Here is a 47,198-nt window from a genome sequence, read left to right as displayed (position 1 = left end):
CTCCGACCGCTTCACTAGATCATGGGAAGCACGTTCCCGAAGGGTGGCTATGTGTCCTAGGCAAGCGTGACGGCTATGTCCGCTCCGGTATCTTGCCTTCCCAAACCGGACTGACCGCAGACCACCCAAAGCCGCCTTCGGCCTCCCGTCCCAGACCTCGTCGTCAGCGCGGATAGCCCTTGCCGCCAACCTCCCTCCCCCCTCACTCCAGCGCGTCGCCCCAGTCGAGGCGGCGGGCGGTGCGGAACAGCTCGCCCTCGCGCTTGGTGACGAGCCGGTCGCGCAGCGAACCGTCGGCGTTGCAGAGCTTGAGGGTCACCTTGCCGCTGCCCTTGCGGGCCGGCGCCAGCACCCGGGCCGCCGGCGGTGCGGCCGGCGTGCGGGCGACCGCCAGATAGGCGTATTTCTCGTCCTCGAAGGGCACCGTGGCGCTCTTGGCCAGCCGGTGGGTGCGCGTGCGCTCCACCCGCTCGGCGAAATGGCACCAGTCCGGCGCCGTCACCGGACAGGCCTTCGCATGCGGACACGGCGCCACGAGATGCGCCCCGGCGTCCAGAAGCGCGTCGCGTGCTGCAAGGATGCGCTGCCAGCCCGCCGGCGTGCCCGGTTCGACGATGAGCAGCACCCCCGCCGTCAGCCGCCAGAGCGCGGCCATCAGCGGCGCCAGTTGCGTCGGCGCCAGTTCGTCGAGCACATAGCCGAGCGTCACCAGATCGGCCGGCGCGCGCGCCGCCAGCGCCGTGGCGAGATCGCCGCGCACCCAGTCGACATGCAGGGCCTCGCCCGCGTCCGCGCCGTCCGCGAAACCGTCCCGGGTCAGCGCCTCGCCGACCGCCATGGCCGGCGCGCTCGCCTCCACCAGCGTCGCCCGGGACAGGCCGGGATAGGCGTCGCGGGCGGCAAACAGCGCCGTGCCGGGCCCCGCCCCCACGTCGAGCAGCGACACCGGCGCAAAATCCGGCCGCCGCCCGGCCACCGCCTCGAGGCTCGCCCGGATCGCCGCGAAGGTCGCCGGCATGCGCGCCGCCAGATAGGCCAGCACCGCCGCCTCGCCGTCCAGATGCTGGCGCCCGTCGCGGGTCTCGGCCCGGTAGCGCTGGCTCAGCCGCAAACCGGCAAGGCGCAGATCGTCGAAGGATTCCGCGTCCAGGCGGTCCGCCAGCGCCGCGCGCAGGGTCGGGGGAAGCTGCATGGGGCTGTCCTGCCTCCGCAAGAATGTCGTATCGGCTGCGCCATGAAACCGACAAGCCCGTCCCCGATAGGTCCGGCTTGCCCGCCGGCGCCCGCTTCCGCGGTACGCTGCGCACTTTCAATTGTCACGGAAACGTTCTAGCGGCTTGCCCGAACACTCCGTGACGATGACCGGCTCCGAGTTGAACCGAAGGAATTTCGCAAATGGCCAAAGAGAACCATCCGATCCACGCCAAGATCACCGGTCCGGTGGTGATGATCGGTTTCGGCTCGATCGGCAAGGGCACCCTGCCGCTGATCGAACGCCATTTCGACTACGACAAGAGCCGCTTCACGGTCATCGACCCCAACGATGCCGACAAGCAGATGCTCGACGAGCGCGGCATCCGCTTCGTCAACGAGGCGGTGACCCGCAAGAACTACGAGGAACTGCTGACGCCGCTGCTCACCGAGGGTGAAGGCCAGGGCTTCTGCGTCAACCTGTCGGTCGACACCGGTTCGCTCGATCTCATCAAGCTGTGCCGCAAGCTCGGCGTCCTCTACATCGACACCGTCGTCGAGCCGTGGCTCGGCTTCTATTTCGACGAGAGCCTGTCGAACGCCGACCGCACGAATTACGCGCTGCGCGAGACCGTCCGCAAGGAGAAGCGCAAGAACCCCGGCGGCACCACCGCCGTCTCCTGCTGTGGCGCCAATCCGGGCATGGTCTCTTGGTTCGTCAAGCAGGCCCTCGTCGACGTCGCCACCAAGGTCGGCCTGGAATTCACCGAACCCACCTTCGACGACCGCGAGGGCTGGGCCAAGCTGATGAAGAAGGCCGGCGTCAAGGGTATCCACATCGCCGAGCGCGACACCCAGCGCACCAAGAACCCGAAGCCGATGAACGTCTTCTGGAACACCTGGTCGGTGGAAGGCTTCCTGTCGGAAGGCGTGCAGCCGTCGGAGCTGGGCTGGGGCACCCACGAGAAGTGGATGCCGAAGAACGCCCGCACCCACAAGAAGGGCAACCAGGCGGCGATCTATCTCGAGCAGCCGGGCGGCAACACCCGGGTGCGCACCTGGTGCCCGACGCCGGGGGCCCAGTACGGCTTCCTCGTCACCCACAACGAGTCGATCTCGATTGCCGACTTCTTCACCCACCGCAACAAGGATGACGAGGTCACCTACCGGCCGACCTGTCACTACGCCTACCATCCCTGCAACGACGCGGTGCTGTCGCTGCACGAGGTGTTCGGCGCTGCCGGCAAGTTCCAGCCGGTCCACCACGTCCTCGACGAGAACGAGCTGGTCGACGGCGTCGACGAGCTCGGCGTGCTGCTCTACGGCCACGACGCCAATGCCTACTGGTACGGCTCGCAGCTCTCGCTGGAAGAGACCCGCAAGCTGGCGCCCTACCAGAACGCCACCGGCCTGCAGGTGACCTCGGCGGTCATGGCCGGCATGGTCTGGGCGCTGGAGAACCCGGAAGCCGGCATCGTGGAGTCCGACGAGATGGACTACAAGCGCTGCCTGGAAGTGCAGTCGCCCTATCTCGGCCCGGTCAAGGGCTACTACACCGACTGGACCCCGCTGACCGATCGTCCGGGCCTCTTCCCCGAGGACCTCGACGAGAAGGACCCCTGGCAGTTCCGCAACATCCTGGTGCGCTGACCTCCGCCACCCCGCCTGATCATCTCCAGCCGCCGGCAGTCATCTGCCGGCGGTTTTTCTTTGCGCGCCGACTGTCGAAGCGCGGGGTGACAGGCGAATCGCCCGCCCGGCGGCGCGTTTCACGCCACCCAGGGCCGCAACAACGCGTCAGCCGCCGGCAAGCCGTTCTTCCGCCTGCCTTATCCCCAATTATTTTCCCATAGGGAAACTTCTCGGACGCGACCGGCGAAATGTCGGGAAACCGGCGATTTCCACCGCTTTTTCGCAGCCTCGCCGCAAAATCGGCGTTGCGATCGTGTCGCTTGAGCAAACTTCACCACGCGGATGCCGCAGAACGAGACGCCCGGTACTTGCTTTTCCGCTTGAATATCCAAGGTTTGACCGTCCGGGTGGGAGTTTGTTGCGTCACCCGACGAAAATCGGAAGAGCGGCCCGGGCCGTTCTCCGCTCGGAGCAGTTCATGGTCGACACGGCAGTCACGCGTAAGATCGTCGAGGAAGTGATGGAAGCGGTAATGGCGGGAGCCGCGGGCTCCATCGCCCGTCACTTCGTACCCGGCGCCATGGTGTCCCAGCGCAGCAATGCCGCCATGTCGGACGCGCCGTGGTTCGGCCGCATGGAGGGCGAGTTCCGGCTGCAGGGCGAGGAGGAGGCGCGCGCCTTCTTCGACGAGATGCTGAAGCGCACCACCTACATCTCCTACGAATTGCGCGGCATCGTCTGCGAGGACGACAACGCCGCCAGCCGTTGCGACTGGACGCGCCGCGACGAGAAGACCGGCACGCTGATCACCGGGACCACCATGTACTGGTTCGCCTTCACCTCCGACGCGCGGATCCGCTCCATCGAGACCATCGGCTCGATCCATTCGGTCATTCCCCTGCGCAAGGCCGAGAAGGTCGACTGAACCGCTCCCATGCGGGTGCTTGCCGTCATGACAGCCGTTTCAAATTGGGATAGCGTGGCACGCGTCTCAAAGCGTTGCGGCGGCGCGGTGCCGTCTCCACGCGAACATTGTTGCCTTAGCGGATCGGCGGTCGCCGGAGTGCCGCATCAGTATCGAGGTCGTATCATGCGCCGTATCGCCGTCACCCTCAGCCTCGCCGCGTTTGCCCTGGGCGCCTGCCAGAGCGAGCGGGCCCAGATGTCGCGGCCGCTGCCGCAGGCCGCCGCCTACCAGGGCGTCGAGGGCCGCTGGGCCTCGACCGGTGGCCCGATCGCCTACACCGCCGTGTTCCAGAACGGCCGCTTCACCTCGGCCGAGCGCGACACCAACGGTCTCCTGGCCGAGGGCAACTACACCTCGAGCGGCGCCTCGCGCATCCAGCTCAACTTCACCTCGGTCGCCCGCGGCGTCCAGATCGCGGCCAACTGCAACCATGGCGGCGGCACGATGGTCTGCACCTCCTCGGACGGTTCGACCTTCCGTCTCGCCCGCGCCTGAAAATCGGTCGCACCCTGATCGCATCGCCGGCGGTTCCAGCCGCCGGCAATCCTCCCTATATGGCCTTGCACGAGGTCGGTCCGGGCGCCCAGCGCCGCCCGGCGTGTTCTGCCGTGGACACGAGCGACCGCCCGCCACACGACGCAAGGACCTGCCGATGAATGCCCTGACCAAGACCATCGCCGAACGCTCGATCGGCCCCCTCCCCGAGGGCCATCCGCCGGTGAAGCAGCCCAAGGTCGGCGTTCTTCTGGTCAATCTCGGCACCCCCGACGGCACCGACTTCAAGCCGATGCGCCGCTATCTGAAGGAGTTCCTCTCCGACAAGCGCGTCATCGAATGGCCCCGCGCCGCCTGGTACCCGATTCTCTACGGCATCGTCCTCAACACCCGCCCCAAGAAGTCCGGCGCGGCCTATGCCGAGATCTGGAACAAGGAGCGCAACGAGTCCCCCTTGCGCACCTTCACCCGGGCCCAGGGCGAAAAGCTCGCCGCCCGCATGGCCGGCGATGCCGGCGTCGTCGTCGACTGGGCCATGCGCTACGGCAAGCCCTCCATCGCCGAGCGCACCGACGCGCTGATGGAACAGGGCTGCGAGCGCATCCTCGTCTACCCGCTCTATCCGCAATACGCCGCCTCGACGACCGCCACGGTCAACGACAAGTTCTTCGAGCACATGATGGGCAAGCGCTGGATGCCGGCCGTGCGCACCGTGCCCGCCTATCACGACGAGCCGGTCTATATCGACGCCCTCGCCCGTTCGATCGAGACGCATCTGGCGACGCTCGATTTCGAGCCGGAGCGGGTGATCTGCTCCTATCACGGCATTCCGCAGAGCTATTTCCGCAAGGGCGACCCCTATCACTGCCATTGCCAGAAGACCTCGCGGCTTCTGGAAGAGCGGCTCGGCTGGCCCAAGGGCCGGCTGATGACCACCTTCCAGTCGCGCTTCGGCCCGGAGGAATGGCTGCAGCCCTATACCGACAAGACCGTCGAGAAGCTGGCGCAGGAAGGCATCAAGGACATCGCCGTCCTCAACCCCGGCTTCGTGTCGGATTGCCTGGAGACGCTGGAGGAGATCGCCGGCGAGGCGGGCGAGATCTTCCACGAGGCCGGCGGCCGGAACTTTGCGCATATCCCCTGCCTCAACGACAGCGAGCCGGGCATGGACGTCATCGAGGCGATGGTCCGGCGCGAACTGCGCGGCTGGATCGACTAGCTCCCCACGCGCAAACGGCCCCGTTCGGCAAGCGAGCGGGGTCGCGCATCGGGCGCGGTCTCCAGCAATGTTTTTGAAGAGGAATGCGGCCCCTCACGGGGCGCCGCAGCCGGCCTAGATGTTGAGGCCTTCGCTCTGCATCTGGGTCGCCGCGTTCAGCGGCCCGATCAGCCAGGTCTCGGCATAGGGCTTGTCGACGAAGCCGATCGGCCTGGCCGCCAGCGCCTCGGTCACCATCGCGTCGCCGATGCCGGCGCTGACGAACAGCGAGGGAATGTCGTGCTCCTCGCGCAGCCATTTCGCCACCGCCACGCCGTTCGGTCCGCGCCGCAGGCGGACATCCACCACGGCGACATCCACCGTGCCGGCCGCGATCTCGTCCATGACCTGGAAGAAGTCCTTGGCAATGCCGACGACCTCGTAGCCATTGTCCTCGAGCATGACCCTCAGATCGATGGCGATCAGAAGCTCGTCTTCGACGATGAGAACCCGGGGTCGTGCCAGTCGCGCCATGCCATTCCCTTTCGTCAACCGGGAAAGGAAGCGCAGATCCCCGGATCGGTTCCCTCCCGTTCCGGCATTATGTGTATTTTTATGGAACAGTTGGCGAACGTCGGCAGGCTTTGCACAGATTTCGGCAAAACCGCCACGCGAAGACCATCAGGTGACACGTATGACGTGTCGGTCGCGGCCGTCTATACTAAGCAAAACTGACATCCCAGATGCGCCTTGCGTTCCGCTTCCGTCTCCCCTGATATGCGGCCATTGCCGGATGCGGCCCAGCAGGATGCGGGACGGTCACGGCAGCGGAGGTTTTTCATGTTCGCAGGCGATTTCCTGTCGGGAACGGGCATCCTTGTCCTCGTCGTGCTGTTCGTCGCGGTGCTCGTCCTCCTGTCGACGATCAAGATTGTCCCGCAGGGCTACAATTACACGGTCGAGAATTTCGGCCGCTACACCCGCACGCTCACCCCCGGCCTCAACATCATCGTGCCCTTCATCGAGCGCGTCGGCCGCAAGCTCAACATGATGGAGCAGGTGCTGGACGTGCCGACCCAGGAGGTCATCACCCGCGACAACGCCTCGGTCGCCGCCGACGGCGTCGCCTTCTACCAGGTGCTGGACGCCGCCGCGGCCGCCTACGAGGTGTCCGGGCTGGAGAATGCCATTCTCAACCTGGTGATGACCAATCTGCGTTCGGTCATGGGCTCGATGGATCTCGACGATCTCCTGTCCAACCGCGACGCGATCTCCGAGAAGATCCTGCGGGTCGTCGATCAGGCCGCCAACAGCTGGGGCATCAAGATCACCCGCATCGAGATCAAGGACATCAACCCGCCCAAGAACCTCGTCGATTCCATGGCCCGGCAGATGATGGCCGAGCGCGAGAAGCGGGCCGAGATCCTCGAGGCCGAGGGCTCGCGCAACGCCGCGATCCTGCGCGCCGAGGGCGAGAAGCAGTCGCAGATCCTGCAGGCCGAGGGCCGCCGCGACGCCGCCTATCGCGAGGCCGAGGGCCGCGAGCGCCTGGCCGAGGCCGAGGCCACCGCCACCCGGCTGGTCTCCGACGCCATCGCCGCCGGCGACGTCCAGGCGATCAACTACTTCGTCGCCCAGAAATACACCGAGGCGCTGGGCAAGCTGGCCTCCGCGCCCAACCAGCGCGTCGTCCTGATGCCGCTGGAGGCCTCGTCGCTGATCGGCTCCATCGCCGGCATCGGCGAGCTTGCCCGGGCGACTTTCGGCGACGACGCCACGGCCGGGGCGCGGCCCCAGGCCGGCCCCACCGCCGGCAAGTCGCGCACGCGGGTTCCCACCGCCCCCTATGGCGGCAGTGAGGGCTGACCGACATGCCTGAGGTTCTGATCGATTACGGCTGGTGGATCCTCGGCCTGGTGCTGCTCGCCCTCGAGGTCGCCGCACCCGGCGTCTACCTGCTGTTCTTCGGCATCGCCGCGCTGATCGTCGGGATGAACGTCTTCTTCCTCGGAACCGGCTGGTTCGGCTGGGAACAGCAGATCATCGCCTTCGTCATCCTGTCCGTCGCCGCGGCGCTGCTCGGCCGTCGCTGGTACGGCAACAAGAGCGTCGCCGGCGATGGCGAACGGCTGAACAGGCGCACGGCCCGGCTGGTCGGCCGTCAGGCCGTCCTGACCGAACCGATCGTCGACGGCCGTGGCCGGATCGCGATCGAGGACAGCTGGTGGAGCGTCACCGGGCCGGACATGCCGGCCGGCGCCCATGTCCGGATCACCGGCGCGGACGGTTCGGTACTGGTGGTCGAAGCCGCGCCCTGAAGGCGGGCAGGAGCGTCAGGCGACGCCGATCCGCAAAAGGTCGTGCATGTGGACGATGCCGACCGGACGCCGGTCGCGCACCACCATCAGCGCCGTGATGTTGGACGAATTGACGATCTCCAGCGCCTTGGCGGCCAGGGTCTCCGGCGTGATCGTCTTGGGGTTGGCGGTCATCACCGTGTCCACCGTCTCGGCCAGGAGGTCCGGGCCAAGGTGACGGCGCAGATCGCCGTCGGTGACGATGCCGATCAGGCAGCCGCCCGCATCGACCACCGCCGCACAGCCGAAGCTCTTGCGGGACATCACGATGATCGCCTCGGCCATGGTCGTGCCGGAGGCCACCAGCGGCAGCGCCTCGCCGACATGCATCAGGTCGCCGACATGGACGAGGCTCGCGCCCAGCTGCCCGCCGGGATGGAAGACGTGGAAGTCGCCCGGCGTGAAGCCGCGCCGCTCCAGAAGCGCCACCGCCAGCGCGTCGCCGAGCGCCGCCTGCAGCGTCGTCGAGGAGGTCGGTGCCAGACCGTGCGGACAGGCTTCCGCCACCCGCGGCAACAGCAGCGCCACATCTGCCTCGCGCGCCAGCGTCGAGCCCGGCCGCGAGGTCATGGCGATCAGCGGCAGCTTGAAGCGCCGCGTATAGGCGACGATGCCCTTCAGCTCCGTCGTCTCGCCGGACCACGACATGGCCAGCACCGCGTCGTCGCGGCCGATCATGCCGAGATCGCCGTGATTGGCTTCCGACGGATGCACGAAGAAGGCCGGCGTGCCGGTCGAGGCGAAGGTCGCCGCGATCTTCGCGCCGATATGGCCGCTCTTGCCGACGCCGGTGATGATCAGCCGGCCGGTGATGCCCGCGATCAGGTCCAGCACCCGCTCGAACGGCTCGGCCATCTCGGCCTCGAGCAGCGCCGCCAGCGCGCGCAGGCCGTCCGCCTCGGTGGTGACGGTGCGAACCGCCGACTGCGAACCGGGTTTCGGGGCGGTGGGCTGGGGCATGGTTTGGGCGATCACGACGCGGGGAATCACTGTTTTGTTGCAAGATGTGGCGACCAATGACCAGTTCGGTCCGGCCAAAACAAGGCATGTGACGCGCAAACCCCGGTGTTGCGGGGCCCCGCGGAAAATATCAACGAATCCTTAACCATGAAAATTTACGCTTTCGCAACCGGCGCGGAGAAGGCGCGGGCAATGAGAGCGCAGGCAAGCCGAGATGCCGTCCATCCCCCGTCGATCCGCACGCATGATCGCCGCAACCGCCCTTCTGGGCGCGGCCGGCATCGGCGTCGGCTTGCCGGGTCTGCCCAACGCCCGTCCCGCTTTCGCCCAGTCGGCGCAGCAACCGCTGTTCCCGCAGCTGCGCACCGACGACGCCCGCCCGGCCGCGCCGCAAGCCTACGACCCCTATGATCTCAGGGCCGCGCCGCTGACCCGCGGCACCCGCATCGACCCGGCCCTCATCGATCGGCTGGAGCAATCCGGCGGCACGCCGGGCGACGATCGCCGCGATCCGGCCGGGACCGATGCCGGCACCCTGCCGCCCGATCCGCGCGACGCCACCGAGACCGACGGCGCGTCATCACAGGAGTTCGATCTCTTCAGCGGCCCTGCCGCCGCGCCGCAAGGCCGCGCCGCCACCAGCCGCCCGGCAGCGCCCGTCCGGAGCTTCGATCCCGAGCCCGAGACGGCTGATGTCGCGGACGAGACCCTCGCCGAAGACCCGCGCGACGCACCGGCCTTCTCGGCCCGGCCCCGCGCCGGCGGACCGGCGGGTGCGGTCCGCGCCGTCGCGCCCCGCAATCCGCCACTGGCTGCCGGCATCGCCGACGAGGCGCCTGCCGTCGACAGCCCGCTGCGCACCAGCCGGACCGTCATCCCCCCCGGGCGCGCGCCGGTCGCCACCAGCGACGCCGATCCCTTCGCCCCGCTCGGCGTGCGCGCCGGCCGCTTCATGCTCTATCCCGAGCTGATCCAGACCCTCGGCGCCTCGACCAATATCGACGACGCGGTCGATGGCGAGAGCGGCATCTTCTCGGAAACGACGATCTCGGCCCGGCTCCTGTCCGACTGGTCCCGCCACGAAGCCGAGCTGAACGGCAGCCTCACCTATCGCCGCAACTTCGCCGGCGACACGCCGGAAGATCCCCGCGCCGCCCTCGACGGTCGTCTGCGCCTCGATCTCGACCGCATGACCACCGCCACGCTGCGCGGCGCCATCGACTATGCCCGCGAGGACACCGTCGACATCTCCGACAGCTTCGTCGGCACCGACCAGGCCGACCGCCTGCAGGGTTCGCTCTCCGGTCAGCTCGAACGCCGCTTCGGCCGCCTCGTCGTCAGCGGCACGGGCACGCTCGCGCGCACCGCCTATGCCGACCTGCCGGCCGGCGCCATCGACCAGGACTACACCACCCTCACCGCGACCTTGCGCACCGGCTACGAGATCTCGCCCGCCGTCACGCCCTTCGTCGAGGCGAGCCTCGGCCGCCGGCTCTTCGATGCGCCCGGCGAGGAAGCCGGCGGCGCCTTCGACCGCGACGCCCTCCTGCCGGCATTGCGCGGCGGCGTCGCCCTCGATGTCACCGAGAAGCTGCGCGGCGAAATCGCCTTGGGCTATGCCTGGAACCGTCCCGACGACGATCGCGGCGAGGCGACCAGCGCACCGACGCTGGACGCCAGCCTCGTCTGGTCGCCGCAGCGCGGCACCGAGGTGACCACCGCCCTGCGGACCCGCTTCGAGCCCGAGACCTCCGGCCGCTCCACCATCGTCGCCTATGAGGGCTCGCTGGGCCTGCGCCATGCCCTCGACACGCGCACCGAACTGACCGCGACGGCGCTGGCGGAATTCAGCAATTCCACCATCCCCGGCGACGACGAGACGCTGCTGACCGGCGAGGCCGGCTTCACCTACTGGCTGCACCGCGGCTTCGCCGTCACCGGCCTCTACACCCACCGCCAGCTCTACACGGACGACGGCACCGGCGATTACGGCTCCGACACCCTCCGCATCGGCATGAAACTGCAGCGGTAGGGGGTAAGGGTATATGCGAGGAACCGTCCCGTTTCTCCATCGCCGCTGCGCGATTTCGAGAAACGCAATCGGGAACAGAGTTCAAGGAAAGGGGCTACCCCGACATTCCAGATGCGCTCCGGCCAGTACAAACCTTCCAGCGGCGAACTCCCACTCGAGGTTGTTGAGAACTGCTAAGTGGAGCACATTCTTTCAAGCCGTACGCTAGTGACATCGCCGATGACTCAACGGGGTTTGGCTGCTAAAGGTCCGCTCCATGGTTAAGCGCCCCAGCCAGATTGCACCTCCGGCACCTCTGTCTGATGAGCAGGTGCGATCAGCCTTCTATGGTGGGTCGCCCGAACACAAGGTGAAACGCTGGTGGGGTGGTCTGCCTAAAGCTTACCTTGGTCCAGATAAGAAGGCGAAGCGACCGGGAAAGCCGCTTACGACAATCTGTCCGCTCGTCAACGAGAACGAGCGCGATCAGGCTACCGAATGGGTTCGGCACGCTCTACGACAGCAACAATACCGGTTTTATGAGGGCGATAAAGATTTCCCTAAACATTTATGGTACCGTGATGAAACCACCGGCCAAGTGTGGTTTGGATTCCTTGTGACCAGCGGTCTTGGCGAGTACAAGGGATGGCCCATTGACGAGGAGGAACGGGTTGCAGTTTTCGGTTGATTGGCTTGAAAATGCACCCAACCGTGCGCTCGAAGAGAGAGCCACGGCGGCAGAACTCAAGATTTCCATCGGCAACAGCAATGCGACCCTGCATATGATGGACGGCGTATCGGGTGGCGCGATCGAGATGCCGGTCTATTCCTTAGTTCAGGGGCTTACGCTCGATTGGTGGCGCTTGTTCGGAAGTCGGGAGGACGAAATCAGCCTCAAGCATTATCGAAGCGGCTATGCAGTACCCGATGTTCGCATGCGTTTCGATGGTAGCACTTTTGAAGTCCGCGCTGAGCAAACCGTCTACCACAATCCGCCGGTCCAGTTTTGGGCCGGACAGCACGAAGTCCTGAGCCGAGCACAAGCAGAAGCGGTCCTGTCCGAGTTCATTGATACTGTCCTCTCTCGTCTGACAGAGAGCAGCGTGGTCGGCACAACTGCTGCTCTGCGCTGGATCCGCATTCAAGCTTCGCTCGCGGACCCTGAAGAACGCGCCTTCTGCGAGGCAGCCGCCGCTTTAGGACAGGATCCCTATGCGGTTGAAAATGATATTGCGGAAACGATTGAACGGTCTGCAGTCATTTTCAAAGGTGAGCCGTTGACCGAATTCCTAGCGGGTGCCCGTGGTAAGAACAAACAGCGTCTATTCGCATGGATTGAAGCTGTGCGGAGCATGCCAGGCTATACTGCACGGCTTAACGATCTCCCGGCGATCGCAAGGCAAGCAGCAGGGAACACGCCTGCAATCGAAGGTGAGGAGGCATGGGCACATGGCTACAGGCGCGCCCGCGCATTTCGCAAGGCACTCAGTCTCGGAGACCAAGACCGTACGAAGAGCGTTAAGCAGTTGGCAGCACGCCTTGGAAATGCGAACTTTCGAGCGAAGGCGTCCGTCGATGGCATACGCGTACTCCGTGAAAACAATGATCTAGGCGTCATGTTGCATCTGCGTCGGCGCGAAAGCGGTTTCGCTGCGACGGAGCAGCTTTTTAGCCTCGCGCGCGGCGCCGGCGATGTTGCCTGCTTCCCCGAGCCCGATATTGCGCCGATCAACGATCTGCAGCACGCTTATAGGCAAAGATGCGGCCGTGCCTTTGCGGCCGAGTTTCTGGCGCCAGTACGCGAGGTACGCTCGATGTGGGAGGACGGCCGTGACACCTCTACGATCGCGGACGAGTTCGGAGTAAGTGAACGCGTCATCGAGCACCAGCTTGAGAATGGGCAGCGCATTGAGGAGGTGTGCGCAGCTTAACTTACAGTCCACGCGGCGCCACTAACCTGCGCTTCAGTTTCTAGATGGCTATCTACGTTCAGACACGTGGATCACCACCTCCGGCTGACAATACGCTGCCACCGCCAACTTGCTAGTCGGCTGTTCGTGCACTGCACCCGCGACCAACAGCTTATGGTTGATCCACTCCTGAAGCGGAGTGGAAGTTTCAAATCGAGCCGCTCGTACGGTTTGGCCGCTAGGCGCTGGACGCACCACCACCCCCCACACAAAAACGCCGGCGGCCGCCCCTCGGGGCAACGCCGCCGGCGCTTTCTACCGTCTTTGCTAAGCCGCTATTCGGCGGCCTTCGCCGCGTCCTTCGGCTTCACCGTGTCCATCAGCCGCTCCATGTTGCCGATCACCTTGTCGCGGATGTCCGGGCGCCACAGGGCGAAGGCGACGTTGGCCTCGATGAAGCCTTCCTTCGAGCCGCAATCGAAGGTGCGACCGTGGAACGGATAGGCGTAGAAATCCTGCTGGTCGGCGAGCTTCAGCATGCCGTCGGTCAGCTGGATCTCGTTGCCGGCGCCCTTCTCCTGGGTCTCCAGGATGTCGAAGATCTGCGGCTGCAGGATGTAGCGGCCGGAGATGTAGTAGTTCGACGGCGCCTCGGCCGGCTTCGGCTTCTCGACCATGCCGTCGAGGCGGAAGCCCGAGCCCACCTCCTCGCCGCGCCCGACGATGCCGTATTTGTCGGTCTCCTGCGGGTCGCACTGCTCGACGGACACGATGTTGCCGCCGGTCTCCTCGTAAAGCCGCACCATCTCGGCAAGGCACCCCTTCTCGGCCTGCATGATCATGTCCGGCAGGAGCAGCGCAAAGGGCTCGTCTCCCACGAGGTCGCGCGCGCACCACACAGCGTGGCCAAGACCGAGCGGCGCCTGCTGGCGGGTGAAGCTGGCCGTGCCGGGAGTGGGCTGCAGCCGGTCCAGAAGGTCGAGTTCGGCCGTCTTGCCGCGCTCCGCCAGCGTGTTCGACAGCTCGACCTGGATGTCGAAATAGTCCTCGATGACGCCCTTGTTGCGTCCCGTGACGAAGATCAGATGCTCGATGCCGGCTTCCCGCGCCTCGTCGACCACATACTGGATCACCGGCCGGTCGACGACCGTCAGCATCTCCTTGGGGATCGCCTTCGTCGCCGGCAGGAACCGCGTGCCCAGACCGGCCACCGGAAACACCGCTTTTCTGACTTTCTTCATCCTTGCACCGTCCTCATCAAACTGGATTTCTGACGCTATCACGCGCGTGCTCACCGTCCTGTGACAGTCGGCACATTGCCGCCATTTCGCCCCGAAATAGCGGCATAAGTCGGTTCGGCCAGATCGCCCGGCCCGGCGTATCGAGATCGGCTGCCCATGCGCCGTCTTGGTGAACGATCGCTTAACGAGATGCTTCTAGTCTGCCGCTTCGCACAGCGACCCTATCTGAGGAGAAGACATATGCAACGAGCGTCCGCAATCCGGCAGAGCTGGCTGGGCTCGGTCATCATGGTCCTGTTGCTGTCGTTCCTTGCGGCAGCGCCGGCCTCGGCCGATGCCGGTTTCCAGCGCTGGATCGCCGATTTCGAGTCCGTCGCCGCTTCCAACGGCGTCAGCCGCAATGTCTACCGGGCCGCCTTCAAGGGCGTCACCTCCCCCGATCCCGACGTCATCGAGAAGGCCCGCTACCAGCCCGAATTCCGCTCCACCGTCTGGGACTATCTCGACAACCGCGTCAATGACGAGCAGGTCGCCAAGGGGCGCCAGATGGCGGCCAAATACAAGGACTGGCTCGACCGGATCGAGAAGCGCTTCGGCGTCGATCGCAACATCCTTCTGGCGATCTGGTCGATGGAGACCAATTACGGCGCCATCCTGGCCCGCGACGACGTCATGAAGAACCTGCCGCGCTCGCTGGCCACCCTCGCCTATCTCGACAAGCGCCGGGCCAAGTTCGCCCGCCAGCAGCTCATCGCGGCGCTGAAGATCGTCCAGGCCGGCCATATCGCGCCGGGCGACCTCACCAGCTCCTGGGCCGGCGCCATGGGCCACACCCAGTTCATCCCGACCAGCTACCTCGCCTATGCGGCGGACATCGACGGCGACGGCCATCCCAACATCTGGGGCTCGATCCCGGACGCGCTGGCCACCGCCGCCAACCTGCTGCGCAAGAACGGCTGGCAGACCGGCAAGACCTGGGGCTACGAGGTCGAGGTGCCGAGCCAGTATCGCGGCAAGCTGGAGCGCGACAATCGCAGCCTGTCGCAGTGGCAGGGCCTCGGCTTCTCGCGGCCCAATGGCAGCGGTTTCGCCTATCCGTCCGACCGCGCCAATCTGGTCCGGCTGGCCGGCGACAGCGGCCCGGCCTTCCTGATGGCCAAGAACTTCTTCGTCCTCAAGAACTACAACAATTCCGACAAATACGCCCTCGCCGTCGGGCTTCTGGCCGACCAGATCGCCGGCTATCACGGCCTGTATCGCGACTGGCCGCGCGGCTACACGCCGCTCTCCACCAACGAGCGTTACGAGCTGCAGAAGCACCTCGCCTCGCGCGGGCTGTATGACGGCAAGATCGATGGTAAGATCGGCGACGGATCGAAATCGGCGATCATGGCGTTGCAGGGTCGGGCCGGTCTCGCCCAGGATGGCAACGCCTCCAAGGCGCTGCTCGACTTCCTGCGGCGCAACTGACGGGCCGCGGCGCAAACGAGAGAACGGAGACCCCGATGACGGGAGCTCGACACGGCAGCAGCCCCGCAAGGGGCTGGCTCGCCAGGATGATGGTCGCCGCTCTGGCGGCCATTGCCGTTTTCGTCACGGCGGTGGTGCCGCAATCGGCGGCCTACGCCCAGCAGCGGCCGCGCACCGTCCTGGAAATGCTGTTCGGCAACCAGACCCGCGCCGTCGAGCCGCAGCGCCGCGTCATCCGCAAGCGCGCCGCCCCGCGCAAGCAGCGCACCCGCCGCTCGCGCTCCTCCTCGTCCTCCAAGCGCACGAGCCCGTCGCGTGCGCCCGCCGCCGCCGCCGCCGCCGCGCCCGACAAGAACGACACCGCCCAGACCGTCCTCGTCGTCGGCGACTTCATGGCCGACAGCCTCGCCAAGGGCCTGTCCGACGTCTATGCCGACAATGCCGACGTCAAGGTGACGGCCCGCGCCAATGGCTCCTCGGGCCTCGTGCGCGAGGATTACTACAACTGGCGGACCAGTCTCGGTCCGATCATGGAGGAGGAGAAGCCGGCCGTCGTCGTCGTGATGATCGGCTCCAACGACCGCCAGCAGATCGACACCGGCAGCGGCAGCGCGTCGCTGCGTTCCGACGCCTGGGTCGCCGAGTACCAGAAGCGGATCGCCGCCATTGCCGGCACCGTCAAGGACAAGGGCGTCCCCCTCGTCTGGGTCGGCGTGCCGTCCTTCAAGTTCGATCGCATGAGCGAGGACATGATCTTCCTCAACGATCTCTACAGCAAGGGCGTGGCCAGCGTCTCCGGCGAGTTCGTCGATGTCTGGGACGGCTTCGTCGACGCCAATGGCGGCTTCGTCTATTCCGGCCCCGGCGTCAGCGGCCAGAAGGTGCAGCTGCGCGGCTCCGACGGCATCACCATGACCGGCGACGGCGCCGACAAGCTGGCCTTCTTCGCCGAGCGCGCGATCACCAAGCGCCTGCGCAACCCGGCGGCGCCCGACACCGCCTTCTCGCTCAGCGAGGAACAGCTGCCCAACATGCAGCTGCCGCCGATCAGCAACGCCGCCAATGCCGTCAACGCCGCGCCCGTCGCCCTCGACGATCCCTCCCTCGACGGCGCCGACCGGCTGCTGGGCGCCGGCGCCGTCCAGGGCTTTTCGCTGGAGCCCTCGCCGCGCGACCGCCTCGTCCTCAACGGCAACAGCACCGGCAACATCGCCGGCCGCGCCGACGACTTCGCCTGGAACGAGAAACGCGCCGCCGTCTCGCCGGGCGGCCCGCCCATCGCCTATCGCGGCTCCCTCGATCTCAACAAGCTGCGCGAAAACGAGGGCATCGAGCCGCCGGAGGAAATGCCCTCCATCCTCGACGCCATCATCGAGGACTGGTCCCGCTCCAACGACGCCGCCAGCGGAACAACGCCGCAGGGATAAGCGATCGCGGCAACCGCCACCAGCGGCCAGCCGAAGCGCGGGCATTCGCCCGCTGGCGATAAGCCGATATCATTCATCAAGGTCGTCATCCTCGGGCTCCGACCCGAGGACCCATGCCGCGCCACCCGCGCCGTCCACTCCGCCAGTGACAAACCACCCGGCGCGCCCCGCGCAACCAACCTTCACCGCCCATACCACCCCAACGGTTTGGCATGGGTCCTCGGGTCAAGCCCGAGGATGACGCGCGGAGGGGGTGTACGCCGACGTGCAGCGTCGCATCGCGAAGGATGAAGCGTGATGTTCACGCGCGTTTCTATGCAGCGATTGCGCAGCACCACGCCGGCGACAAGCCACCGCCGCCCAACAAGGTCGTCATCCTAGGGCTCCGACCCGAGGACCCATGCCTCGCCGCCCGCTCCGCCAACGGAGAACCACCCGCCGCCCATACCACCCCCAACGGTTTGGCATGGGTCCTCGGGTCAAGCCCGAGGATGACGCGCCACGAGGGGCGTGCCGCGACCTGCGAACGCGCCACCCTACCGTGGCAGGGTCGTGGCGCCCATCAGGTCGAGATCGATGGCGCGGGCCGCCTGGCGGCCTTCGCGGATCGCCCAGACCACCAGCGACTGGCCGCGGCGGCTGTCGCCGGCAGCGTAGAGCTTGTCGACCGAGGTCAGGTAGCCGAGATCGTCGGCGGCGATGGAGACATTGCCGCGGCGGTCGGTGTTGGTGCGCAGCGCCTCGCCGACATCACTCATGAAGCCGGTCTCGGACGGGCCGGCGAAGCCGATGGCGATGAAGGCGAGATCGGCCTTGATGACGAATTCCGTGCCGGCGATCGGCTTGCGGGCCTCGTCCACCTGGGCGCATTTCACGCCGGTCAGGACACCGTCCTCGCCGACGAATTCCAGCGTGGCGATCTGGAACTCGCGGATCGCGCCCTCGGCCTGGCTCGACGAGGTGCGCATCTTGGTCGCCCAGTAGGGCCAGACTTCCAGCTTGTTCTCGGTCTTGGGCGGCTGCGGCCGGATGTCGAGCTGGGTCACCTTGACGGCGCCCTGGCGGAAGGCCGTGCCGACGCAGTCCGAGGCGGTGTCGCCGCCGCCGACCACGACGACATGCTTGCCGCCGGCCCAGATCTCCTCGCACGGCCAGCCGACGCTCTCGACCGGCTCGCTGCCGACCCGGCGGTTCTGCTGCACCAGATAGGGCATGGCGTCGTAGACGCCGGACAGGCCGTCATGCGGAATGCCGCTGTCGCGCGGACGCTCGGAGCCGCCGCAGAACAGCACGGCGTCGTAGCTGGCGCGCAGCTCCTCGACGGTCTTGTCGACGCCGACATTGACGCCGCAGAAGAAGGTGACGCCCTCGCCTTCCATCTGCTCGACGCGGCGGTCGATCCAGTGCTTTTCCATCTTGAAGTCGGGAATGCCGTAGCGCAGCAGGCCGCCGGGGCGGGTCTCGCGCTCATAGACATGCACCGCATGGCCGGCACGGCCGAGCTGCTGGGCCGCGGCCATGCCCGCCGGGCCCGAGCCGATCACCGCGACTGTCTTGCCGGTCTGCTGCTTGGCCGGCTGCGGCCGGATCAGCCCCAGCGCATAGGCCTTGTCGGCGATCGCCTGCTCGACGGTCTTGATGGCGACCGGCGTGTCTTCCAGGTTCAGCGTGCAGGCTTCCTCGCAGGGCGCCGGGCAGATGCGGCCGGTGAACTCCGGGAAGTTGTTGGTCGAATGCAGGTTGCGGGCGGCCGTCTCCCAGTCGCCGGAATAGACCAGGTCGTTCCAGTCCGGGATCTGGTTGTGCACCGGGCAGCCCGTCGGCCCGTGGCAATAGGGGATGCCGCAATCCATGCAGCGTGCCGCCTGCTTGCCGACTTCCGCGTCGGACATCGGCAGGGTGAACTCGCGAAAATGGCGGATTCGATCGGATGCCGGCTGATACTTCTGCGTCTGCCGATCGATCTCGAGAAATCCGGTGACCTTACCCATACCCACTCCAACAGTCTCTTGTGCGGGCTTCAGTGCCGCACCCAATGCTCGACGTCCAGCCCAAAGGGCCCACCGGCGCCGCGCGGCACATCAGCCACGCGGCGCATCGCGGTGGATCACTCGGCGGCGACGCCGAGCCGCATGCGCTCCATCTCCTGCAGCGCGCGGCGGTATTCGACCGGCATGACCTTGACGAATTTCGGCCGGTGCTCCTCCCAGTTCTCCAGCATCTCCGCCGCCCGGCGCGAGCCGGTATAGTGGTGATGGTTGGAGATCAGCTGGAACAGCCGCTCGCCGTCGTGGCTGGTCATGTCCGAGGACAGGTCGACCCGGCCCTTGTACTGGAGGTCGCCGCCATGGTGGTGCAGCTTCTCCATGATGTCATCCTCTTCGGGAACCGGCTCCAGGTCGACCATGGCCATGTTGCAGCGCTCGGCGAAGTCGCCGACCGCGTCATAGACATAGGCGACGCCGCCCGACATGCCGGCCGCGAAGTTGCGGCCGGTCTCGCCGAGAATGACGACGACACCGCCGGTCATGTACTCGCAGCCATGGTCGCCGACGCCCTCGACCACCGCCACGGCGCCCGAATTGCGCACGGCGAAGCGCTCGCCGGCGACGCCGCGGAAATAGCACTCGCCCGAGATCGCCCCGTAGAGCACCGTGTTGCCGATGATGATCGACTCCTCCGGCACGATGCGGGTGTCCGCGCGCGGGCGCACCACGATGCGTCCGCCCGACAGGCCCTTGCCCACATAGTCGTTGCCGTCGCCGGTCAGCTCGAAGGTGATGCCGCGGGCGAGGAACGCGCCGAAGCTCTGGCCGGCGGTGCCGGTCAGCTTCACCGTGATGGTGTCGTCGCGCAGGCCCTTCAGCCCGTAGCGCTTGGCCACCTCGCCCGACAGCATCGCGCCGGTCGAGCGGTCGACGTTGGAGATCGGCGTCTCGATGGTCACCGGCTGGCGCGCCGACAGGGCGGGCTCGGCCTCGGCGATCAGCTTGCGGTCGAGAATGTCGACGATCGGGTGCTCCTGCAGCTTCGTCCAGCGCACCGCCTCGGGCGCCGCATCGGGCTTGTAGAACACCTTGGAGAAGTCGAGACCGCGCGCCTTCCAGTGCTCGATCATCGGCTTCTTCTCGAGCAGCTGCGACTGGCCGACCAGTTCGGCCATGGTCCGCACGCCCATCTCGGCCATGATCATCCGCACCTCTTCCGCGACATAGAAGAAGTAGTTGATCACGTGCTCCGGGGCGCCCTTGAAGCGCTTGCGCAGCACCGGGTCCTGGGTGGCGACGCCGACCGGGCAGGTGTTCAGATGGCACTTGCGCATCATGATGCAGCCGGCGGCGATCAGCGGGGCCGTCGAGAAGCCGAACTCGTCGGCGCCCAGCAGCGCCCCGACGATGACGTCGCGGCCGGTCCGCAGGCCGCCGTCGACCTGCAGGCAGACGCGGTCGCGCAGGCCGTTCATCACCAGCGTCTGCTGGGTCTCGGCGAGGCCCATCTCCCACGGGCTTCCGGCATGCTTGATCGAGGTCATCGGCGAGGCGCCGGTGCCGCCGTCATAGCCCGACACGATGATGTGGTCGGCGCGCGCCTTGGCGACACCCGCCGCGACCGTGCCGACGCCGACTTCCGACACCAGCTTGACCGAGATGTCGGCCGCCGGATTGACGTTCTTCAGATCGTAGATGAGCTGCGCCAGATCCTCGATCGAATAGATGTCGTGATGCGGCGGCGGCGAGATCAGGCCGACGCCCGGCGTCGAATGCCGGGTCTTGGCGATGGTCGCGTCGACCTTGTGGCCGGGCAGCTGGCCGCCCTCGCCGGGCTTGGCGCCCTGCGCGACCTTGATCTGCAGCATGTCGGCATTGACGAGATATTCCGTCGTCACGCCGAAGCGGCCCGACGCGATCTGCTTGATCGCCGAACGCTCGGGGTTGGGCGTGCCGTCGCTCAGCGGCAGGAAGCGGTCCGATTCCTCGCCGCCTTCGCCGGTGTTCGACTTGCCGCCGATCTGGTTCATCGCCCGCGCCAGCGTCGTATGCGCCTCGCGGGAGATCGAACCGAAGGACATGGCGCCGGTGCAGAAGCGCTTGACGATGTCCTTGGCCGACTCGACCTCGTCCAGCGGCACCGGCGTGCGGCCGGCTTCCTCGGCCATCTTGATGTGGAACAGGCCGCGAATGGTCGAGCTCTCGACCGCCGCCTCGTTCACCATCTTGGCGTAGTCCTGGTACTTCTCCCAGGAATCGGTGCGCACGGCGTGCTGCAGCGTCGCCACCGCATCCGGCGACCACATGTGGGTCTCGCCGCGCATGCGGTAGACATATTCGCCGCCGATATCCAGCGAGCGCTGCAGGATCGGATCGTCGGAGAAGGCGCGGGCATGGCGCTCGGCCGTCTCGCGGGCGACCTCTTCCAGGCCGACGCCCTCGATGGTCGTCGCCGTACCGGTGAAGTAGCGCTCGACGAATTCCGACTGCAGGCCGACCGCGTCGAAGATCTGCGCGCCGCAATAGGACTGGTAGGTCGAGATGCCCATCTTGGACATGACCTTCAAAAGGCCCTTGCCCACCGACTTGATGTAGCGGGTCACCACCTCGTTGGCGTCGACCTCCGGCGGGAATTCCTTGCGCCGGTGCATGTCGAGCAGCGTGTCGAAGGCCAGATACGGGTTGATCGCCTCGGCGCCATAGCCGGCGAGACAGGCGAAGTGGTGCACCTCGCGCGGCTCGCCCGATTCCACCACCAGGCCGGCGGCGGTGCGCAGGCCCTTGCGGATCAGGTGGTGATGCACGGCCGCGCAGGCCAGCAACGCCGGGATCGGGATACGATCCGGGCCGACCTGCCGATCCGACAGGATGATGATGTTGTAGCCGCCGGCGACCGCCGCCTCGGCGCGCTCGCACAGGCGCTCCACCGCACCCGCCATGCCCGCCGCGCCGGCTTCCGCCGCATAGGTCATGTCGATGGTCTTGGTGTCGAACCGGTCCTCGGTGTGGCCGATGTTGCGGATCTTCTCCAGGTCGCCATTGGTCAGGATCGGCTGGCGCACCTCAAGCCGCTTGCGGCGCGAGGAGCCCTCCAGGTCGAAGATGTTCGGCCGCGGCCCGATGAAGGAGACGAGGCTCATCACCAGTTCCTCGCGGATCGGGTCGATCGGCGGGTTGGTGACCTGGGCGAAGTTCTGCTTGAAATAGGTGTAGAGCAGCTTGGACGACGACGACATCGCCGAGATCGGCGTGTCGGTGCCCATCGAACCGATCGCTTCCTGGCCGGTGGTGGCCATCGGCGCCATCAGCGTGCGGGTGTCCTCCAGCGTGTAGCCGAAGGCCTGCTCGCGATCGAGCAGCGAGACGTCCGAGCGCGAGGCGCGCGGCGCCACCGGCTTCAGGTTCTCCAGGATGATCTGGGTGTTCTTCAGCCACTCGCCATAGGGGTTGGCCGACGCCGTCTCGCGCTTGATGTCCTCGTCGGAGACGATGCCGCCCTTTTCCAGGTCGATCAGCAGCATGCGGCCGGGCTGCAGCCGCCACTTCTTGACGATGCGTGCCTCGTCCACCGGCAGCGTGCCGGCTTCCGACGCCAGGATCACCAGATCGTCGTCGGTGACGATGTAGCGTGCCGGGCGCAGGCCGTTGCGGTCCAGCGTCGCGCCGATCTGGCGGCCGTCGGTGAAGGCGACGGCGGCGGGGCCGTCCCACGGCTCCATCAGCGCGGCGTGATACTCGTAGAACGCCTGGGTGTCCTTCGGCATCTGCTTGTTGCCGGCCCAGGCTTCCGGGATCAGCATCATCATGGCGTGGGACAGCGGATAGCCGCCCTCGGTCAGGAATTCGAGCGCGTTGTCGAAGCAGGCCGTGTCGGACTGGCCCTCGTAGGAGATCGGCCACAGCTTGGAGATGTCGTTGCCGAACAGCTCCGAATCGACCGAGGCCTGGCGCGCCGCCATCCAGTTGACGTTGCCGCGCAGCGTGTTGATCTCGCCGTTATGGGCGACCATCCGGTAGGGATGGGCGAGCTTCCACGACGGGAAGGTGTTGGTCGAGAAGCGCTGATGCACCAGCGCCAGCGCGCTCTCGAAGCGCGGATCGGTCAGGTCGGCGTAATAGGCGCCGAGCTGGTAGGCCAGGAACATGCCCTTGTAGACGATGGTGCGGGCCGACAGCGACACGACATAGAAGCCGATGTCGCGGCCTTCCGTCTCCACATGGACGCGGTTCGACACGACCTTGCGCAGGATGAACAGCCGCCGCTCGAACTCGTCGTCGCTGGTCAGCGTCGGCGCCCGGCCGATGAAGACCTGACGGTGCACCGGCTCGGTCGCCAGGATCTCCGGCGCCTTCGACAGCTGGGAATTGTCCACCGGCACGTCGCGCCAGCCGAGGATCGTCTGGCCTTCCTCGCGCACGACCTCCTCGAAGACCGCCTCGATATGGCGGCGCTTCTCGGCGTCCTGCGGCATGAAGACGTGGCCAACGCCGTACTGGCCGGCGGCCGGCAGCTCGATGCCCTGGCCGGCCATCTCCTCGCGGTACAGCCGGTCCGGGATCTGCACCAGCATGCCGGCGCCGTCGCCCATCAGCGGATCGGCGCCCACGGCGCCGCGATGGGTCAGGTTTTCGAGGATCTGCAGGCCCTTCTCGACGATCGAGTGGGACTTCTGGTTCTTCATATGCGCGATGAAGCCGACGCCGCAGGCATCGTGCTCGTTGCGCGGATCGTAGAGGCCGATCTTCTCCGGCATGGTGCGCGGCTTGATCGCGGCACCGATGGTCGCGGCGGCGGTGTCGTTCGAGAGGGTCGTCTCGAAGGTCCCGGCGTTGGATGGCGTCAGCTTCGTCATCGCGTCGTCTCCCGTCGTCGCGCCGCCGTTTCCGGCCGCGCATCTTGTCGCGCCGTTTCAGGCGCAACCTTGGCTCCGGTCCCGCGCCGTCCGCCTGTTTCGGGAGAAGCTCCCTCAGGCGTCCGGGCCGAACCCGAGCGACAATGTCTCGTTTCCGCCGGCTTTTCGCATGACCGCTGGCGTCAGGATAGAACCCGGGCGCGTCTTTTCCGCGCGCCATCGTGCCAGATCGCGCTTTTTCACCAGCCGATTTATGGCAGCATCACTGTCCTATCGGCCGTAATATGACAGAAGCGGTGCCACGCCACAAGGCCACCCCCGGCGGCGCCCTCCTCGCGGACCCGTGCGGATTCGCCATGCGCCGGCCCGCGCGCCGGGCCTCCAACGCCCCGCCTCGCCCGCGAAGATCGCGCCCGGCAACCGCCGCCGCATGCCCGCAGCGCATGGGAGATCCGCGCCGCGTCCCGCTTGCCCTTGGCCGCGGCGCATTATAACTGCCCGCCATGATCTTTGCTTCCGATAACTGGTCCGGCGCCCATCCGGCGATCAATGCAGCCCTCACCGCCCACGGCGCCGGCATGGCCGCCGCCTATGGCGCGAGCGATCTCGACAAGCGCGTCGAGCGCCGCTTCGACGAATTGTTCGAGCGCGAGGTCGCGGTGTTCTTCGTGGGCACCGGCACCGCCGCCAACTCCCTCGCCTTCGCCGCGGTCAACCGGCCAGGCGGCGTCGTCCTGTGCCACCGCGAGGCCCACGTCATCGAGGACGAGTGCGGCGCGCCGGAATTCTTCACCCATGGCGCCCGCATGGCGCCGATCGACGGCCCCGACGGCAAGATCGACCCGGACAATCTCAAGCGCGAGATTTCCCGCTTCAAGCCGGACTTCGTCCATGCCGGCCAGCCCATGGCCGTGACCATCAGCCAGCCCGGCGAGGCCGGCACGCTGTACAGCGGCGACGAGATCGAGACGATCGCGAAGATCGCCCATGACCGCAATCTCGCCCTCCACATGGACGGCGCGCGCTTTGCCAATGGTCTCGCCGCCACCGGCATGACCCCGGCCGAGATGACCTGGAAGCGCGGCGTCGATATCCTGTCCTTCGGCGCCACCAAGAACGGCTGCTGGTGCGCCGAGGCCGTGGTCTTCTTCGACCCCGCCAAGGCCAGCCAGTTCCCCTATATCCGCAAGCGCGGCGCACAGCTCTTCTCCAAGACCCGCTTCGTGGCGGCCCAGTTCATGGCCTATCTGGAGAACGATCTCTGGCTCGAGCTCGGCAGCCATGCCAACCGCATGGCCGACCGCCTGCGCGCCGGCCTCGACGCCAGCAACCAGGCCCGTCAGGCCTGGCCGACCCACACCAATGAGAGCTTCGCCATCCTCAAGGCCGACCGGGCCGAGGCGCTGCGGGCCCGCGGCGCGGTCTTCTACGACTGGAACCCGCCGCACGGCTTCCACGACATCGTCGGCGACGACGAGCATCTGGTGCGCCTCGTCACCAGCTGGTCGACGACCCCCGACGAGGTCGACCGCTTCTGCGAACTCCTGGCCTGATCCAACCACGATCGGTCGCCCCGATGCGGCCGATCGGTCGCCCGAGCGGCTGCCGATCGGCCCCGGCCAGCCCCATATCTGCCCTTCCAACAGCCGCAAATCGGCCCCAGACAGGTCTCAGGCCGGTCTTCAACGCCCCCCCGGACTGCCCCCTGACCAGCCTTCGACAGGTCCGTGACTAGCCTTCGACAGGTCCCTGACCGGCCTTCGCCGGCCCTCCGACCGGCCAGGGCACGCCCGCCCCGGACCGATCGGGCCGATGGACGGATTTCTTCGGAACGGTTGACCGCGCACGGGATTTCCGTAGCGTAGGTTCACAGCCAGAGGAGAACGTCATGTCCACAGACGCGTTTCATCAGGGCGAACTCGCTTTCCGCAACAATTTCCCGATGTCGTCCTGCGAATATCCGGCCGGCTCATCCCTGCGCGCCGCGTGGATGGAGGGCTGGACCACGGCCCGCAACGCGGCGCCGACGGGCACCGGCCAGCATGCCGGCATGATGAAGGACGCCCGCACCGCCACCAATCTCGGCCGCCACGACGCCCCCCACGAATCCTGACGCGGTGGGGCAGAAACTAACGAACGAGGCGCGACGGTCTTAGGCCGTCGCGTTTCTTGTGCGTGGGAGAAAGGCAAATGGGCGGTAGCTTTCGCCCCCAGTTGGCCGTGCGGAGCGCCTTCGTCGCGCGCCGAAACCTGCCATACGATCAACTGCGCCAGAACATACCTTCTTCTGAGCTGCAACTCGCTGAGGTACCGCAACGTGTCCGAGCGCTTCAGGGACCATTGTCACCACCGCATCCGCCTGGCCACGCGCCAGAAGTTCTGAATGAAGAGATCCATAAACTCTGGATCACCTTTGGCGAATCCCGCCTGTACTAGAAGGTTCCTCGTCGGCTCCGCCTGGATTTCCGAGATGAGGCGGTCGGCGTTCGCCACGTGCCACCCAACGCGCCCGACCGGCATCCATGCCCAGCCATTGCGGGGCTCGCCCGCAAGTTCCTGCTGAACGGCCGCCTTGTCATTTCGCTCAAGGTGCGCCAGAGAGCCAAGCAGTTCGAACCGCTCAAGGATAAGCTCGAAATCTGGCGCCAGCCCGATGAAGCTCCTGCCCCACTCGGAGAAGATCGTGAGCAGGTGATCGCTGAGCGGTGTCTCGCGCTGGTCCAGTCCCTCGATCTGCTTCCACGCGTTATTCTCGGTGCCTTTCCAAGCCCAGAGGAACAGCGCTTCGATAGCCCTTACCGGCTCTCTGTGCTCGCGATGAATGACGGAATCGAAGAGGAGATGCAGCGCGCTCCATCGTCCGGCGCGCGTCAAGCCGAGCCCGTAAGCGGTGAAGACGAGAACGGCTGGATAGGACCGGAGGTTCAGGAAGACCGTGAGACCGCCGCCGACCTTCTCTGCGTGGGCATAGAGGCTGCGTACGACGTCCAGCACGAGCGGCAATTCGGTGTCGTCGCCCCATCTGCCGAGCACGCCCGCCATGCTCGCAAGTCCCTCGCTAGCGGCTTCATACTTGCAGACGCGCGCTCGGAAAAGGGACTGATCCCACTGGCCGGGTAGCGCGAACTCCGCCGTGTCGAGCTGCGCGATAAGCCGGTTGGTCTCTGCGGTGAACAGTTCGTCGAGCTGAATGCGGTACTCCGGCTTTGCGAGAAAGCGTTTTGCGCTGTTCACCAGCAATTCAATGCTGAGCGGGTTCTGCCGCTGGCTCTGCTCAAGAGTCTCGACGCGCTGGCGCAGCGAGGAAAAGAAGCCGTCTGCATCGGCGATGGGGATAACGCGGGCCCGACGATGATCGACTAGCTCCTGCGCACCACCGCCGAGATTGCCGCGCGCGGCCCAGAACAAGGAATAGCGGCGGTTCGGCGCGCGAAGCAATGCCGCTCGCAGCGCATGGTCCCAGTCACCCGACCAGCCGCAGACTATCAGCCCGTGCTCATCCAGAATGCGGTCAAGCAGCCCGTCATACGGCGCTGGGTAGCCACTCAGCTCCTCCTCCGTGTTGAGAATGCGCACGTCTTTATAGTCGCCATGCAGCTTCAGGAGGTAGCAGGCGCTATGTGTAATCGGTTCCGCCCCGGCGAGCGCATCTACGGAAGCCACGACCGTCGGCTCGATGCCGCGCTCGCGTAGCGCGTTTTCCATGAGCCGGTCGAAGTTGGTGGTGACGATCACGCGGATGTACCCGCCGCGCACAAGATCTGCGATCGCGTTGTGGGCGGCAGTCGGGACTTTCCGCCCCTCTTCGCGGTCTTCTTCAGTCGGTTCGATGTAGCCGTGCAGGATCGAGCGGCGTTCTTCCGGCGAGGAGGCCAGTTCCTCAAGGAGGGTCGAGTACTTCGGCTCCTCGCCCGTCCTATCGCGATACCATGCGGCCCAATCGGGCTGATCTTCGACTCCCTGTGCGAGAGCCACGCGACGGATAAGATCGAGGGTGATCTCCCAACCGGTCGGGATCTCCGCTGCACGCGAGAGACCGGAGCCAAGCAGAACAGCGAAGACGCCCTTATTCTCGTGGATGGAGAATGCGAGCTGAGTTAAAGGGTCGTGTGTGAGAAGAGGCAATCTGAATCCCTCCTGGTTTCCGGGTTGAACACTGCCAACTGACGCACCGCTCCGATCCCAATTGATACGCCCTCATCTCGAACGGCAACTAGGGTTCTTAAGCAAAGAAGCGGGTGCTTTGCAGCAATGCATCCATCGACCAAATGACAGCTTTACGTCTCTTGCGTCCAGAAGCTGTCATTCTGCTTCCCGCCCATCGCAGCCGCTCGACTGCGTCGGCGACTTTATATTCCCCCCCAAACAAAAACGGCGCCGTTTCCGGCGCCGCTCTCTTCCCGTCCCGAGCTTTATCGATCAGGCGGCGTTCGCCTCGATCTGCTTCTCGTTGACATTGTCGGCCGTGGTGATGGCGATCCGGCGCGGCTTCATCGCCTCCGGGATCACCCGCACGAGGTCGATATGCAGCAGGCCGTTCTTCAGGGCGGCGCCCTTCACCTCGACATATTCGGCCAGCTGGAAGCGGCGCTCGAAGGCGCGGCCGGCAATGCCGCGATAGAGCGTCTCGTACTGGTCGCTCTCCTTGCTCTCGGCCTTCTCGCCCTTGACCGTCAGCACGTTCTCGCGCGCCTCGATCGACAGTTCCTCGTCACCGAAGCCGGCGACGGCGAGCGTCACGCGATAGGCGTTCTCGCCGGTGCGCTCGATGTTGTAGGGCGGATAGGTCTGGCCGTTGTCGGCGAGCGTCTGGCTGTCGAGCAGCGAGAACAGCCGGTCGAAACCGACGGTGGAACGATAGAGGGGGGCAAAATCGACATGACGCATGATGTTCTCCATTCAGAAGCAACGAGGTTTGCGTGAAGTCGCCCGGCACGCATCCCGAATTGGCGATGCAGCCCGGCGTGCGGCCCCGTCTCGGCGACCGCATGACAAAAATAATGCCGCGATTTTTGCCGTTCAAGAGCGCCCGCAAGCCGCCCGTGCAGATTTTTCTCCGTCCGCCCTCCCCGCGCGCGCGTCGCAGGCGTGCCGTCCCGACAGGCTGCCCAACGCTCTGATCATGCATGATTTTCCGGCGGGCCTGCCTGAACCGCAGATGAATGCCGCCTTCCGCGACCGTTCATCTGCCCTGGTGCAATGTGGCGTCAGATTTCAGCCGCCCACCACACACCGGGCGGCCCGCCAAACGGTCGCAGCGTCCCGTCCCTTCCGCTGTGGCCGCTCCGGCCGGAAGCCTGTCAAAGGGCTTCCGGTCGATCCCCTTCCCACCCCAATTCCTGACCCGCCGCCAGCTTCGTGCCCCGGCTTTCGGCGTCTGACGCCGCCGCCACCCCCGGCCGGCCGCCGGCGCGGAAGGCTTTGACCCGCCCGGCCCCGGCCACTAAAAGCGCGCAACGGCCATGGCCGCCGAATTCCCCAGCAGAACGGCCGGTCCCGGGCGAAGCGGATACGACATGAACGAAGCTTTCAATCCGGACGAACTCGTCGTCACCGAGGCCAATCCCGCGCCCGCCGGCATCACCGCCTCGACTTTCCGCGCCCCCGACGGCAAGCGCCTGCGCTATGCGGTCTCGCCCTCGGCGCTGGAGCGCACCCGCGGCACCGTCATCCTGCTGCAGGGCCGCAACGAGAATATCGAGAAATATTTCGAGACCATCGGCGAGCTCAATCGCCGCGGCTACATGGTCGCCACCTTCGACTGGCGCGGCCAGGGCGGCTCGGAACGCATGCTGCGCGATCGCCGTCGCGGCTATGTCCGCCGCTTCGGCGCCTATGTGAACGATCTGGAAGCCTTCATTCAGGACGTCGCTCTGCCCGATTGCCGCGGCCCCTTCGTCATCCTCGCCCATTCCATGGGCGGGCTCGTCGCGCTCACCGCGGCGCCGCGCCTCGTCAACAGCATCGAGCGCATGGTGCTCAGCGCGCCGCTCGTCGCCTTCCCGGCGAACCGCGCCATCGGCACAAGGGGCCTGCATCGTCTGGCCCGGCTCGGTCGTTGGCTCGGCCTCGGCCGCCTGCCGGTCGCCCCGTCGCTGCTTCCCGGCCGGCGCATCCGCGCTGCCAGCCCCGCCCTCAGCAGCGATCCCAAGCGCCTTGCCCGCAACGCCGCGCTCGCCGAGGCGGCGCCGTGGCTGTTTTTGGGCAAGCCGACCGTGTCCTGGCTGGCGGCGGTCACCGGCGCCATGCGCCGGCTGGAGGATTCCGACAATATCGCCCGGCTGGGCGTGCCCACCCTCATCGTCACCGCCGGCCAGGACGCCGTCGTCGACAGCCGCGCCGCCGAGCGGCTGGCCTGGCGCATGCGCTCGGGCTCCAGCCTGACCATCCCCTTCGCCCGGCACGAATTGCTGCAGGAGGCCGACCGCTTCCGCGCACCCTTCATGGAGGCGTTCGAATCCTTCACCGCCGGCGCCCTACCCCTCGACTGAGCCGGACCACGACGCCTTACGGCGCAAATCCCGGCTCGCGTCGGGATGGCCCATCCGTCAGCGGTTGAGCATCGCCAGGGCCGCCGCGTGCAGGTCAGGCGTTCCCGCCGCCACGATGTCGCCGCCCGATTCCGGCCGCCCGCCGTCGAGCCGCGTGATGATGCCGCCGGCCTGCTCGATGATCGGCACCAGCGCGACGATGTCGTAGGGCTTCAGCCCGGTCTCCACCACCAGATCCACCTGCCCCGCCGCCAGCATGCAGAAGGCGTAGCAATCGGTGCCGAAGCGCGTCAGCCGCGCCTTGGCCTCCAGCGCCTCGAAGGGCGGCGTGCCCTTCGGCTCGAACAGCCGCGGCGAGGTGGTGAACAGCGTCGCCTCCTCCAGCCGGCGCACGTCGCGCACGGCGAGCCGCGTGCGCGTTCCGCGATGCAGGCCCCACGAAGCCTCGCCGTCGGCAACGAAGCGCTCGCCGGTGAAGGGCTGCGACATGATGCCGACCCGCGCCCGGCCCGATTCGCAATAGCCGATCAGCGTGCCCCACACCGGCACGCCGGAGATGAAGGCGCGGGTGCCGTCGATCGGATCGATCACCCACAGCCGGTCGCTGGTGCCGCTGGCGCCGAATTCCTCGCCGAGCACCGCATGGTCCGGATAGCGCGCCGCGATTGCCGAAAGGATCGCCCGTTCGGCCGCCCGGTCGGCTTCGGTCACCGGGTCGAAATCCGCCGCGCGCTTGTTGTCCACGGCCGTGCCGGCGCGAAACCGCGGCAGCGTCTCGGCATCCGCCGCATCGGCAAGTTCGAAAAGGAAGGAGACGTCGGGAAAAATCATGCGCGCGAAGAATCCACTGAGATCACGAGGATTCCGATCCTAGCGGATCGTCCCGGGCCGGGCGACCGGTGAATGCGTGCCACCCGGCGTTTCCCCCGCACCTCCGAGCGTCGGCCGGCGCCGCACATGCCTCAATATGTGGCGGAAAACCTTTCTGCACGATTTCCATGCAGATTCCGCTTGCGTCCTGTCGCAGTGCAGCATATCTTGATCTTGCGGTGCTGATGTACCGCGGCCCTTACGGGCGTTTCCTCCCTAGACTCAGACCGCGCTGCCCTCCCGCAGTGCGGTTTTTTTTCGCGTTGAAGACCGGATGTCCGGCAGGCCTATTCCGCCGCCGCCGGGAGCCCGTAATCGGCGTCCACATCCTCCGCGAATCCCGCGACGAAGGCCGCCAGCCGCTCCGCCAGCACCTCGAAGCCGGCATGCGGGCGATAGATCCGCTCGTCGGCATAGAGCCCGCGATTGATCTCGATCTGGATCGCGTGCTGGCCGATCGCCGGCCGGCCGTAGCGCTCGGTGATGTAGCCGCCGGCATAGGGCTTGTTGCGCGCCACGTCGTAGCCCAGCCGCGTCAGCCGGCCGGTGGCGATGGCCACGAGCCGGGCGCCGGCGCTGGTGCCGTAGCGGTCGCCGAGCACCATGTCCGGCCGCCGCCCACCCGGCAGCGCCCGCACGCTCGACGGCATCGAATGGCAATCCACCAGGATCGCCATGCCGAATCGCTCCTTCGTCCGCCGCAGCCGCTCCTCGACAGCCGCGTGGAACGGCTTGTAGATCGTCTCGATCCGGCCGATCGCCTCGGCGAGCGAAAGCCGCTTGCGGTAGATCTCCTCGTTTTCCGCCACGATCCGCGGGATCGTGCCGAGCCCGCCCGTCACCCGCACCGAGCCGACATTGACGTAGTCGGGCAGCGGCTCGCAGAACATCTGCGGGTCGAGCTCGTAGGGCTCGCGATTGACGTCGAGAAACGCCCGCGGGAACCGCGCCCGGATCAGCGGCGCGCCGAGCCTGGGCACGCACTCGAACAGCTGGTCGACGAACAGATCCTCCGACCGGCGGATCGAATCGCCCGGCAGCCGCGTCGCCGCCAGGAAATCAGCGGGATAGTCGCGACCGCTGTGGGGAGAGCAGAAGACGAAGGGGATGGTCGGCTCGGCCGGTTCGACGACTTCGAAGGCGGGAACCGCCCCGCCGGCCGTCATGATCATGGGTATGTTCGCCAAACTGTCCCCTTCCGGTTGGATGGCGCACCGAAAAATCCGCCGTCCACCGCCGGATCCTGATTCCTTTTAGAAAAAGTTCCGGCATTCTGCTATGGAATTGCGACCTCAATGAACAGCCGCCGGCATCGTTGCGCCCGGCGTATCCGGATAACGTGAATGTCAAAGATTCTACTCGCCGAAGACGACAACGATATGCGCCGTTTCCTCGCCAAGGCGCTGGAGCGGGCCGGCTACGAAGTCGTGAGCTACGACAATGGCGGCAGCGCCTATGAGCGGCTGCGCGAAGAGCCGTTCTCGCTGCTTCTGACCGACATCGTCATGCCGGAGATGGACGGCATCGAGCTGGCGCGCCGCGCCACCGAGCTCGATCCCGACCTCAAGGTGATGTTCATCACCGGCTTTGCCGCCGTCGCGCTCAATCCCGATTCCAAGGCTCCCAAGGACGCCAAGATCCTGTCGAAGCCCTTCCACCTGCGCGAGCTGGTCGACGAGGTCGCCCGCATGCTCGAGGACGCCGCCTGACCGACTGAACCTCGCTCGGCTTGCACGGACGCGCAATCGCGTCTCTCGACGCCCCCGGTCCTGCGCAGATGCAGGCCGGGCGCCAGCGCGCCGATCCCCTACCGCGCGGGATCACCGCCCGGCGCGGCTCGCGCGCCTGGCGCAAGCTGTCCGCCGGACGCGGCCTTGCCGGCGCCGATCCGCCTACCGCGCAGCGGCTCCGGCGACCGCCGGACCGGCCATCGAATTCTCCGCGAAAATGGCCGCAAGACCCTATTGACGACCGCTTTGGTCTGTGGTCAAAGCCGCCTCGTCGGATGGGCGTGTAGCTCAGCGGGAGAGCACTTCGTTGACATCGAAGGGGTCACAGGTTCAATCCCTGTCACGCCCACCATCCGAACCTTCCCGGAAAAAACGCCTGCCCCGTCGCTAGGATCGAACGTCATGTTCGATGCGCGACACAGCCGCAGCGTCTCTGCGCCCACAGGCCGTTTCTCCACCTGACGCCTTTCACCGCACCGCCATGCCAAGCGTCCTGCGCAAGTCAGCGGCTGCGATGGCCGAGCCCGATTCGAATGTCGGTGCGGACTCGCGCTCGGCCGGTGCAACCTCTCGCCTCCCCTCCCGTGGAGAGGACAGGGAACTGCAGCTTCGTTTCTGCCGGAGGAAGGGATCATCTGGACGGCCCAGGGGCATCCGGACACGGTCTCGGACCGCCCGATGCCTGCAACCGGCGACAGTTACCAGGTCTGCGTATCGACGAGTTCGTCTTCGATTTCGCGGTCGGTCTTGTTATAGGGCCGCGTTTCCCAGCGATTGTCGGCCCACCGCGCTTCGATATAGTCGAAGGGGTAGAGATATCGCTTCTGCCAGTTCTCATCGCCGGGCCTGCGACGAAGCATGATCCTGAGATACGCTTGCCAAGGACCGAGAAAACCTAGACGATACAACAACGCTTGACGCATATACCTCTCCCCAGCGGGAATGATTATATGCAGCGCGCTGACTTAGCAACCAGAACGATATTTGCCCGCCTAACACAACTCCTTTGCGACCCGGGCGTGCATAAGTGCAGGGCTCCCAGCCGCGGCACGCAAGCGCGCCGGTCTTCCTTGACGAAGGCTTAACGCCGTGCCGCTAGCCCATGCGCTCACCGCATGGCTCACCTGCAAGCATCCCGATACCGCAGCGCAGCAAGACCGCCTATATCTCGCTCATCGGAACGACGCGCCGGACACGCTGGCGCCGCCCCGGACAACATTGGAGAGAGATCATGGCCACCACCCGCCCGAGCACGATGCGCCGCATGTACAACGCCTTCGTCGACGCCCGCTTCCGCTCCGTCGAGCGCGAGATCGCCCGCGTCCGCATCTATCACCTGGAAGACAGCGCCCGTTCGAAGCTCGAAGGCTGAACAGGCACCCGAGGGACAGCCTGTCCCTTGTGAGACGATCAGGCCGGTTGCCGACCGCGTGTCGGCCCCGGCCCGCCATCCGGCCGGCGCGCCATGTGTCCGACTGCCCAACCGGTCCCTGACCGGCAGCGGCGGCCCGGCACGTTGGGAGCGCACCGAGCCGCCTCGTATCTTCCCTTCCGAGATTGCCCACCCCCGGGGAAGACGACACACGCTATCCTAAGCTTACCAGACGTCAATCCGTTGCTGCCCGCAAATTGTGCAGAACACGACGTCGCGACCCGATCGCCCTCGGTCCCGTGACCGGGGCTGCACCGGCGCGCTGCGCTACGGCAGATTGTCCCGCATGAAGATGTCGATGCGGATCTGCTCCTGCGCCTCCAGCACCGGCCGGTCGTCGATCAGCGCCTTCAGGATGCGCACGGCGCTGCGCGCCTCGTGCCCGGCATCCTGGTTGATCACCGCATCGAAGATCCCGTCGTGCAGCGCCGCGCGCGCATGCGGGCTGACCTCGTGCGCCACCACGCGCACCCGGCCGGCGAGCCCCGCCCGTTCCAGCGCCGTCACCACGCCGCGATTGCCCGCGCCGAGGCTGTAGAGCCCGGCGATCTCGCCGTCTTGCGCCAGCAGCTCGCCCAGCAGCGACGCCACCCGCTCGGCATCGTCCAGCCCTTCCAGCGACTGCAGCACGGTCAGATGCGGATATTCCGCCGCCATCACCGTCTCGAATCCCTGCCGCCGCTCGACATGGTCGCGCAGCAGCATCGACCCGGCGACCACGGCGATCCGTCCCGGCGCGCCGCCGCAGAAGCGGCCGAGCAGCCCGGCGGCCGTGCGGCCCGCCACGACATTGTCGATCCCCACGAAGCGGTCGCGGCTGGAACCGGGCAGGTCGCTGACCAGCGTCACCACCCGCACACCCTCTCCGGTCAGCCGGCCGATCGCGTCGCGCACCTCTGCCGCATCGGTCGCCACCACCGCCACGCCGTCCGTCGCCGTGCGGTCGATGGCGTCGAGCGCGTGCGCCAGCGCCGGCCCATCGAAGGCCGGCACCATGGTGACGGTCACCTCGGCGCGCTCCAGCGACGAGTGCCGCGAGGTCGCCTGCACCGCCGCCGCCAGCCCGCGCATGAAGCTGTTGTCGCCGTCCGGCAAAAGGAAGCTCAGCCGGTAGCGGCGCTTCTTCGACAGATTCGCCGCGGTGATGTCGCGGGTGAAATCGAGGCGCTGCATCGCCTCCTCGACCTTGGCGACGGTCTTTGCCCGCACGCCGGCCCGCCGGTTCAGAACCCGGTCCACCGTGGCGAGACTCACCCCCGCCGCACGGGCGACGTCCCGGATCGTCGGTCGCGACATCACGCCTCGTCCATGTCGTCAGTTCCCATCGGGTCCCGCCCGCCGGTCGCCCCGGACGGAGACATACCGGCAGACGCAGCGCAGGCCGCGCGTCAGAGCGCCGTCCACGCCCCGTCATTCTGCGACGACGCCACGCAGGCCTCGATGAAGGCGAGGCCGTCGATCCCGTCCGCCAGGGTCGGCAGCGCCAGCCCGTCCGGCGGCGCCTCGCCGGCGTCCGATGCATGGATCAGCTCCGCCGCCTCGGCATAGATCGTGGCAAACCCTTCCAGATAGCCTTCCGGATGGCCGGCCGGGATGCGCGAGACGGCCGCCGCCGCCGCATTCGCCCCGGCGCCGCCGCGGGTCAGCAGCCGCTTCGGCTCGCCAAGCGGCGTGAACCACAGCCGGTTCGGCTCCTCCTGGCGCCATTCCAGCCCTCCCTTGTCGCCATAGACCCGCAGCGACAGCCCGTTCTCGTTGCCGACCGCCACCTGGCTCGCCCACAACATGCCCTTCGCCCCGCCGGCAAAACGCAAGAGCATGTTCGCATTGTCGTCGAGCTCGCGGCCCTCCACGAAGGACGACAGGTCGGCCGACAGGCGCTCCACCTTCAGCCCGGTGACGAAGCAGGCAAGGTTATGGGCGTGCGTGCCGATATCGCCGATCGAGCCGCCGGCGCCAGCCCTGGCCGGATCGACGCGCCAGCCCGCCTGCTTGGAGCCGGTATCCTCGGCCCGGTCGGCCAGCCAGTCCTGGATGTATTCGGCATGGACCATCCGGATCGTGCCCAGATCCCCCGCCGCCACCATCGCCCGCGCCTGCCGGATCATCGGATAGCCGGTGTAATTGTGGGTCAGGACGAAGACCTTGCCCGAGGCCGCGGCGATCTCCGCCAGCTCCTGCGCCTCGGCCAGCGTCGTCGTCATCGGCTTGTCGCAGATGACGTGGATGCCGACCTCCAGAAACGTCTTGGCGACCGGAAAATGCATGTGGTTCGGCGTGACGATCGCCACCGCCTCGATGCCGTCCTCCCGTTCCGCCTCGGTCGCCGCCATCTCCACATAGGAGCCGTAGCTGCGTTCGGGATCGAGGCCGATCTCGGCCGCCGACGCCAGCGCCTTTTCCGGCGTCGAGGACAGCGCCCCGGCGACCAGCTCGAACCGGTCGTCGATGCGCGCCGCGATCCGGTGGACGCCGCCGATGAAGGCGCCCTGCCCGCCGCCGACCATACCCAGCCGTATGCGGCGTGGCCGTGCCGCGTCCTGTTCCTCGCTCGTCATGATGCATCCCCCCCTCAGCCCTCGATGCCCAGCATGCGCCGGTTCGCCGCCGCGTCCGTGCCGCCCGACGCGAAATCGTCGAAGGCCTTGTCGGTCACCTCGATGATGTGGCTGGCGATGAACGGCGCGCCCTCGGCCGCCCCCTGCTCGGGGCTCTTCAGGCAGCACTCCCATTCCAGCACCGCCCAGGAATCATAGTCGTATTCGGCGAGCTTGGAGAATATCCCGGCGAAATCCACCTGCCCGTCGCCCAGCGAGCGGAACCGCCCGGCCCGCTTGGTCCAGGGCTGGTAGCCCGAATAGACGCCCTGCCGGCCGGTCGGATTGAACTCGGCGTCCTTCACGTGGAAGGCGCAGATCCGCTCGTGATAGATGTCGATGAACTCCAGGTAATCGAGCTGCTGCAGGAGGAAGTGCGACGGGTCGTAATTGATCTGGCAGCGCGGATGGTCGCCGCAGGCCTCAAGGAACATCTCGAAGGTCGCGCCGTCGAAGACGTCCTCGCCCGGATGGATCTCGTAGCCGACGTCGCAGCCCGCCGCGTCGAAGGCGTCGAGGATCGGCACCCAGCGTTTCGCCAGTTCCTCGAAGGCCGTGTCGACCAGCCCCGCCGGCCGCTGCGGCCAGGGATAGAGGAACGGCCAGGCCAGCGCGCCGGGAAAGGTCACGTGGCTCTTGAAGCCGAAATGCGCCGAGGCCTTCGCCGCCAGCTTCATCTGCTCCACCGCCCAGGCCTGCCGCGCCTTCGGGTTGCCCTGTACCTGCGGCACCGCGAAGCCGTCGAAGGCCTCGTCGAAGGCCGGGTGCACGGCGACGAGCTGGCCCTGCAGATGGGTCGACAGATCGGTGATCTCGACGCCGGCCTCGCGGCAGATGCCGGCGATCTCGTCGCAGTAATCCTTCGACCCCGCCGCCTTTTCCAGATCGATCAGCCTTTTGTCCCAGGTCGGCAGCTGCACGCCCCTGTAGCCATGCCCCGCCGCCCAGCCGGCGATGGATTTCAGATCGTTGAACGGCGCCGAATCGCCGAGAAACTGCGCCAGGAAAATCCCCGGCCCTTGCATCGTCTTCATCGATAGCCTCCCGTTCCCGGCGCCTCCCCGCGCCGCCGGCCCCGTCCCGGAGCCCGTCAGCGCCGCATAGAAGCCGCTTGAGGTACGCCTGTCAAAACGCCGAGCCACCCGCGCGCTTCGCCGCGTACGAAGCACGGCATCAACCATCCCGCGCGGCTTTCGCCCCCTCGCTTGCTCTGCCATGGTAGCTAAGGGCAGTGTTCCGGCAGATCACCGGCACATGCAGCCGTCATGCATCTGTGCGATGCCGGACGTTCAGATACGACGAGGAAAGCCATGGAACAGCGCGATCAGGTCCTGCCGATCATCATGGCCGGCGGCGCCGGAACCCGGCTCTGGCCGATCTCCCGCGACACCATGCCCAAGCAGTTCATCGCGCTCCTTGAGGATGGCGTCTCGCCCTTCCAGGCGACGGTCCGCCGGGTCGCCGGCAACGGTTTTGGCCGGCCGATCGTCGTCACCAACAACGATTTCCGCTTCATCTGCGCCGAACAGCTCGCCGCCGTCGGCATCGCCGCCGACATCGTGCTGGAGCCCGAGCGCCGCGACAGCGCCCCGGCCGTGGCGATCGGTGCGCTGATGGCCGAGCGCCGCGCCCCCGGCACCACCTGCCTGGTGCTGGCCTCCGACCATGTCATCCGCGACGAGCCCGGCTTCCTCGCCGCCGTCGCCACCGCCGCGCAGCTCGCCGCAGGCGGGCGCATTATGACCCTGGGCATCACCCCGGACCATCCCTCCACCGCCTATGGCTACATCCGACCGGGCACCGAGACGCTCGGCCACGGCGCGCATGTCCTCGACAAATTCGTCGAAAAGCCCGACCGCGCCACGGCCGAGACCTATCTCGCCGACGGCTTCGTCTGGAACAGCGGCAATTTCGCCTTCCGCTCCAACGTCATGCTCGACGAGCTGCGTGCCCATGCGCCCGACGTCCTGGTCGCGGCCGAAGGCGCCCTCGACGCCGCTGTCACCGATCTCGACTTCATCCGCCTCGACGCCGACGCCTTCAACCGCTCGCCGTCCCTGTCCATCGACTACGCCGTCATGGAAACCACCCGCCTCGGCGGCGTGCTGGCGGCCGATTTCGGCTGGTCCGACATCGGCTCGTGGGATTCGCTCCATGCGATCAAGGACAAGGATGCCGACGGCAACGTCTTCGAGGGCAATGTCGCGGCCATCGACACGACCAACAGCTTCGTGCGCAGCGACGACGTGCTGACCACCGTCCTCGGCCTCGACAATGTCGTGGTCGTCACCACCGACGACGCCGTGCTGGTCGCCGCCAAGGATGCCGCGCCCGACGTCAAGCGCATGGTCGCCAAGCTGCGCAAGGCCGGCCGCAGCGAGGCCAGCGAGCATCTGCGCATCCACCGCCCCTGGGGCTGGTACCAGCGCATCGACATCGGCGACCGTTTCCAGGTGAAGCATATCTGCGTCAAGCCGGGCGGCCGCCTCAGCCTGCAGCGCCATCACCACCGCGCCGAGCACTGGGTCGTCGTCCACGGCACCGCCGAGGTGACCATCGACGACCAGGTCCGCCTCTATCACGAGAACGAGGCCGCCTATCTGCCGATCGGCTGCGTCCACCGCCTGCACAATCCCGGCAAGATCGACCTGAAGCTCATCGAGGTGCAGGTCGGCAGCTATACCGGCGAGGACGACATCGTGCGCATCGAGGACATCTACGCCCGCGGCTGAACGCCGGGCGGACCCTCCCGGCCCCTCCGCACCTGAACGGGTCACCGGCAGCTCCGGCCACCCCGTCCGGCGCGCTCGTCAGGCATATGGGTTCAGCGACGTCCCGATGCCGCGGGCCGTCGCGCCGCGATGCGGCTCGGGAGCCTCAGCCCCGGACCGCGGCCTCCGCCGCCGCCAGCCCCCAGGCCAGCAGCTCCGCCGCCTTCGCCTCCGACCCCGCCTCGACATAGCAGCGCAGCTCCGGCGCGTTGCCCGAGGCGCGGAAATGCACCACCGGCCCGGCGTCGAGGATCACCCGCACGCCGTCCAGCGCATCGACCGACGCGACCGTGCCCGCCAGCGCGAAGAAGCCGGCGCGAAACTCCGCATCCTCAGCGAGCCGCGCCAGGAATTTGCTGCTCGCCGCCTGCGGCACATCCTGCAGCCGGTGCGCCGCCGCATGGCCGGCATCGAGCTCCGCCACCAGCGCCGCCAGGTCCATGCCGCGCCGCCTGGCCATGGCCAGCGTGGCGAGGATCGGCAGCACGCTGTCGCGGGTCGGCAGCGCCGGCAGGCTGCGCCCGTCGCGGGTCACCGCCGAGCCGAGCAGCAGGCCGCCATTCGCCTCGAAGCCGACAATGCCCTCGGCGCCCGCCTGCGCCGCCTCGGCCATGCCGGCAATGACGAAGGGCGAGCCGACCTTCGTGCGCACCACCTTGTTCGCAATGCCGGACGTCTCCACCGCCGAGCTCGACGTTACCGGCGTGACGATCGTCGTCAGCCCCAGCGCCCGGCTGGTGAGGAGCCCCAGCACGTCGCCGCGCAGGATCGTGCCCTTGGCGTCGGCCACCAGCGGCCGGTCGCCATCGCCATCGGTGGAGACGATCGCGTCGAAGCGACCCTCTGCCGCCCAGTCGCGGATCTGCTTCACGTCTTCCGGCCGGTGCGCCTCCGTATCCACCGGCACGAAGGCATCGGAGCGCCCGAGCGCCACCGCAGTACCGCCAAGGGCCGCCACGAGATCCGCCAGCAGGTCCCGCGCCACCGAGCTGTGCTGAAACACGCCGATGGTCAGCCCCGCCAGCGCATCGCGCGCGAAGAAATTGGTATAGCGCCGGGCGAAGACCGCCAGCGCGTCGCGTTCCGCCGCCTGTCCGCCGGCCTCCGGCCCGGGCCGCGGATCGGCCCCGGCAACGGCCGCGAACTCGGCCGCGATGCCGGTCTCGTCGGCCTTGGTGATCTCGCCGCCGCGGCCGTAGAATTTCAGCCCGTTGCGGTCGTCGGGAATATGGCTGCCGGTGATCATCACCGCCGGGCAGCCCTGGTGCATCGCCGCCAGCGCCAGCGCCGGGGTCGGCACCGCGCCGCAATCCACTGCCCTGAAACCGGCGGCATGCGCCGCCGCGATGCAGGCATCGAGGATCTCGGGACTGCTCGCCCGCAGATCGCGGCCGAAAAACACCATCTGCTCGGCGCCCGCCGGATCGCCCGCCCGCACATGGCGCAGGAAGGCCAGCGTGTAGCCGAAGCTCGGCCAGCCCGCGAGGTCGCTCACCAGCCCGCGCAGCCCGCTCGTTCCGAATTTCAGCGAATCCATCCGTCGTCTCCCGCTTGTCCGTCCCCGCGCTGCCAGCCGGAAAGACCGGATCGCAGCGCCATCGCGCACGGCCTGTTCCGCGCTGGCCCCACGGCCTTCGATCGCCCCCCAACCCGTGCCCTCGCCACCGGCGTTTGCCCGGACCGCCGCTCTGATCTAAGGGCGAGACCCGCGGCCGCGGCCCCGGCCCGCACATCCTGCCGCCCAGCGGCGATAGCACGAGAAGGCCGTTTCGTGGAAAGACCCGCCGACACGACAAAGTCCCCGGCCCGTCCCAAGGTGGTGTTCATCATCACCGAGGACTGGTTCTTCGTCTCGCATTTCCTGCCCATGGCGCGGGCCGCGCGCGATGCTGGCTTCGAGACGGTGGTCGTCACCAGGGTCCGCAACCATGCCGGCCCCATCGAGGCGGTCGGCGCCCGCATCGTGCCGCTCGAGGCCGAACGCCGCGAGGTCGGCATCAAGGCCGTCGCCTCGGCGCTCTGGCGCATGGCCAGGATTCTGAAACATGAGAAGCCGGCGATCGTCCATTGCATCGCCCTGCGCTCGATTCTCGTCGGCGGCGCCGCGGCCCGCCTCGCCGGCATCTCCCGCCGGATCTACGCTGTCACCGGCCTCGGCTATCTCGGCGCGCGCAGCGACACGACCGGTCGCGCCATCCGCGCCGCCATCGCCGCCACCATCCGCATCGCCCTCACCGGCAAGCGCACGCGCTTCCTTCTGGAGAACACCGGCGATGCCGGCTTCCTCCGGCTGCCCGCCGATTCGCCGCGCATTGTCGTCGTCGGCGGCGCCGGCATCGACCCCGCCGCCTATCCGCAGGCACCGCTGCCGCAGGCCCCGCCCCTGAAGGTCGCCGTCGTCGCGCGCATGCTGTGGTCCAAGGGCATCGACACCATCGTCGAGGCGGTGCGCCTCGCCAGACGCCGCGGCGTCGACGTCACCCTGTCGCTCTACGGCACCCCCGACCCGTCCAATCCGCGCGCCTTTTCCGCCGAGACGCTCGCCGAATGGTCCGCCGAGCCGTTCATCGACTGGCATGGCCGCACCGAGGATGTCGCCGCGGTCTGGGCCGCCCATCACGTCGCCTGCCTGCCGTCGCGCGGCGGCGAGGGCCTGCCGCGCACGCTTCTCGAAGCAGCGGCCTGCGGTCGCCCGCTCCTCACCACGAATGTGCCCGGCTGCGGCGACTTCGTGCGCGACGGCGAGGACGGCATCGTTCTTCCAGCCGGCGATTCGCAGGGCTTTGCCGCCGCGCTCGCCCGCTTTGCAAGCGAGCCGGAGCTCGCCGCCCGCATGGGCGCCTCCGCCCGCGCCCGCGTCGCCAGCGGCTACACGACGAACGACGTCGAACAGGCCGTGGCAAAGCTCTACCGCGACCTGGCCCAGACGATGTGATTTTGAAGAAATGGTGCTGCCGCGGGGATTTGAACCCCGGGCCTCTCCCTTACCAAGGGAGTGCTCTACCCCTGAGCTACGGCAGCGATGGGGGCTGTTTCCTTGATTTCGCCGCGCGCGTCAACCGTCATTTCGGCTCTTCCCGACGGATTTTGCACTGCAGCGTCTCCTCTCCCCATCGACGCCGCGCGCCAAAACCGGCGCGACCGTCGTCCGGCTGTCACGAAACCCTGTTCTCCTCGGGCCGAACGCCCTCTCCGCGCCCTGTCGCTCAAGGGCCGGACGCCGGTTCGCAACGCCCCGCCAGACTTTTTCGCATTTGCGATGACAGAGCGCTGGACAGGGGCCGGGAGCTTTTCTATAAGGCCCGAGCTTTCGCCGGACGCCTCACGAGGCCGTCGCGGGTGGCAGGCGCCCAGGTAGCTCAGTTGGTAGAGCATGCGACTGAAAATCGCAGTGTCGGCGGTTCGACTCCGTCCCTGGGCACCACTTTTCCCAAAGCCATGATCTGAACGCCGCCAGCCGGTTCTCGTCGCGTCCGCGTACGTTGCGCGCAGCCCAGCGTCCGCCCTGGGCAGAGACGTAGGGAGCACCGCCTGGGTGGGCGTCAGCTCGCCTGCGTCAGCTCGGGCGCGCACCGCGCGGAGGGCTGGACCACGGTCTCCGGGGCGGCAGACTCCAGCTCGGCCGCCTTGCTTTTCCAGTCCGCCAAAAGCTGCGCGATCGAGGCCGACGGCACAGGTCGGCTGTAGAGGAAGCCCTGCACTTCGTTGCAGCCCTGGGCGCGCAGCAATTCCGCCTGCTCAAGGGTTTCGACGCCCTCCGCGTTCGAGACCATGCCCATCGCCGCGCCCAGGTTGATCACCGCCGCCACGATGCTGTCGGCATCGAAACAGGTGCCGAGGTCGGAGGTGAACGAGCGGTCGATCTTGATCTTGTCGAAGGGGAACCGGCGCAGATAGCTGAGGCTGGAATAGCCGGTGCCGAAATCGTCCATGGCGATCCGCACGCCCATCGCCTGCAGCGCCCGCAGCGTCTCGATGGTCTCGTCCGTATGGCTCAGGAGCACGCTCTCGGTGATCTCGATCTCCAGGCGGTGCGGTTCGACGCCCGCCTCCGCCAGCGCGCTGCGCACGGTCTCGACGAGATTGCCATGGCGGAACTGCACCGGCGAGACATTCACCGCGAAGGTCAGCTCCGGCCAGTCGCCGGCCTGCCGGCAGGCTTCGCGGATGACCCATTCGCCGATCGGGATGATCAGGCCGGTCTCCTCGGCGAGCTGGATGAAATCGTTCGGCTGGACGATCCCGTCCTCGCCGCGATACCAGCGGATCAGCGCCTCGACGCCCTTCACGCTGTTGGTCTTCATGTCGATCTGCGGCTGGTAGTGCAGCTGCAATTCGTTGCGGGCGATGGCGTGGCGCAGCGCCAGCTCCAGCGTCTTGCGGGCCACCAGCCTGTCGTTCATCGCCTCTTCGAAATAGCGGAACGTGCCGCGCCCGTCGTTCTTGGCGCGGTACATCGCCATGTCCGCCTGCCGCAGCAGATCCTGCCCGTCGCGGTCTTCGGGGTCGCGGCGCAGCGCCACGCCGACGCTGACGCCGATCATCACCTCGTTGCCCAACAGGTCGAAGGGCTTCGACAGCTCCTCGATCAGGCGTTCGGCGAGGCGCGCCGAGCCGGCCGGCTGCGCGAAATGCTTCTGGATGATGGCGAATTCGTCGCCGCCCAGCCGCGCCAGGACGTCGTTGCGCCGCAGGGTCGCCGTCATCCGCTCGGTGACCTGGCGCAGCAATTCGTCGCCGGCCGCATGGCCGAGGAGATCGTTGACCTCCTTGAAATGGTCGAGGTCGAGGCACAGCACCGCCATGCTGGCGTCCTGCCGGTCGACGTCGGCCACCGATCGCACCAGCCATTCGTTGAACAGCGAGCGGTTCGGCAGCTGGGTCAGCGGATCGTGGCTGGCCAGGAACGAGGCGCGGTCCGCCGCTCGCCTGAGGAGCCGCAGCGGCAGCGTGCGCAGGGCGAAGAACACCCCCAGCGCACCGGCCGCGCAGACGAGGAACAGCAGGGCCGAGGTCTTGGCCAGCGCGAAAAGGCTCTGGGTGATCAGGATCCGGCCGGCCACCGCCCCCGAATCATAGACCGGGTGGGCGGTCGTGACCGTCGGCCATGGCAGCGCCGCGGCGCCCATGCGGGTCACCTCCCCGCCCTCGGCATTCAGGAGGGTCTTGGTCATGGTCGCGTCGGTGAAGGCGATGATCTCGTCGATCCGCAGCGTCTCGAACTGCCACATCTGCGGATTGCGCCCGACGATCTGCGACACCAGCCGCGAATTCAGCCGCGCTTCGGCGGCGAGGCTCCCCTCGGCATAATGCAGGCCGTAGTAGAAATGCAGCGCCGGCGGCACGACGGCGACGAGCACCGACACGACCAGCGCGAGGATGGTCGTGAAGCGCAGCATCGACGGCGCGATCACGTCCCGTTCGGTGGGCTGCGACATCATCGGCGGCTACTCGGCGGGCGTGTGGTCGTTCGCCGCCAGGATGGCCCGGCCCTCCGGCGAGAAGACGAAGTCGACGAACGCCTCGGCGGCCGGCGACGTCTGCGCGGTGCTGACGATATAGAGGCTCTTGATCAGCCGCTGGCTGCGCGGGTCGGTGGCGCCCGGCGTCGGCCGGATGCCGTCGAGCTCCAGCACCTTCAGCTTGCGGCCTTCGGTGGCGATCTGGCCGAGCGCGATGACGCCGACCGAACCGGGCAGGCGCTCCAGCGTCTCGGCATTTTCCTGGTCGTTGGTGGCGCTGACGAGGCCCGGCCGTTTCAGCGCATCGTCGACCGCCGCGGCCATGTCGTCGGACAGGCCGCGCAGGATCTGCGTGTCGGATTCCGATTCCGGCCGCAGCACCACCCGGATCGCCTCGCCCGACGGCCATTCGCGCAGCGTACCGGCATAGATCTTCGCGAGGTCCGGCGTCGTCACCGCCGCCGCGTCGGTTCCGGTCGAGGTCACGACCGCCAGCGGCGTCGTCGCATAGAGCCGCGCGATGGCGCCCTGCTCCGTCTCGGCGTCCTTGAGCGCCCGCGAGCTGACCGACAGGTCGATGGCCCCGGCCAGGAGCGCCTTGACGCCGCCGCTGCTGCCCAGGCTCGGCAATACCTCGATCTCGCTGTCGGGATGCGCTGCTGCAAAGGCCTCGGCCAGGAGGCTCATCCCGCCCAGCGCGACGCCGGTGCCGCCGATGCGCAAGCTATCCGCCGAGGCCGCGGGGCTGAAGGCCACAAGGCCCAGCACGACCGACAGGCTGCGGATTCCGGCTTTCGTCACGTACTGCATCGGGCGCTCCCCTGCGGCCATACTAAGGACGACTGAGTTATCGGGGAGTCTCACCACGCAGAATTGCATGCATCTGCAACCAACGACATAGTAATACTATGATATGATTGCGCCCAGAACATCGTCGCAAGGACCAGTTGCGCGGAAATCTGTTAAAAAACCTGCGCATGGACCGGGCGAATCTTTGTCGATCCGGCCGGTTTGATCCATGACGCTGCGCCGGGAGCACAGCCCGGCGAGGGCCGGCAAACATGCGATTGACGGCGGCGGCCACCATCCGCCCCCCCTCATGCGTTCCGGACGCTGCCGCCGCGGGCGGAGCACGACGGCGCGTGCGCCGCCGCCGCTGTCGTACGGTCAGACCCGCTCGAGGCCGATGGCGATGCCCTGGCCGACGCCGATGCACATCGTCGCCAGCGCGCGCCGGGCGCCGGTCAGCGACAGTTCCAGCGCCGCCGTGCCGGTGATCCGCGCCCCCGAGGCGCCGAGCGGATGGCCGATGGCGATGGCGCCGCCATTCGGGTTCACATGCTCGGACTCCTCGGAAATCCCAAGCTCCCGCAGCACCGCGATGCCCTGGCTTGCGAAGGCCTCGTTCAGTTCGATCACGTCGAAATCCGTCGGGTTGAGCCCCAGCCGGGCGCAGAGCTTCTGCGAGGCCGGCGCCGGGCCCATGCCCATGACCCGCGGCGAGACGCCGGCCGTCGCCCCGCCGAGAATGCGCGCGATCGGCTTCAGCCCGTAGCGGCGCGCCGCCGGGCCCGAGGCGATGATCAGCGTTGCGGCGCCGTCATTTACGCCCGAGGCGTTGCCGGCGGTCACCGTGCCGCCCTCCTTGCGGAACGGCGTCGGCAGCCTGGCCAGCTTCTCCACCGTGGTGTCGCCGCGCGGATGCTCGTCGGTGTCGACCACCACCGGGTCGCCCTTGCGCTGCGGGATCGTCACCGGTGTGATCTCGCGGGCCAGCCGCCCCGAGGCCTGCGCCGCCGCGGCCTTGTGCTGCGAGCGCACGGCGAAGGCGTCCTGGGCTTCGCGGGTGACGCCGTAGTCCGCGGCGACGTTCTCGCCGGTCTCCGGCATCGAATCGACGCCGTATTGCGCCTTCATCAACGGATTGACGAAGCGCCAGCCGATGGTCGTGTCGTAGATCGCCGCATTGCGCGAGAAGGCCGTCTCCGCCTTGGGCATGACGAAGGGCGCGCGCGACATGGATTCGACGCCGCCGGCGATGGCGATCTCCATTTCGCCGGAGCGGATCGCCCGCGCCGCGGTGATCACCGCGTCCATGCCCGAGCCGCAGAGCCGGTTCAGCGTCACGCCCGGCAGGCTGGTCGG

At 67.3% G+C, this 47,198-nt stretch carries 36 protein-coding genes and 3 tRNA genes; 20 read left to right on the top strand and 19 right to left on the bottom strand.

The window, feature by feature from the left end; genetic code table 11:
* Window positions 1-202: 202 nt before the first annotated feature.
* The gene (locus tag ACEQX1_RS07900; RefSeq protein ID WP_370196694.1) at window positions 203-1,192 is read right to left on the bottom strand and encodes a small ribosomal subunit Rsm22 family protein; all 990 of its coding nucleotides are present in this window, start codon (window positions 1,190-1,192) and stop codon (window positions 203-205) included.
* A gap of 203 nt (window positions 1,193-1,395) precedes the next feature.
* Here ACEQX1_RS07900 and ACEQX1_RS07895 point away from each other — a divergent pair, with 203 nt between their 5' ends.
* The 4 genes from ACEQX1_RS07895 to hemH all read left to right on the top strand — a co-directional run bounded on the left by ACEQX1_RS07895 (window position 1,396) and on the right by hemH (window position 5,504).
* The gene (locus ACEQX1_RS07895) at window positions 1,396-2,841 is read left to right on the top strand and encodes a homospermidine synthase (protein ID WP_187390239.1); all 1,446 of its coding nucleotides are present in this window, start codon (window positions 1,396-1,398) and stop codon (window positions 2,839-2,841) included.
* 460 nt (window positions 2,842-3,301) lie between these two features.
* Entirely contained in the window at window positions 3,302-3,748 is a 447-nt protein-coding gene (locus tag ACEQX1_RS07890; RefSeq protein ID WP_210310346.1) for a nuclear transport factor 2 family protein, read from the top strand.
* A gap of 165 nt (window positions 3,749-3,913) precedes the next feature.
* Window positions 3,914-4,285, top strand: coding sequence for a hypothetical protein (locus ACEQX1_RS07885; RefSeq protein WP_024348919.1), 372 nt, complete (start codon window positions 3,914-3,916; stop codon window positions 4,283-4,285).
* Between the two features lie 157 nt (window positions 4,286-4,442).
* Window positions 4,443-5,504, top strand: coding sequence for a ferrochelatase (gene hemH / locus ACEQX1_RS07880; protein WP_024348920.1), 1,062 nt, complete (start codon window positions 4,443-4,445; stop codon window positions 5,502-5,504).
* A 114-nt stretch (window positions 5,505-5,618) separates the two neighbouring features.
* On the opposite strand, the gene ACEQX1_RS07875 is transcribed toward hemH, so the two are convergent.
* Window positions 5,619-6,017: a response regulator gene (locus ACEQX1_RS07875; protein ID WP_228240275.1), complete on the bottom strand. Its 399-nt coding sequence runs from the start codon at window positions 6,015-6,017 to the stop codon at window positions 5,619-5,621.
* Between the two features lie 324 nt (window positions 6,018-6,341).
* Between ACEQX1_RS07875 and ACEQX1_RS07870 the strand changes: the two genes are divergently transcribed.
* Together ACEQX1_RS07870 and ACEQX1_RS07865 are read left to right on the top strand one after the other, a co-directional pair.
* Window positions 6,342-7,349, top strand: coding sequence for an SPFH domain-containing protein (locus ACEQX1_RS07870; RefSeq protein WP_024348922.1), 1,008 nt, complete (start codon window positions 6,342-6,344; stop codon window positions 7,347-7,349).
* Between the two features lie 5 nt (window positions 7,350-7,354).
* Window positions 7,355-7,801 (top strand): NfeD family protein, encoded by a 447-nt coding sequence (locus ACEQX1_RS07865; protein WP_370193954.1) that lies wholly within the window; start codon window positions 7,355-7,357, stop codon window positions 7,799-7,801.
* 15 nt (window positions 7,802-7,816) lie between these two features.
* Here the strand turns inward: ACEQX1_RS07865 and ACEQX1_RS07860 are convergent, their stop codons facing one another.
* On the bottom strand, window positions 7,817-8,800 hold the full coding sequence (locus tag ACEQX1_RS07860; protein ID WP_228240277.1) for an SIS domain-containing protein: 984 nt from the start codon (window positions 8,798-8,800) through the stop codon (window positions 7,817-7,819).
* Between the two features lie 244 nt (window positions 8,801-9,044).
* Here ACEQX1_RS07860 and ACEQX1_RS07855 point away from each other — a divergent pair, with 244 nt between their 5' ends.
* From ACEQX1_RS07855 to ACEQX1_RS07845, 3 genes are all read left to right on the top strand, one after another.
* On the top strand, window positions 9,045-10,832 hold the full coding sequence (locus ACEQX1_RS07855; RefSeq protein ID WP_370196693.1) for an outer membrane beta-barrel protein: 1,788 nt from the start codon (window positions 9,045-9,047) through the stop codon (window positions 10,830-10,832).
* Between the two features lie 256 nt (window positions 10,833-11,088).
* Window positions 11,089-11,499: a hypothetical protein gene (locus ACEQX1_RS07850; protein ID WP_370193958.1), complete on the top strand. Its 411-nt coding sequence runs from the start codon at window positions 11,089-11,091 to the stop codon at window positions 11,497-11,499.
* A complete protein-coding gene (locus ACEQX1_RS07845) occupies window positions 11,483-12,742 on the top strand; it encodes an ImmA/IrrE family metallo-endopeptidase (RefSeq protein WP_370193960.1) in 1,260 nt (419 codons plus the stop codon). Before ACEQX1_RS07850 ends, ACEQX1_RS07845 begins: the two co-directional genes overlap by 17 nt.
* Before the next feature lie 314 nt (window positions 12,743-13,056).
* Here ACEQX1_RS07845 and galU read toward each other — a convergent pair whose 3' ends face one another.
* Window positions 13,057-13,962 carry a UTP--glucose-1-phosphate uridylyltransferase GalU gene (gene galU / locus ACEQX1_RS07840; protein WP_277027176.1) on the bottom strand — a complete coding sequence of 302 codons (906 nt, stop codon included), beginning with the start codon at window positions 13,960-13,962 and terminating at the stop codon, window positions 13,057-13,059.
* A gap of 240 nt (window positions 13,963-14,202) precedes the next feature.
* On the opposite strand from galU, the gene ACEQX1_RS07835 reads away from it, so the two are divergent.
* On the top strand, window positions 14,203-15,432 hold the full coding sequence (locus ACEQX1_RS07835; protein ID WP_370196692.1) for a lytic murein transglycosylase: 1,230 nt from the start codon (window positions 14,203-14,205) through the stop codon (window positions 15,430-15,432).
* Window positions 15,433-15,467: 35 nt separating this feature from the next.
* Window positions 15,468-16,859, top strand: a complete 1,392-nt coding sequence (locus tag ACEQX1_RS07830) for an SGNH family hydrolase (protein WP_370196691.1) — start codon at window positions 15,468-15,470, stop codon at window positions 16,857-16,859.
* Window positions 16,860-17,395: 536 nt separating this feature from the next.
* Here the strand turns inward: ACEQX1_RS07830 and ACEQX1_RS07825 are convergent.
* Both ACEQX1_RS07825 and gltB read right to left on the bottom strand, forming a co-directional pair.
* On the bottom strand, window positions 17,396-18,850 hold the full coding sequence (locus tag ACEQX1_RS07825) for a glutamate synthase subunit beta (protein WP_277026259.1): 1,455 nt from the start codon (window positions 18,848-18,850) through the stop codon (window positions 17,396-17,398).
* 116 nt (window positions 18,851-18,966) lie between these two features.
* Window positions 18,967-23,700, bottom strand: a complete 4,734-nt coding sequence (gltB, locus tag ACEQX1_RS07820; RefSeq protein ID WP_370196690.1) for a glutamate synthase large subunit — start codon at window positions 23,698-23,700, stop codon at window positions 18,967-18,969.
* A 503-nt stretch (window positions 23,701-24,203) separates the two neighbouring features.
* Here gltB and ACEQX1_RS07815 point away from each other — a divergent pair.
* Window positions 24,204-25,253, top strand: coding sequence for a low specificity L-threonine aldolase (locus ACEQX1_RS07815; protein ID WP_187390250.1), 1,050 nt, complete (start codon window positions 24,204-24,206; stop codon window positions 25,251-25,253).
* Between the two features lie 335 nt (window positions 25,254-25,588).
* The gene (locus ACEQX1_RS07810; protein ID WP_024348933.1) at window positions 25,589-25,813 is read left to right on the top strand and encodes an Rmf/CrpP family protein; all 225 of its coding nucleotides are present in this window, start codon (window positions 25,589-25,591) and stop codon (window positions 25,811-25,813) included.
* Window positions 25,814-26,043: 230 nt separating this feature from the next.
* On the opposite strand, the gene ACEQX1_RS07805 is transcribed toward ACEQX1_RS07810, so the two are convergent.
* Together ACEQX1_RS07805 and ACEQX1_RS07800 are read right to left on the bottom strand one after the other, a co-directional pair.
* Complete coding sequence (locus tag ACEQX1_RS07805; RefSeq protein ID WP_370195895.1) at window positions 26,044-27,825, bottom strand: SIR2 family protein; 1,782 nt, start codon at window positions 27,823-27,825, stop codon at window positions 26,044-26,046.
* 294 nt (window positions 27,826-28,119) lie between these two features.
* Complete coding sequence (locus ACEQX1_RS07800; protein WP_370195896.1) at window positions 28,120-28,587, bottom strand: Hsp20 family protein; 468 nt, start codon at window positions 28,585-28,587, stop codon at window positions 28,120-28,122.
* 629 nt (window positions 28,588-29,216) lie between these two features.
* Between ACEQX1_RS07800 and ACEQX1_RS07795 the strand changes: the two genes are divergently transcribed.
* A complete protein-coding gene (locus ACEQX1_RS07795) occupies window positions 29,217-30,191 on the top strand; it encodes an alpha/beta fold hydrolase (RefSeq protein WP_024348935.1) in 975 nt (324 codons plus the stop codon).
* Window positions 30,192-30,248: 57 nt separating this feature from the next.
* On the opposite strand, the gene hisN is transcribed toward ACEQX1_RS07795, so the two are convergent.
* Window positions 30,249-31,019, bottom strand: coding sequence for a histidinol-phosphatase (gene hisN / locus ACEQX1_RS07790; protein ID WP_370195903.1), 771 nt, complete (start codon window positions 31,017-31,019; stop codon window positions 30,249-30,251).
* 329 nt (window positions 31,020-31,348) lie between these two features.
* On the bottom strand, window positions 31,349-32,227 hold the full coding sequence (locus ACEQX1_RS07785; RefSeq protein WP_370195904.1) for an N-formylglutamate amidohydrolase: 879 nt from the start codon (window positions 32,225-32,227) through the stop codon (window positions 31,349-31,351).
* Window positions 32,228-32,404: 177 nt separating this feature from the next.
* Here ACEQX1_RS07785 and cpdR point away from each other — a divergent pair, with 177 nt between their 5' ends.
* On the top strand, window positions 32,405-32,770 hold the full coding sequence (cpdR, locus tag ACEQX1_RS07780) for a cell cycle two-component system response regulator CpdR (protein WP_009208652.1): 366 nt from the start codon (window positions 32,405-32,407) through the stop codon (window positions 32,768-32,770).
* 298 nt (window positions 32,771-33,068) lie between these two features.
* Window positions 33,069-33,143 (top strand) — tRNA-Val (locus ACEQX1_RS07775).
* Between the two features lie 346 nt (window positions 33,144-33,489).
* On the opposite strand, the gene ACEQX1_RS07770 is transcribed toward ACEQX1_RS07775, so the two are convergent.
* The gene (locus ACEQX1_RS07770) at window positions 33,490-33,714 is read right to left on the bottom strand and encodes a hypothetical protein (RefSeq protein WP_188074782.1); all 225 of its coding nucleotides are present in this window, start codon (window positions 33,712-33,714) and stop codon (window positions 33,490-33,492) included.
* Window positions 33,715-34,022: 308 nt separating this feature from the next.
* Here ACEQX1_RS07770 and ACEQX1_RS07765 point away from each other — a divergent pair, with 308 nt between their 5' ends.
* Entirely contained in the window at window positions 34,023-34,163 is a 141-nt protein-coding gene (locus ACEQX1_RS07765) for a hypothetical protein (protein ID WP_154653357.1), read from the top strand.
* A gap of 327 nt (window positions 34,164-34,490) precedes the next feature.
* Here the strand turns inward: ACEQX1_RS07765 and ACEQX1_RS07760 are convergent, their stop codons facing one another.
* From ACEQX1_RS07760 to ACEQX1_RS07750, 3 genes are all read right to left on the bottom strand, one after another.
* Window positions 34,491-35,519: a LacI family DNA-binding transcriptional regulator gene (locus ACEQX1_RS07760; RefSeq protein WP_370196689.1), complete on the bottom strand. Its 1,029-nt coding sequence runs from the start codon at window positions 35,517-35,519 to the stop codon at window positions 34,491-34,493.
* 92 nt (window positions 35,520-35,611) lie between these two features.
* Window positions 35,612-36,781, bottom strand: a complete 1,170-nt coding sequence (locus tag ACEQX1_RS07755) for a Gfo/Idh/MocA family protein (RefSeq protein WP_370196688.1) — start codon at window positions 36,779-36,781, stop codon at window positions 35,612-35,614.
* A 14-nt stretch (window positions 36,782-36,795) separates the two neighbouring features.
* Window positions 36,796-37,854, bottom strand: coding sequence for a sugar phosphate isomerase/epimerase family protein (locus ACEQX1_RS07750; protein ID WP_370195899.1), 1,059 nt, complete (start codon window positions 37,852-37,854; stop codon window positions 36,796-36,798).
* Between the two features lie 276 nt (window positions 37,855-38,130).
* On the opposite strand from ACEQX1_RS07750, the gene ACEQX1_RS07745 reads away from it, so the two are divergent.
* Window positions 38,131-39,552, top strand: a complete 1,422-nt coding sequence (locus ACEQX1_RS07745) for a mannose-1-phosphate guanylyltransferase/mannose-6-phosphate isomerase (RefSeq protein ID WP_370195900.1) — start codon at window positions 38,131-38,133, stop codon at window positions 39,550-39,552.
* Between the two features lie 145 nt (window positions 39,553-39,697).
* Here ACEQX1_RS07745 and ACEQX1_RS07740 read toward each other — a convergent pair whose 3' ends face one another.
* A complete protein-coding gene (locus tag ACEQX1_RS07740) occupies window positions 39,698-41,128 on the bottom strand; it encodes a phosphomannomutase (protein WP_370196687.1) in 1,431 nt (476 codons plus the stop codon).
* Between the two features lie 234 nt (window positions 41,129-41,362).
* On the opposite strand from ACEQX1_RS07740, the gene ACEQX1_RS07735 reads away from it, so the two are divergent.
* Window positions 41,363-42,526: a glycosyltransferase gene (locus ACEQX1_RS07735; RefSeq protein ID WP_370196686.1), complete on the top strand. Its 1,164-nt coding sequence runs from the start codon at window positions 41,363-41,365 to the stop codon at window positions 42,524-42,526.
* An 11-nt stretch (window positions 42,527-42,537) separates the two neighbouring features.
* Here ACEQX1_RS07735 and ACEQX1_RS07730 read toward each other — a convergent pair.
* Window positions 42,538-42,612 (bottom strand) — tRNA-Thr (locus ACEQX1_RS07730).
* Window positions 42,613-42,939: 327 nt separating this feature from the next.
* Between ACEQX1_RS07730 and ACEQX1_RS07725 the strand changes: the two genes are divergently transcribed.
* A tRNA-Phe gene (locus tag ACEQX1_RS07725) sits at window positions 42,940-43,015 on the top strand.
* A 118-nt stretch (window positions 43,016-43,133) separates the two neighbouring features.
* Here the strand turns inward: ACEQX1_RS07725 and ACEQX1_RS07720 are convergent.
* The 3 genes from ACEQX1_RS07720 to ACEQX1_RS07710 all read right to left on the bottom strand — a co-directional run.
* A complete protein-coding gene (locus ACEQX1_RS07720) occupies window positions 43,134-45,032 on the bottom strand; it encodes a putative bifunctional diguanylate cyclase/phosphodiesterase (protein WP_370194326.1) in 1,899 nt (632 codons plus the stop codon).
* A 6-nt stretch (window positions 45,033-45,038) separates the two neighbouring features.
* The gene (locus ACEQX1_RS07715) at window positions 45,039-45,863 is read right to left on the bottom strand and encodes a substrate-binding domain-containing protein (RefSeq protein ID WP_370194327.1); all 825 of its coding nucleotides are present in this window, start codon (window positions 45,861-45,863) and stop codon (window positions 45,039-45,041) included.
* A 357-nt stretch (window positions 45,864-46,220) separates the two neighbouring features.
* Window positions 46,221-47,198, bottom strand: a 978-nt coding sequence (locus ACEQX1_RS07710) for an acetyl-CoA C-acyltransferase (protein WP_370196685.1), incomplete at its 5' end; no start/stop codon positions are given.

The sequence above is a fragment of the Aurantimonas sp. genome (assembly GCF_964217435.1).
GTDB lineage: Bacteria > Pseudomonadota > Alphaproteobacteria > Rhizobiales > Rhizobiaceae > Aurantimonas > Aurantimonas coralicida.
The sequence above is the reverse complement of the archived record's forward strand: the minus strand, read 5'-3'. Positions and strand labels throughout refer to the sequence as shown.

Excerpts from the sequence above, each read along its gene's own strand:
- ACEQX1_RS07715 (WP_370194327.1), bottom strand. The coding sequence starts at position 45,863 with ATGCAGTACGTGACGAAAGCCGGAATCCGCAGCCTGTCGGTCGTGCTG.
- cpdR (WP_009208652.1), top strand. The coding sequence starts at position 32,405 with ATGTCAAAGATTCTACTCGCCGAAGACGACAACGATATGCGCCGTTTC.
- ACEQX1_RS07750 (WP_370195899.1), bottom strand. The coding sequence starts at position 37,854 with ATGAAGACGATGCAAGGGCCGGGGATTTTCCTGGCGCAGTTTCTCGGC.
- ACEQX1_RS07745 (WP_370195900.1), top strand. The coding sequence starts at position 38,131 with ATGGAACAGCGCGATCAGGTCCTGCCGATCATCATGGCCGGCGGCGCC.
- ACEQX1_RS07825 (WP_277026259.1), bottom strand. The coding sequence starts at position 18,850 with ATGGGTAAGGTCACCGGATTTCTCGAGATCGATCGGCAGACGCAGAAG.
- hemH (WP_024348920.1), top strand. The coding sequence starts at position 4,443 with ATGAATGCCCTGACCAAGACCATCGCCGAACGCTCGATCGGCCCCCTC.
- ACEQX1_RS07830 (WP_370196691.1), top strand. The coding sequence starts at position 15,468 with ATGACGGGAGCTCGACACGGCAGCAGCCCCGCAAGGGGCTGGCTCGCC.
- ACEQX1_RS07785 (WP_370195904.1), bottom strand. The coding sequence starts at position 32,227 with ATGACGGCCGGCGGGGCGGTTCCCGCCTTCGAAGTCGTCGAACCGGCC.
- ACEQX1_RS07810 (WP_024348933.1), top strand. The coding sequence starts at position 25,589 with ATGTCCACAGACGCGTTTCATCAGGGCGAACTCGCTTTCCGCAACAAT.
- ACEQX1_RS07795 (WP_024348935.1), top strand. The coding sequence starts at position 29,217 with ATGAACGAAGCTTTCAATCCGGACGAACTCGTCGTCACCGAGGCCAAT.
- ACEQX1_RS07770 (WP_188074782.1), bottom strand. The coding sequence starts at position 33,714 with ATGCGTCAAGCGTTGTTGTATCGTCTAGGTTTTCTCGGTCCTTGGCAA.
- ACEQX1_RS07895 (WP_187390239.1), top strand. The coding sequence starts at position 1,396 with ATGGCCAAAGAGAACCATCCGATCCACGCCAAGATCACCGGTCCGGTG.
- ACEQX1_RS07860 (WP_228240277.1), bottom strand. The coding sequence starts at position 8,800 with ATGCCCCAGCCCACCGCCCCGAAACCCGGTTCGCAGTCGGCGGTTCGC.
- gltB (WP_370196690.1), bottom strand. The coding sequence starts at position 23,700 with ATGACGAAGCTGACGCCATCCAACGCCGGGACCTTCGAGACGACCCTC.
- ACEQX1_RS07900 (WP_370196694.1), bottom strand. The coding sequence starts at position 1,192 with ATGCAGCTTCCCCCGACCCTGCGCGCGGCGCTGGCGGACCGCCTGGAC.
- ACEQX1_RS07765 (WP_154653357.1), top strand. The coding sequence starts at position 34,023 with ATGGCCACCACCCGCCCGAGCACGATGCGCCGCATGTACAACGCCTTC.
- ACEQX1_RS07740 (WP_370196687.1), bottom strand. The coding sequence starts at position 41,128 with ATGGATTCGCTGAAATTCGGAACGAGCGGGCTGCGCGGGCTGGTGAGC.
- ACEQX1_RS07865 (WP_370193954.1), top strand. The coding sequence starts at position 7,355 with ATGCCTGAGGTTCTGATCGATTACGGCTGGTGGATCCTCGGCCTGGTG.
- ACEQX1_RS07890 (WP_210310346.1), top strand. The coding sequence starts at position 3,302 with ATGGTCGACACGGCAGTCACGCGTAAGATCGTCGAGGAAGTGATGGAA.
- ACEQX1_RS07855 (WP_370196693.1), top strand. The coding sequence starts at position 9,045 with ATGATCGCCGCAACCGCCCTTCTGGGCGCGGCCGGCATCGGCGTCGGC.
- ACEQX1_RS07800 (WP_370195896.1), bottom strand. The coding sequence starts at position 28,587 with ATGCGTCATGTCGATTTTGCCCCCCTCTATCGTTCCACCGTCGGTTTC.
- ACEQX1_RS07875 (WP_228240275.1), bottom strand. The coding sequence starts at position 6,017 with ATGGCGCGACTGGCACGACCCCGGGTTCTCATCGTCGAAGACGAGCTT.
- ACEQX1_RS07760 (WP_370196689.1), bottom strand. The coding sequence starts at position 35,519 with ATGTCGCGACCGACGATCCGGGACGTCGCCCGTGCGGCGGGGGTGAGT.
- galU (WP_277027176.1), bottom strand. The coding sequence starts at position 13,962 with ATGAAGAAAGTCAGAAAAGCGGTGTTTCCGGTGGCCGGTCTGGGCACG.
- ACEQX1_RS07835 (WP_370196692.1), top strand. The coding sequence starts at position 14,203 with ATGCAACGAGCGTCCGCAATCCGGCAGAGCTGGCTGGGCTCGGTCATC.
- ACEQX1_RS07720 (WP_370194326.1), bottom strand. The coding sequence starts at position 45,032 with ATGATGTCGCAGCCCACCGAACGGGACGTGATCGCGCCGTCGATGCTG.
- ACEQX1_RS07850 (WP_370193958.1), top strand. The coding sequence starts at position 11,089 with ATGGTTAAGCGCCCCAGCCAGATTGCACCTCCGGCACCTCTGTCTGAT.
- ACEQX1_RS07755 (WP_370196688.1), bottom strand. The coding sequence starts at position 36,781 with ATGACGAGCGAGGAACAGGACGCGGCACGGCCACGCCGCATACGGCTG.
- ACEQX1_RS07815 (WP_187390250.1), top strand. The coding sequence starts at position 24,204 with ATGATCTTTGCTTCCGATAACTGGTCCGGCGCCCATCCGGCGATCAAT.
- ACEQX1_RS07885 (WP_024348919.1), top strand. The coding sequence starts at position 3,914 with ATGCGCCGTATCGCCGTCACCCTCAGCCTCGCCGCGTTTGCCCTGGGC.